Below are 57,671 nucleotides of genomic sequence, written 5' to 3'. Positions count from 1 at the left end.
TGCCGATCTTCGAGTGCGTCGAAGGCGTGGACGGGATCTCCGACGGTGACACGATCACAGTTGACGCGGTGAACGGTATGATCACGAACGAGACCACCGGAAAGAATTATAAAGCCACGCAGATGCCGCCGTTCATGCGCGAGCTCATCGCGATGGGCGGTCTCTTGCGCTACGTGGAAAAACGGCTCGTCGAGAAATCTTCCGTTAAATAGTAGGGTGAGCAACGCTCACCCAATGGGCAAGCGATGCTTGCCCTAATACGGTCGGCCCCTACAAAAGAACTGAGGGTACAGACGCGTGGCAAAAACCTACACCATTGCCGTCATCCCCGGCGACGGCGTCGGTCCTGAAGTAGTCGACGAAGGACTTAAAGTTCTCGCCAAAGCGGCGGAACTTTTCAATTTCTCGTACTCGACCAAGGTCTACCCGTTCGGCGCCGACCACTATTTGGCCACCAAAGAGTTCATGCCCGACGGCCAGCTCGACGAATTTCGAACGATGGACGCGATTCTGCTCGGCGCCATCGGCGATCCGCGTCTGCCGGCCGGCCTCGTCGAGCGCGGCGTGATCGCCGCCACGCGCTTTGGCCTCGATCTGTACATCAATCTGCGACCTATCAAGTTGTACGCCGAGCATCTCTGCCCGCTCAAGGACAAAAAACCGGAAGACATCGACATGGTCGTGGTCCGGGAGAACACCGAGGATCTCTACACCGGGATCGGCGGCCACTTCAAGAAGGGCACGCCAGACGAGGTCGTGATCGGCAATCAGATATTCACCCGAAAGGGCGTCGAGCGGGCGGTGCGCTACGCGTTCGATCTCTCGCGCGCGCGGGCCAAGAAGAAGAAGCTGACGCTCGTGGACAAGGCCAACGCCATCGAGATACAGCAGTTGTGGCGCCGCACTGTGGAGGAAGTCGGCCAAGAATATAAAGACATCGAGTACGATTTCGCCTACATCGACGCGGCGTGCATGTGGATGGTGAAGAATCCTGAGTCGTTCGACGTGATGGTGGCGCCGAATCTTTTCGGCGATATCATCACCGATCTGGGCGCCATGATCCAAGGCGGCATGGGCGTGGCCGCGTCGGGGAATATCCACCCCGGCAAGGTCTCACTGTTCGAGCCCATCCACGGCTCAGCGCCTAAATACAAGGGCAAGAACGTCGTGAGCCCCGTCGCCGCGATCGCCGCAGTGGGCATGATGCTCGACTACCTCGGTGAGAAGCAAGCGGCCGACGCCATCGAGGCGACTATCGCGTCGCTCCTGGCCACCAAGCGCATTCCCTCCCTCGACGCTTCGAGCGGTCTCAAGACGAACGAAATCGGCGACTTGGTAGCTTCGACACTCGCATCCTAGGCCCACGGTCCCGTAACAGCCCGGCGCGAATCGGGTCATACGCTACGGGGAAAGCGCGGCTGCAGCCGCCGCTGCTACCATGGAGAATATGACGCAATCGGACGCCGTCTTGGCGGTTGGAATCGAGTCGGTTCGCATCGCCGTGCCGGCTGCGCGGTCTTTGCACAGGCGCGGCATCGCCGTGGATTTCGCCACGATCGGCGCTGCCGAGAAACGCGTGCGGTCGCGCGCGGTCCGCGCCACATACGGTCTTCCCAATTGCGCGACGAGTCAGCCTGAGTTCGCCTCGGCTCTGCTGAAGCTCGTCGAGAAGCATCGCTACAGCGCGGTCCTTCCGCTCAGCGATCGAGCGTTGGTCGCCGTCGGGCCCATCGATGCGGCACTGCGGGAACGGACCACGCTCATGTGTCCGCCGCCGCACATCGTCGACCGCGTGCTGGACAAGTCGCAGACGGTCGCACTCGCGCGCGGATGTGGTGTTCGGGTTCCCGAGTCGTATGTCGTGAGGGACCTCGCTGAGCTCGACGCGATGCGGTCGAGCTTGAAGTTTCCGCTCATCGCGAAAGGCAAGAGCCGCCATCATCTCGTGGGATTCAAGGTCGCCTATTTCCGAACGTTTGACGACCTCCGCGGACGATCGGCTGCCGATCCCGCATTCTTGCCGAACGTCTTGCTGCAGGAATACGTCGGCGGCGACGGTCTCTTATTCGCGGTCCTGATGGATCGTGGTTCGGCGCTCTCCGTATTCCAGCACCGGCGTTTGACGGAACTGCCGGCGAGCGGCGGCGTCGGCGTGTCGTATATCTCCGAGCCGCCCGATCCCGCGATCACCGCGCAGGCGCTCGCGATCCTGCGCGCCGTCGAGTGGAACGGCATGTGCTGCGTCGAATTCCGCCACGATCGTGTGACGGGCGACCTCTGGCTCCTTGAGGTGAACGGCCGAAACTGGGGAGCGCTGACGTCAGCGCTCGCGTGTGGTCTGGACCTGCCCTTTTATCACTGGCAGTTGACGCGCGGCATCGAGCCTGCGATTCCTGCGACATACCCGAGCGGCGTTCGCGTCAGGTGGCTTGCCGGCGACGTGGCCCGCCTGCGCGGGATATTCAACGGATCGGGTACCAAGGGCTTGACCAAGTTCTCGAAGTGGCGCGAAACCCTCCGCTTCGTCGCCGACTTCGATGCGCGGATACACATCGCGCCGTGGTCGGCCTCGGACCCGTTGCCGGCCATCTACGAGCTTTGGTATGCGGTGCGCGGGCCGCGCTGGCGTACACTCGCATGACAAAGACGACGCTCGTCCTCGGCGCCGCGCCGCGCGTCGCGGTACCCATCGCGAGGTCGCTGCATGGGCTCGGCGTGCCGTGCATCGTGGGTACGTTCTCGCCGAAAAACAGCGCGCTTGGATCGAATGCAGTCCTGCGCACCGTGCGCTTGCCCCATCCGGCGGACGGCGCCGCTTTCATCACCGCGCTGACATCGCTCATCGAGTCGGAGAGCATCGACGCGATCTTCCCCGGATCCGATCTCGCCATGGGCGGCATCGGCGATCACTACGAACGTTTGGCCAAACTCGTCTATCCCGGTTGTCCGCCGCCCGACGTCATGCGCGGCGCGTTCGAAAAGCGCCGCACCTTCGAAGCTGCGAGCGCGTGCGGCATCGAACTGCCGCGTTCGTATATCGCTGGCACGGTCGCCGAGCTTGACGAACTTCGTGGCGAAATACTTTTTCCGGTCATCGCCAAACGGCGCAGCGCAGCGGTCGCCGGCGATTTCAAGATCCGCCACTACTTCTCGTTTGAAGCCCTCCGAGCGGACTATCTGGCTTATCCGTCGATGGGCGCGGAGACCATTCTTCAAGACTACGACGGGGGCGAAGGCGTCGGGCTTGTGGTCATCGTCCGGGGTGGCCAAGTGCTTGCCCCATTCCAGTATCGAAGTCGTCGAGAGCTTCCGACCACCGGCGGCGTCAGCTGCGTCGTGGAGTCCGAAAAGCTCGATGATGAGCTCTTCGCAAGAACCGTCTCGATGTTGCGGGCGCTGCGCTGGGAAGGCATCGCGATGGTCGAGTTCATGCGCGATCGATCGACGCGGCGCTGCACGTTCCTCGAATTGAACGGCCGGTATTGGGGCTGTCTTGCGCTCGCGATGCAATCCGGATTTGACTACCCTGCATACGAGTGGCGCCTCGCGCACGGACAAGATCCAAATATCCCCGGCAGCTATCGCGTCGGCGTTCGCTCGCGCTGGACTGGCGGTGTGATTCGTCGTCTCGGCGCTGTGGGCGGCGAGGCGCACCGGCGACTCGTCGGCACGAGCCGGCTGCAAGAAGTATTCGTCACCGCTTTGGAGTTCATGCCGCCGGCGCGCTCCGCGCTGTGGTCGTGGCGCGATCCGGTGCCGGCGATCTGGGATGGTGCGGCCGCGTCGGCAGGCGTGATCCGCGATCTCTGGGAATCGATGGCGCGACGCTTTGGACGCCGCAAGGTCGCGACCGTGACGGCGCGGATGCGAGGCGCCAGCGTTCGTCTCTAGAGGGGTCCTACGTTATTGAGGAAGATCGTCTCAACGGGCACGTCGTGGGAGCGCGCCTTTGGCTATTCGCGTGCCGTCCGCGCCGGCGACAACGTCTACGTGGCCGGCACGACCGCCGTCGATGAGACCGGCGCCGTGATCGGCCCAGACGATCCGTACGCGCAAGCCAAAGCGGTGCTCGACAAAATCGAAGCTGCCCTGACGGAAGCGGGCGCTTCGATGCGCGATGTCGTGCGCACGCGCATATTCGTCACGGACATGGCCCACGCGGACGCGATCGGCCGGGCCCACGGCGAGTTCTTTCGCGACATCCGTCCGGCGGCCACGATGGTGCAGGTGGTGAAGCTCATCGATCCTCGATTGCTGGTCGAGATCGAAGCGGATGCGGTGACACGCGCCGGCGACTGACGGAACGCAGGGGCGCCGCGCCGAACGTGACGCCTGTCAATCGAAAAGGAGCATCACGGACTTCATGGCACGCAACGGCAGACCCGAAATCGTCATCGTCAACGGCGCCCGCACGGCGTTCGGCAACTTTGGCGGCGTCTTGCGAGACGTCAGCGCCATCGATCTCGGCGTGGCCGCCGCGAAGGGCGCACTCGAACGCTCGAAGGTGGCGGCCGAAAAGATCGACCAGTTCATCTTCGGCAACGTGATCCAAAGCAGCGCCGACGCCATCTACGGCGCGCGTCATGTCGGTCTTAAAGCTGGCGGGCGCCGCGATGCTTCGGCACTGACGGTCAACCGGTTGTGCGGCTCGGGCCTGCAAGCCATCGTGACCGGCGCCCAACAGCTCATTCTCGGCGAAGCCACCTACGTGCTCGCCGGCGGCATGGAGAACATGAGCCAGTCGCCGCACGTGGTTCGCGGCGCGCGATGGGGACTCGCGCTCGGCCAGCAGACGAAGTTCGAGGATGCGCTGTGGGAAGGTTTGACCGACTCCTACAACGGCATGCCGATGTCGATCACCGCGGAGAATCTGGCCCGTCAGTATAAGATCACCCGTCAAGAGAGCGATGAGTTCAGCCTCAAATCGCAGCGCGGCGCGGCGGCGTCTATCGAGAGCGGATTTTTCGCCGAGGAGATCGTGCCCGTCGAAGCGCCGGGCCGAAAGGGACCGACGATTGTCGCCGCGGATGAAGGGCCGCGCCCAACGGTCACGATGGAGCAACTCGCGAAGCTGCCGGCGCGGTTCGTCAAAGACGGGGTGGTGACGCCGGGCAACGCGAGCGGGATCACCGACGGCGCGGCTGCCGTCGTGCTGACCACTGCGGAGCAAGCGGAGCGCGATGGCCTCGAGCCGCTTGGACGGCTCGTGTCGTGGGGCATCGTCGGCGTCGACCCCGACATCATGGGGATCGGGCCCGCGTTCGCTATCCCGCAAGCGGTCGACCGCGCAGGCATGAAACTCGCTCAGATGGACGTGGTAGAGATCAACGAAGCATTTGCGCCGCAAGTGCTGGCGTGCGTCCGGGAGCTCGACCTCGACATGAACCTTCTCAACCCGAACGGCGGAGCCATCGCGCTTGGCCATCCGCTCGGCGCCAGCGGAGCGCGCATCACGTATTCGCTGCTTCACGAGCTGCGCCGGCGGAAGAAGAAATACGGCGTCGCGAGCGCATGCATCGGTGGCGGCCAGGGTATCGCCGGCGTCGTCGAAGCGTTCTGATGGCGTCTTGCCCCCGTTGCGGCGCGCAGCAGGCCGAACGCACGGCGTTCTGCGGCGTGTGCGGGGCGCTTATCGACCGGCCGAACACCGAAGCTCCGGCGAACCCAGGTCCGCCGCAGCCACCGCCGGCGGCCGCGCGGCCCGCGGATCGAGTCGAAACGCCGCCGCCGCAGCCGGCAGTCCTCAAAAGCCGGTCGGCGCAACCGGTCAGTCACGACTTTGGCGATGTTGGGATCTACATCGTCCGCCGCTTTCTCGCGCTCGTCGTCGATCTCGCCGGCATCGGGATGCTTATCGGGCTCGGCCTCATCGCGATCGTGGATGCCACGCATCCTGCCCCGGACCAATTTCTCGCCGTTCACGCGCGCGATTTCGCGATCGCGTTCGGCGCGTCCATCTTCGCCTATCTGACGATCGCTGAGGCGCTGTTCGGATCGACGTTGGGTAAGGGATTGTTCGGTTTGGGGGTCGGACGCGTGGACGGCAGCCGCTTGGGTTTTGCGAGGGCGCTCGTCCGAAACATTTTTCTGCCTCTCGATCTTGCCGCCGTCGGCTTTCTCGTCGCCACGGTGACGCCGTCTCGCAGGCGCATCGGCGATCTCGTGGCAGGCTCGGTCGTCACCAACGCGCGCATCGGCAGGTTGGCGACGTTCACCGCGGGGGTCATCGCGGTGGGCGCGGCGTGGCTCTTGTTTGCAAACGCCGACGGCGCGCGATTGTCAGACCAACTGCTCGCGGTCGCCGGTTTGCAGTTGCCGGCAGTCCAATCGCCTCCGCTTGTCGAGCAGACGCGGCCATCGCCGAGCCCCACGATAGCGCACCTTCGGCCTTCGCCGTCCGATGAGCCCGCACAAACGCCAACGCCGACGCCATCGGCAGACCCGGGCCGGCCGCATACAGTCTAAGCGACCACGTTAGGTGCCGGTGAAATTCGGCGGCCGCTTTTCGAGAAATGCAGCCGTGCCTTCTTTTGCATCGTTTGAGATGGCGACGGCTCCGAAGGCGTCGGCCTCGAGTTCGAGCGCGGCGTGCAGGTCCATCTGCATGCCTTTGTGGATCGCCCGCTTGGTGGCGGCGATCGCGAGCGGCGCTTTTGAGGCGATGACGCCGGCTAACCGTTTCGCTTCGGCCGACAGTTGGTCCGCAGGCACGACTTTATCGACGAGATTTGCCTGTTTTGCTTCGTCGGCCGTGATCATCTCGCCCGAGAGCAAGAGGTACGATGCCATACCCGGCCCGACGAGCCGCGGCAGCCGCTGCGAACCTCCGAACCCGGCGATTATGCCAAGGTTCACCTCGGGTTGGCCGAGCTTTGCCGTGGCCGCCGCGATTCTGATATCTCCGGCCATGGCGAGTTCCAGGCCGCCTCCGAGCGCGAAGCCGTTGATCGCCATGATGACGGGCAAGCGCGAGTGCTCGATCCTGGCGGTGATCTTGTGACCGTCATTGGCTTTCGCCGTTGCGGCCGCACGATCGCCGAGCTTGTTGAGTTCGCCTATATCGGCGCCCGCGGCAAACGCTTTATCTCCCGATCCGGTGATGACAACGGCGCGGACGGTTCGGTCCGCTTCCAACTCGTCGAACGCTTTGACCAATTCGGCGAGAACGACGGCATTGAGCGCGTTGAGCGCTTTCGGCCTGTTGAGCACGATGGTCGCGACCGCTCCGTCGCGCTCGATGAGAATGGTCTCGTAAGCCACAGGCTCTCCTCTTCAAAATGCCGATTGTGCGAAAGTCACCGCCGACGAAGTGCGGCTCAAACCCCTTCGGGGTAATCGGTGTCCAGGGCCGCAGCCGTGACCACAAGCGCTTTTGCCGCGCCGATGTATCCCAAGAGACTTGCCACGCTGCCTTTATCCAGACTGAGCCGGCGCAGCATGATGGCTGAGACGACTTCAAGCCTGCCGTCAAGAACCTGCCGCCACACCGCGATAGACCCGCTTATTATGAAGCGGGCGCTTTCTTCGTCGGCCCGCTCGGCCGGCCGCGCCGCGCGGCATTGACCGTGCCACAGATCCAGATACGCCGAGCGCTCCGATCCCGCTGCGCCGCCCTGCTGGCCTTCACTTGTTATCGAGAGGATGAGCGGCCATTCCCACTGCGCCGCAGCATCGCGATACGCGGCGTTGTCGTTGAGCTCGCGTTGCCATGCATGAAGCCACGGCGCGCTGAACAGCTCCATCGGCGCAGCGTTTTGGCCGGCGTCGTTCGGAGTTGTCACTGGCGTGCCTTCTCGGCGGACCGGTTCCGGTTGAATGGCTCCCGCATGCGGCTCTATTTCGGCGTCTCACTCGAATAGTCATAGAACCCGCGACCCGATTTACGTCCGAGATGGCCGGCGAGCACCATGCGTTTGAGCAGCGGCGGCGGAGCCATCATCGGGTCTTTGAACTCATCGAACATGATCTGCGCGATGAAATAGGTCGTGTCGAGGCCGACGAAGTCGAGCAGCGTCAACGGACCCATGGGATGACCGCATCCGAGCTTCATGCCTTCGTCGATATCTTCGCGCGACGCGAGCCCGGACTCGAACATGCGGATCGCATAGACGAGATACGGCACGAGCAGCCGGTTGACGATGAACCCCGGCGTGTCTTGCGCCAACACCGCCGTTTTGCCCACTTTCGCTGCGAACGCGTATAATGTATCGATCGTCTCCTGACTGGTCACGATCGTCTTCACGATTTCGACGAGTTTCATGAGCGGCACCGGATTGAAGAAATGAAGACCGGCGACGAGGGCCGGGCGCTTGGTGGCCGCCGCCATCTCGATGACGCACAGGCTCGACGTGTTCGAGCAGATGATGGCGTGAGGGGCGAGCAGCGCGTCGAGCTTTGCGAAGAGTTCGGTCTTGACGGCCATGTTCTCGATCACCGCTTCGATGACGAGATCGCAATCTTTGAGGTCGTCGATGGCGACGGTGGTCCTGAGGCGTGCGAGCGTGGCGTCGCGGTCCGCGGCAAGAAACGCGCGCCCGTCGCCCGCCTTGCCGCGTTCGACGAACTTGTCGAGCGATTTCTTGATCCCGGACATGCCGCGGTTCAGGGCGGCTTCGACAGTTTCGAAGATGACGACGTCGTAGCCCGCCGTGGCCGCGACTTGTGCGATGCCGGATCCCATGAGGCCGCAACCGCAGACGCCCACTCGCTTGATCTCTGCCATGAACCGTTGACCCTTTCAGATGTTGAGGTGACATCGAGAACTTGCGTCTATTCTCGCCCCGGCCCTGCTGCGCAAGAAATGTCGCCGGGCGTGGGGAACGAGATTGTCCATGTCACCGATGCCGCGCGCGCTCGCGCTCGCTGCCTTCATGATTCTCGCGACCGGCTGCGCGAAAGTTTCGACGCAAACCGGCACACCGTCCGATACTGCCGCCGGCGTGCTGCGCATTTCGGATATCTCCGATCCGTCGACCTTGAATCCCATGCTCTCGGGCGCGGACTTCGTCTACCAGCTTGCCGGGTACACGCTGGAATTTCTCGTGCAGCTCGACGATAAGGGCAACGTCATTCCGGTGTTGTGCGAACGCGTGCCCTCGCTGACCAACGGCGACATCAGCGCCGACGGCCTGATCGTGAAGTACCACTTACGCAAAGGCGTGACATGGTCCGACGGCGCCCCCTTCACGTCCAAAGATATCGAAGCGTCCTGGCGGCAAGTGACCAACCTGGCGAACAACGTGCAGGAACGTGAAGGCTACACCGTGGTCGCGAGCATCGATACGTCCGATCCGCACACCGCGGTCGTTCACCTCCTCCATCCGTATGCGCCGTTCGTCACGCGTTTCTTCGCCGCGATCCAAGAGGGGCCGATCGCAGTCATGCCCGCGCACGTCATCGCTAATCTGCGCGAGCTGAACGACGCTCCGTTCAGTTCGCGACCCATCGGCACCGGGCCGTTCATCGTACAGTCCTGGGTTCGTGGCGGAGCGGTCACGTTCGTGGCCAACCCACACTACTGGCGTGGACCCGTCGGCCTGCGCACGATCGTCTTCCAATCACGGCCGTCGTCGGAAAACGAGCTGGTCGGTTTTCTGGCCCGCGAGATAGACGCCGATTTTGACGCGGGACCGCAGCGGCTGCTCCAATTCCGCACCGTCGCCGGCTTGCACCCGATCCGCTCGCAAAGCCTTCGTCTGAGCGTATTGGATATGAACACCTCGCGCGCGCCGCTCAACGACGTGCGCGTCCGCCGGGCCGTCGCCTTCGCGGTCGACCGCGGCCGGCTGCTTCGCGACGTCTTTCACGGCGCAGGCGTACTTGCCGACGAGTGGATCCCCAACTGGAGTTGGGCGTACACGCCGGACGTGCCGCGCTACCCGCACGACCCAGCGCGCTCGAACGCGTTGTTGGACCAAGCCGGCTGGCGGCGCAGCGCGGATGGTTTTCGGTATAAAGGGGCGCAGCGTCTCACCGTGGTGTACGTCGGCACCGCGGGCGACGGCGCGACCCAGCAGGTCGCGGCGCTCGTGCAGTCCGACCTGCGCGTGGTCGGCGCCGACCTCGTGATGAAATACTATCCGTACGATCAGATCTTCAATCTCACGGGGCCGATCCGGAACGCAAATTTCGATCTCGCAGGCTACAGCTTCAGCGTCAACTACGACCCCGGCGCCCTCAACGACGATGGCTGCGATTATTTCTCGCCGCGAGGCGCGAACGACGCGCGTTATTGCGACCAGCACCTCGACCGATTGGAAGAAGAAGGCCTGTTCACGAACGATCGCGCCGAGCGGAAGAAGATCTATGCGGAGGTGCAACGCATACGGATGGAAGCGGTCGCGGGGCTTCCGTTGTTCTTTCGAGATAGAGTCGGAATGGTCACGAACGACCTGCGAGGCTACACGCCGTCGCGCGGCATCATTCCTGAGTGGAACGCTTGGCAGTGGACGGTGAAGTAGCCGGCGCTAGCGCGCGACGAAATCTTCTGCGAGATACAGCCCGTTCGTGCCGATCGCCACGCCGATGCCGATCTTGCGGTATTCGGGGCTGAGTATCGCCTCGCGGTGGCCGTCGTCCGGCGCCTGTTCGGCCATCATCATCGCGTCGAGCTTGCCGACGGCTTGCCACTCGTTTTCAAGATCGTTTATGTCGAGCCCGAAGTAGGCGACGTTCTCGCCATATCGCGAAGCGAGGCCGCCGATGCTCTGGAAGCGCTGAATCGGGCTGCGTCCGGATGAATCCGTATGGCGCATGATCCCCGCGCTCTCCATATCTTTTGCCTGATACTGCGCCGCGCTCTGTGCGACCGTGTCGATCGCAAGCGACGGCAAACCGGTGGCTGTGCGGTGCGCGTTCAAAAGGGCGAGGAGACGGATGCGAAGTGCGTCGAGCGCTCCAGTGCCGGGAACTTCGGCGACGACGCCGGCTCGCGGGGCGGGCGGCGCAAAAGTCATCACACCGTTGGGATAACTTATCTGAAGATTGAGAAATGCGGCGATCGCCTGGGGGTCGGCGAAATAAAGTCCATTGTCGATCACCATCGGCCCGATGTATGCTTGATCGCCGATCGAGAGCCGGCCGGCTGCCAAATGATATCGGATCTGCATGGTCTCGAGAAGCGGCTCGACGGCGACGAGGACCTGTGCGCCTTCCGAAATCGTTGGGATTGAGGAGGCGCGAGCGGCCTGGGGAAATAGAAGCAAGCCCGCCGCGAGGACTGCGGCGCAAAAAGCGACTACGGTGCGTCTTAACATCAAAGGTTCTGCGATCTCCCCTGTTCAACGCATCGAACCGAATTCGCCCGAAGAACCACGATGACTGGGTGACGGAGATCACAGTTCGATGCTAAACGCCGCGATGGTGACCGCGACCTCGCCCCCGCTTGCCCGATCCCTGTTTCCGGTATGCAAAAACTGGGTGTATTGCAATCATGCTGCTGTGGGCCCGCTCACGACGCCCGCGCGCGATGCCATGGTCGCCGCGATGGATGCGCAGATGACGATGGGCTGCAACGGAATACTTAATATCGAAGCGCGCAAAAACGAAGTGCGGGCGGAAACAGCAGCCGCGATCGGAGCCGATGCGGACGAGATCGCGTTCATGCGCGCCACAACGGACGGTGCGCTGCTCGGCGCGAACGGCATAGACTGGCGCGCCGGCGACGAGATCATTCTGACGGACAACGAGTTCGGCGCCAATGCCTATCCGTGGCTCAACCTGCGCGACCGCGGTGTTCGCGTCAAGCTGCTGCGTGCGCCCGGCGAGCGTCTCACCGTCGACACGCTTGACCGCGTTGCGACGTCGCACACGCGGCTCGTTACCGTATCCTATGTGGGTTTCTCGGACGGATATCGCCACGACGTCGCCGCCATCGGCGCGTGGTGCCGGGAACGCGGCATCCTCTTCGCGCTTGACGCGATTCAAGGATTCGGCCATCTACCGCTTGACGTCCACGCGTGGAAGGTGGACCTGTGCTACTTCGGCGTCGCGAAGTGGCTGCTCTCGCCGCAGGCGCTCAGCATCGTCTACGTCAGCCGTGCACTCATCGAGAAGCTGCGGCCGTCATTTTGTTCGTGGCGGTCGGTCCGCGACCCGATGCGTTTTTTGGACTACGGTCAAGAGCTGAGCGATGACGCGGCGCGGTTCGAGGGCGGCACGATAAATTATCCCGCGCTGCTCGCGTTTCGCGAAAGCCTGCGCATCCTGACCACGGCGGGCCTCGATGCGGTGGAGGCACACGTCTTGCGCTTGACCGGCCGGCTCATCGACGGAGCGATGGAAGCCGGCATCGAGGTCGCGAGTTCGACCGCAGCGGGCACGCGTTCCGGGATCGTGCTGCTCAAACCGCCTGGGCGGACCGTGGAGGAGCAGCAAGCGCGCGTGGACAGCGCAAAGGTCCAGGTCACGGTTCGCGATACCGGAGTGCGCGTCTCACCGCACGGTTACAACACGCTCGATGAGATGGACCGCGTGCTCGAGGTGTTGATCTAGTTCAATAACCTTCTTCAGCGACCCGTGCGGTGGTCATCACCGCATCGCTCATGCCGTGGATCAGACGCTTGTCTGCCGGCGCGATGGTTGCGAGCACGCCCGACAGGTGCGCGTCATCGCCGGCGACGAGATAGTACGGGCACAGCCGGACCCGGCCGTCCATTGGCCGCACTTCGCCGGAATCGGTGTCGAGGTAACTGACTTGCACGCGGCGTCCTTTATGGAACCGCTGCAGGATGTGCGGTGTTTTCTCGAACATGGACAGGCCGCCGTCGATGACCGCCATCCATTCGTCGCGGGTGAGATTGTTCGCGACGTGCACGCCGCGGCTTCCCCACGCCAGTTCGGAGAAACCCGAAGGCTTCACCACGAATTGGCGTTCGGACTTCGACAAACCGTACAACTGGTTCCACGCTTGCAGCGGGCGCCCGTCGACATTGAGACCGGCGATCGCAGCCTGCGGCGGCAACGGCCTCGGATCCAGGATCCACGTCTGCGGAAAGATCTTGCTCAAGCGAGCGAATGTTTCAGCGCCGAGCTCTTGCAGCCACGTCGGGCCGAGCGCGGGATTGTGGAACAGCGCGAAGATCAGTTTTTCTTCGAGGAACGACTTCGGCGGTGCGGTGATCGTGACGCGCTTGTGGCGTGCCGCGTAGAGCATCAATTCTTGCTTGGGGACATTGAGCAAATCAAAAAGTTCGAAGAAGCGGTAGAGCACGTCGACGGTCCGGCGTCCGATGGGCGCATCGACGACGAGCGCCTCTTCGGTAAAGACGATATCTTCAGGCGCGACTGTGATGACCTCAGCCTGACCCGTGGCCGTGACCGCCGTCGCGAGCCAGTCCATCTCACCGCGATAGTCGTTCGATTCGCGAGACACGACGATCGCCACGACCGGTTTTTCTTTGCCGTTGCATAGGGAGATCGCCATGCGGGCAAAGCCGCGCTGGATGCCGTCGAATTCTCCGACCTGATCGTAGCCGAGCTCGCAGTACGTCTCGCCCATCGCTCCGACGAAGCCCAGGCCGCCGGGAACCGAATCGAGTTCGCTCGAGATGAAACCGTCGTCGGTGAGGATGACGTCAGGCCGTATGACGCTCGGGGTGTCGTTCTTGAATCGATTCTGCCGCTGCAGCCTGACGATGTGTTCGGGTTTTCCGATCTCCAGGTACTCGGATATGAAGCGGGGAGCGGTGCCGCGGACGCTTTGGAAATAGAGCTTGTTGACGGCGCGGTAAAATTTGAGCAGGTCGGCGCCAAGCGTCTCGAACGCGGCGATGGTCTGCGGTTTGAGCGGGAACGGCTCCGGCGAAATGCGCCATGCCGTTTTGACGGGATCCGGAACTTCCGGACTTGCGACGCTTCGGAAGAGGTTTGGCGAGAGATTGTTGGCGACGAAACGCGCTCGGTCGGCGGGCGATAGAGGCGTCTGGACTTTCGCGCTACATGGCATAGAGGTGTGCGCCCTCCGCGCGCAATTGCAACGGGCGACATGGACAAGGCGGCGGAAGTTTCGGTTGCTTGTTGAAGCGGAAGAGGTGGCGGATCATCGCGGCTTTCTTGTCGTCACATTCGTTCGACGTTCGCCGCATTGTCCGGCGCTCGCGGCCTCTCCTCCCGGTCATGGACCGCTCAAGGCACGAAATGCGCCCGCGACGAATGCAGGCCGGCCATGTCTCTTGCGTTCGCCGTCACCGCATCGGAGTTGACAAAACGATACGGGTCCATTGAGGCGGTGCGCGGCATCGATTTCTCAATCAGGCGTCAAGAATGCTTTGGTTTCCTCGGCGTGAACGGCGCCGGCAAGACCACCACGATGAAGATGGTCTATTGCCGGATCGGCAAGACATCGGGCCGGCTGCACGTACTCGGACTCGACGCGTCCGCGCACGCGGGCGAGATCAAGCGCCGCATCGGCGTTGTCGCGCAGCAGAACGCGCTCGACCCCGAACTCACCGTGATGGAAAATCTTCTCACCTACGCGGCGTTTTTCGACATCGCACGCGTTGCAGCGCGCACACGATCCGATTCGCTGCTGCGGCGCTTGAGTCTCGAGGGCAAACAAGATGCGCGCATCAAAGACCTGTCCGGTGGGATGCAGCGCAGATTGGTGATCGCCAAGGCGTTGTTGAACGATCCCGAAATGCTCGTCCTCGACGAACCGACCACCGGCTTGGACCCGCAGGCGCGTTTGATGGTGTGGGAGATGTTGTCGGCGCTGCGCGCGCAAGGACTCACGCTCGTGCTGACCACGCACGACATGGACGAAGCCGCCCGCCTGTGCGACCGCCTCGCGATCATGGACGAGGGACGCATATTCGCGGAAGGATCGCCGCGCGAACTCATCTCGATCTATGCAGCGCGCGACGTGCTCGAGCTGGCCGGCGGCGACGAAGTGCCCGGCGACGGCGATATCGGGGCGCTCATCGTGCGCCGCGAACGGCACGGTTCGACCGCGTACCTGTACAACGACGACAACCGCACGCTGCTCCGGGCGCTCGCTGCGCGAGGGATCGATCCGGCCCGCCATGTCGCGCGGCCGGCGACGCTCGAAGACGTCTTTCTCAACATCACCGGACGGGATCTCGCGGAATGAATCCGGCCGAAGCGTTCTTCCGCAAGAACTCTTGGCGCGTCTGCCGCCGCAACTTGCTGGCGTGGCAGAAGTACGCGTGGTCCAGCGTCACCATCAACATCATTGAACCGCTGGTCTATTTCCTGGCGTTTGGCTACGGACTCGGCGCGTACTTCACGTACGGCGTCCACGGTTCGCTGCTGCAGTATATCGGGCCCGGCATGCTGGGTCTGACGGCGGTCAATTCCGCGACGTTCGACGCCGCGTGGGGCGGCTACGAACGTCTCACCAACAACGGCGTCTATGAATCGATGGTCACGGCACCGGTCGCACCGGAAGAGATCGCGGCCGGCGAATACATCTGGCAGGCATTTCGCGCCACGCTGTACGGCGCGATCTTCCTCGGCGTGATCGCGTCGCTCGGCCTCGTGCATTCGTGGCTCGCGCTCTTGTGTCTGCCGGTGCTCGCCTTGACGGGCGTGCTCTTCGCGATACCGGCGCTCTACATGGCGTTCATCGTCAAGACGCCGGAACATCTCTTCTATTATTTCGCGCTGATCGCCACGCCGATGGTGATGTTCGGCGGCGTGTTCTTCCCGCTCGACAAATTGCCGCGCTGGGCGTTTGACATCGCGTGGTGTACGCCGCTCTACCACGCCGTCAACGCCTGCAGAGCGCTTGTGACCGGCAGCGCCACGTGGACGACGCTTGCCGAGGTAGGCTGGCTCGTCGCGGCGATCGCGGTGCTCGTCTGGCTGCCGCACGCCGCGTTGCGGCGCCGATTAGGAAACTAGCCGCCGGTAGACGGCTTGAGATACTGCTCCCGAAGCTCGCGCTTGAGTAGCTTGCCGGTGCCGCCCTTTGGCAAGGGTCCATCCGCAATGGCGACGCGATGGGGCACCTTGAATCCCGCGAGCAACGACCTGCAGTGCGCGATCAGCGCCGCTTCGTCGAGTTCCATGCCCGGCTTGAGCACGACGATGGCCATAGGGACCTCGCCCCATTGATCGTCGGGAGCCGCGATGACCGCACATTCGGCGACGGCGGGATGTTCGAAGACCGCTTTTTCGATCTCGATCGACGACACATTCTCGCCACCCGTGATGATGATGTCTTTCTTCCGGTCGACGATACGCAGATAGCCCTCTGCGTCGATCGTACCGATGTCGCCGGTGTGAAACCAGCCGTCGATCATCACTTCGCGAGTCGCTTCGGCTTGACCCCAATAGCCGGCCATCACGGAATTGCCGCGAGCAACTATTTCGCCCCTGGATGCTCCGTTATGCGGCAGGAGCGTCGCGCTCTCGCCCATTATCTCCACGCGCACGCCCGGAATCGGCAGCCCTGCAGTCATGCGTTTGTCGCGGCGGCCGTCGTCGGACGCGTCGACGCCGCGCCGCAGCGTGGCGATGGTCAGCACCGGTGAGGTCTCCGATAGACCGTAGCCGCAGGTCACCTCGCAACCGGGCAGCCGCTCGTCGAGCGCGCGCACGAGGCTCGACGGGCTGGCCGCGCCGCCCACCATCACGCGGCGCAGTGAACTGAGATCGCGCGTCGCGCAACTTGGATCCGCGAGCAACGCGAGCGCCATCGTCGGCACCACGAACATATCGGTGACACGCTCGCGCTCGATGGTCTCGAGGACTTGGCATGAGTCGAACCGCGGCAACATGACGTGGCGGCCGCCCACCATCGTCACGGAATGAGGCGTGCCCCAGCCGTTGACGTGGAAGAGAGGGATGCTGTGCAGTTGGACGATGCGGTCATCGCAGCCGAGCCCTACGACGGCGCCCATTGCGTGCAAATACAGCGACCGGTTCGTCAGCATCACGCCCTTCGGCCTCGCGGTGGTGCCACTCGTGTAGAAAAGCTCGGCGACGTCGTCCTCGTCCAACTCCGGCCGCTCAAACGTCGCAGGCGCGCTTGCGAGCATCGATTCGTAGTCTTCGCCGCCGAGCGCCGTCGGAATTCGGGGATCGCCGCCCATCAAGACGATCGTCCGAAGCTTTGGCAGGCGCTCCGCGACCGGCGCGATCAATCCCAAGAGCGCGCGGTCCACCACTGCAGTCGTCGCGCCGGCATCCGCCAGGATGTAGGCGATGTCGCCGGGCGTAAGGCGGATATTGATGGGCAGAAGGATGGCGCCCATCTGAGGAACTGCGAAGTAGCCTTCGAGCAGCCGGTGACAATTGAACGAGACGAACGCGACGACGTCGCCGCGGACGACGCCCAACTTCGTGAAGGCCGCCGATGCGCGGTCGATGCGCTCGGCGAGCCGGCCGTAGGTCAACCGTTCGCCACCGCACGATACCGCGTCCGCATCGCCGTAGAGGTTCCGCGCCCGGTCGATGAAGTCGGTGACGACCAGGGGCACCTTCACTTAGGTGCCGTGATGAGATCCATATTCTTCTTGAACATCGCGGGGGTGATGAAGCCACGCCAAATCGCCTGCACGACGCCGTCTCGATCGATGAAGACGCTCTTGGGCAGCGTGTCTATCTGATATTCCGAGCCGACGGCACCGGGGTCGATGAGGATCGGATACGTGATGCGCATCTGTTTTGCGAACGGCGCGACTTGCGTCGGCGATTCGAGTTCGTCGATGCCCAAGAAAACCGCCTTAGCCTTGAGCGCCGGATATTGCTTGACGATGAACGGCAATTCAAGTTTGCACGGTTGGCACCAGCTCGCGAAAAAGTTGACGTAGACGGGTTTGCCCTTGAATTGTGCGAGCGAGAACTTCTTTCCGGCGAGCGTTTCGAGATCGATGGCCGGGGCAGCTTTGCCGACGGCGAGCGGTACGTCCGCCGCCGCAGCCATCGGGGCGAGCGCGGCCAGCGAGAACAGGAGCGCGGCGATCAAGCGGTTGAGTTTCATGCGATCCAATCAGTCCCTCAAGAACGGTTCAGCGGCGGGGATTTGGTGACCCGATTCACAAGAACGCGCGCCGCGCGCTCATCTTCGAGAATCCACCCATCAAATACGGGACGGTCTTAGCCGCATGTGATGGGTCCTCCCTTTACTAACGTTCACGCGCAGCCGATGGTATCACGAACATGAAGATATCCGCGCGCCAGGTCCGAGCCGTCCTGGATGCCTACGTTCGCTACGATGCGCACCTCGATAGCCGCATGTCCATAGCTACAAAAGGCATGACCTTCGCGGCTCCAGACGTCTTCCGGCGACAGTTCGAACTATTGCCCGAACAGCGCGATATCGTCGTCCACGACCTCCGGCACAAGATCCGCTCGGGCAGTTATTATATCTCCAGCACCGAAATCGTCGACGCATTGTTGGGCCGGCTCGCCGCAAATCTCATAGCCGACTGACAATTTCCGGCAATCGGAAACTTTTCAAAGGATGCCGCCGCTCAGCGGTGGAACGCCTGAATCCCATTCGGCGCTCACGCTTCTCGGTGAACGACATGCTTGTATTGACTCGCAAGCTCAACCAAGAGATCGTCATCGGCGACGATATCAGGATCACCATCGTCGCGGTCGGCGGCGATCAGGTGAAAGTCGGCATCACCGCGCCGCGCTCGATTCCCGTTCACCGGTCAGAAGTTCTTCGCGAGCGCACTGCGAACATAGTCAAGCTGGACTCGTTGCGCGAACCGGCCGGAATCGGCTGACCGCCGCTCGATCACGCCTCTCCCAATAGCGCGCGCAGCGTCGACAATAGTCTGACGGCTGCCGAGTCGCGATCGCGCGCGACTTCTGCGAGCCCGGTCGCGCCGATGATCTCACGCCAAGCCGCCACGAGCGATGCGCCGCGATAGCTCGCGAGCGCTTGCGACGCTGCGTACGAGGCACCCGGGGGAGCGCCGATAAGCGCTTCGGGTAGGAGCGCAGCGCTCGCGAGCCGGCCGCCGATGTCGGCGGTCGCGCTTTCCAACGCTAGCTCGAGCGCTTCGACGTCATCATCTCCGAGTCTCACGAAAAGCGACGGTTCGCGGAGCGGCGCGCTTCGCAACGTCGGCGCAGCGGCACGCCGGATGAGATGCTCGGCGCGACCCTCCGCGGCAAACGGGGCGCAGGCTATCGCCTCTTGCAGCACGGCATGATCGATGACGCCCGACCAGGCCAAACGCGCGAGGGTGACCGTCGCAAGCGGACGGTAGCAATGCAATCCGCCAAGTTGCGACTGCGGGTGTCCGACATCGGTCGAACGCGAAAAGGCATGCGACACCGGTTCGTCTTCGACGAACGCGTCTTCTTCGCCGACGATGACCTTCGACGGATCGGAGCGCGGAGCGGCGACGGCCGCTTCGTTCGCCGGTCGAACACCGGCGCCCGAATTCGCGCGGCCGGCGAGAAGCCTGCGCCTGCGCGCTTCGACGAGCAGCATGTCCGCGCTGGGACCCTTGTCGGAGCCGCTCACGATGCGCGCCGCCAGAACATCCACCATGGCATCGGCGGAGGCGGTCCTTGGCGATCGGAGATCGTCGACGGTGGTTCTTCGCGTGCCGCGGGTTCGCCGATGAAGTTCGCGGCGGCCGCATCGACGTCGCCCTCGCCCACCGACGTCCGACCGTTTTGCGCCGCTTCTTCCATGCTCTCGCGCGCGAGCACCGTGAGCCGGCGGGGCAGACCGGCCGCGCGGCGCCAAAGCAACGTGGCGGCGCCGGGACCGAAGGGAGAATCGGGCCTCGCATAACCGGCGCGCCGCAGGCGATGGTCGAGCATCGCCGCCGCTTCGCTTTCCGTCAGCGGTCGCAATTGCAGAAGAAGAGCGATGCGATCGCTGAAGTTGGGCTGCGCTCGAAGCGCGTCGGCCAGCTCCGGCTGGCCGGCGAGCACGATCGACAAGAGTTTACGGTCGTCCAGTTGGTAGTTGAGCAGAGAGCGAAGGCTTTCGAGCAGCGCGGGACTCAAGGTTTGCGCCTCATCGATGAAGAGCACCGCTTGGCGTCCTTCGTCGATCGCCGACGAGAAGAGCGCGCGTTTGAGCGCATCTTTGCGCGCGCGCACGCCCGATGCGGCCGGCGCGTCGAAGCCGAACGCACCGAGAATGCCGTCCAACAATTCGGCCTCATCGCCGAACGAGGGATCGAGCACGGCGGCGACGAGGAAGCGTTCGTCTTCGAGCAGCGGTTCTTGTGCTGCGTTGAGCAAGGTCGTCTTGCCGGCGCCGATCGGGCCGACCACCACGGCCAGGCCACGTCCCTGCGCCAAGCATTCGGTCAGCCGCCGCTTGGCGTGCGCGCAGGAGATGGTCTCGTAATAGAACGAGGGGTCGGCCGTATCCAAGAACGGATCGCGACGCAGACCGAACGTCTCGACGAACATCGCGTGGAGGTTCAAGCGCGAACGGCGGTGCGCCCCCCGCCGCGCGCCGATTTGCGCGGTCAGCATCGATATGCTATACTACCGTGGGCTATCGGACGGGACAAATGTGCCGCTGGTCGCCTGATTTTAGGACCGTAATCCGGCCCTAGTTAACGTAAAGACGTGGCCTGCCCGCTTGGGCCGGCTGGAAAGAAGGCTCATCCTTGTCCACAGCTGCATCCGTCATTTCCATGAAGCAACTGCTCGAAGCCGGTGTGCATTTCGGGCACCAGACCCGCCGTTGGAACCCGAAGATGGCGAAGTTCATCTTCCAAGAGCGCAACGGCATCTATATCATCGACCTGCAGAAAACCGTCGTCAAGCTGCGTCAAGTCTACTCGGCGGTCAAAGAGATGTCGCGGCGCGGCAAGATCTTTCTGTTCGTCGGCACGAAAAAGCAAGCGCAAGACGCCATCAAAGAAGAAGCCGACCGCTGCGGCATGTATTTCGTCACGCAGCGCTGGCTCGGCGGCACGCTCACCAATTTCCAGACCATGCAGAAACGCATCACGAGGCTTCGCGAGCTCGAACGCATGCGCGACACCGGCGCGTTCGAAGTGCTGCCGAAAAAAGAAGTCAGCCTGCTCGACGACGAGCTGCAGCGGCTCGAACGCTTTCTTGGCGGCATCAAGGATATGCCGCGGCTGCCCGACGCGGTCTTCATCATCGACCCGCGCAAAGAACGCATCGCCGTCTTGGAAGCGCGAAAGTTGAAGATCCCGATCATCGCCGTGGTCGACACGAACTGCGACCCCGATGAGATCGATTTTCCGATTCCGGGAAATGACGACGCCATCCGTGCGGTGAAGCTCATGGCTGGGAAAATAGCCGACGCCGTCATCGAAGGCCGCACCGAGGCAGAATCGGGCGGCGAACCCGGCGAGCCGGTTGCTCCGGCGAGTCAGACGGCTCCCGCGGCGCCGGCAGCGGCTTCCCCGGAAGCGGCAACGCCGGCGGCGACCGAGATGGAACCTGAAATTTCACCCGCTACGGCCGGCTGAAGCCGGCCATTTTCTTAAAGACACGAAGAGGATATGGGAAGCACAGGAATGACCGCAGAGTACGCGCCGACCGCACAAGAGATCAAGCGACTTCGAGAGGCCACGAACGCGCCGGTGATGGATTGCCGGCGTGCGCTTGCCGAGAGCGAGGGCGACATCGCCAAAGCCACGGAATTCTTGCTCAAGCGCGGACAGGAGATCGCTGAGAAGAAGGCCGGTCGCGAAGTCCGCGAGGGCTTCATCGGCCACTACATCCATCAGGGTGGGAAGATGGGGGTCCTCGTCGAGCTGGCTTGCGAGACCGATTTCGTCGCGAGAAACGACCAGTTCAAGAAACTGGCCCACGATGTCGCCGTGCACATCTGCGCTTCGCGGCCGATCTTCGTCCGTAAGGAAGACGTGCCCGCGAGCGTCGTCAAAGAGAAGGAAGCCGAGCTCGGCGCGAAAATCGAGAAATTCTATGAAGAATCGGTGCTGTTGGAGCAGCCGTACGTGCGCGACGAGAGCAAGACCATCGCCGATCTGATCGGCGCGACGGTCGGCATCCTTGGGGAGAATATCCAGGTGCGCCGCTTCGCGCGCTTTGACATCGGCGACAACTAGCCGTGACGAGCAGCGGTGGAAACGGCAAACCGGTCTATCGCCGCGTGCTGCTGAAGCTCAGCGGCGAAGCGTTCGGCGCGAGCACCGCCGAGTCGATCCACGCTGATACGCTCTATCTCATCGCGAGCCAGATCAAGGAAGTCGCCGAAGCGGGCGTGCAGATCGCCTGCGTCATCGGCGGCGGCAACATCTGGCGCGGCCGCGCGGCCGGCTCGGCCATGGACCGCTCCACCGCCGACTATATGGGCATGTTGGCCACGGTCATCAATGGTCTTGCCTTGCAAGACGCGCTCGAAAATATCGGCGTCACCACGCGCGTGCAGACCGCGATCTCGATGCACCAGGTGGCCGAGCCCTACATCCGCCGGCGCGCGATCCGGCACTTGGAGAAGGGCCGCGTCGTGATCTTCGCGGGCGGCACCGGGAACCCATATTTCACCACCGACACCACCGCGGCGCTGCGGGCGCTCGAAATCGGGGCCGAGGCTATTCTCAAAGCCACCCAGGTGGACGGCGTGTACAGCGCCGATCCGAAGAAGGATCCGACTGCCGTCCGCTTCCGTACGCTGGACTATTTGGAAGTGCTCAAACTCGGCCTTTCGGTCTTGGACAACACGGCGCTCACGCTGTGCATGGACAACGGACTGCCCATCGTCGTGTTCGAACTCATGCGCAGCGGCAACATCAAACGCGTCATATGGGGCGAGCCGATCGGCACGTTTGTCGGGAAGGCGGAGAGCAGTGTTACCCCAATTATATAAAGATCTCGAGGACCGCATGAAGAAGGCGGTCGAAAACGTGCGCGGAGAGTTCACCTCGATCCGTACCGGTCGGGCGAACATCGCGCTGCTTGACCACATCACGGTCGAAGCGTACGGCAGCGAAATGCCGCTCAAACACGTCGCCAACATCAGCGTGCCGGATGCACGCAGTCTGCTCGTACAGCCGCACGACAAGTCGTTGCTGGGCGACGTCCGCAAGGCCATCGAAAAATCGGATTTGGGCATCACGCCGAACGTCGACGGCAACGTCGTCCGCTTGGGTCTTCCGCCGCTCACCGAAGAGCGCCGCAAAGAACTTGTGAAAGTCGTTCACAAGCGCGCGGAAGAGGGGCGCGTTGCCGTACGCAACATCCGTCGCGACGGCCACGATCATCTCAAGTCCGGCCAAAAAGACGCGAAGATCAGCGAAGACGAAGCGCGGCGCGCCAACGACCAGATCCAAAAGCTCACCGACAAATACATCGCGGACGTCGATGCGCTCGTGGAAGGCAAAGAGAAAGAGATCATGGAGGTGTGAGCGCCGCCGCCGCCGCACCTGAAAGTACGTTGCCCTCAAACGGTCGTGATCTATGACGCTCGACGCCTCGGCCGCCGCCACGGCCGGCCTCGACCCCGCCAATATGCCGCGTCACCTCGCCGTCATCATGGACGGCAACCGGCGTTGGGCACGCGAACGGCGGCTGCCTGCGGTCGAGGGACACCGCCGCGGCGTCACCGCGCTGCGCGAACTTGTGCGCGCCTGCAGCGAGCTCGGCGTGCCGACCCTCACGGTGTACGCATTTTCCACGGACAACTGGAAGCGCGATGCGTTTGAGATCTCGCTGCTGCTCGATCTGCTCGTCCATTTCGCCGCTGCGGAAGAAGCGGAGTTGAACGAGCAGGGTGTTGCGGTCCGGCCGATCGGGCGCATTGACGAGCTTCCCGCCAATCAGCGCGACGCGCTGCGCGTGCTCGCCGAGCGCACTTCGTCGAACCACCGCGTGCTGTTGAATCTTGCGATCAACTACAGCGCCCGCGCAGAGCTTGCCGACGCTGCGCGCGAGCTCGCGGCCGATGTGGCTGCAGGCAGGCTCGCGCCCGCCGACATCGGCGATGAGACTCTGCGCGACTACCTGTACACTCGGGGCCTGCCGGATCCCGACATCCTCATCCGCACCGGCGGTGAGATGCGCTTGTCGAACTTCATGCTCTGGCAGGTGGCCTACACCGAGCTGCACGTGACCGACGTGTATTGGCCCGACTTCCGGCGCGCCCACTTGCTGCAGGCGATATCCGATTACCAGAAGCGCGCCCGGCGCTTCGGCGGCTCGTGATTCGCGACGCGACGGTCGTGCGGCGCGAAGACGCGTTGCGCGCAGGATTGAGTTTCCGCCGTGTGCTCAACGGGTCGCTCGTCGCTGCCGCCGGGTTGGGATCGGTGTTCTATCCGCCCGCGCTCGCCGTGATCCTCGCGATGATCGCCGTCTTCGGCGTCGTCGAGCTGCGCAATCTTTCTCGGCGGACGGGCGGCGATTTTTCATTGCCGGTCGCGTTGTGCGGCAGCCTCGCGTACGTCGTTCTGCCGCTGCTCGGCTTGCTGCAGCGCTTCGAATCCGCGCTGGTCGCGTTCATCGTCCTCGCAGCCATGGTCTCGGCATTCCGGCATGGCACGGCGACGTTCTTCGAACGCTCCAGCCGCACGGCGTTCGCAGCGCTCTATCTCGGCAAGCCGCTTTCGTACTTCCTCTTGCTGCGGATGAGCGGCTCGGCGGAACACGGCATCGCGATCACGATATGGACGATCGTCGTCGTCGCGCTCACGGACATCGTCGGCATGGTTGTCGGGATCAGACTCGGCAAGACGTCGCTTGCACCGCTGCTCTCGCCACGCAAGACCTGGGAAGGAGCGATCGCCGCTTTCGTCGTGGCGACGGGCGCCGGGGTCGCTATGGGATTGTCGCCGCAGATCGGCGCACCGTGGTGGCTCGGCGTCGCATTCGGCGCGGCGGTCTCGTGCGCCGCGGTGGTCGGCGATCTCGTGGAATCGGCGATCAAGCGAAATGCGCAGGTGAAGGATTCGGGCGAGATCATCGCCGGCCATGGTGGCGTGCTCGATCGTTTCGATTCCTACTTGGTCGCCGGCTTCATCGCGTACACGGTGCTCGGCGCGGCAGGCGGGCTCTAGCCGGTCCATGCGTGCGCTCGCAATTCTCGGGTCCACCGGCTCGGTTGGCCGGCAAGCACTCGATGTCGTCCGCGTGCATCCGGAACTGTTCGCGGTCAGCGCGCTTGCGGGCAACCTCAACATCGATCTTCTGGCACAGCAAGCAAACGAGTTTCGTCCGCCGCTGCTGTCGGTCGGCGCAGCGGAGAGCATCGAGCTATTGCAGGCGAGGCTTGCGTATCAGCCCCGGATCGTATGCGGCGCCGGCGGATTGCTCGCCGCAGCGATGGAGAGCGGCGCGCAGCGCGTGCTCGCCGCGACGGACGGCATGACGGCGTGGCCCGCGGTCTACGCGGCGGCGAAATCCGGATTGGACATCGCGCTTGCGAACAAAGAGATCGCCGTGGCGGCGGGCGAGCCGCTGTTCGCCGCCGCCGCTGCATCGGGAGCGCGAATTCTGCCGGTCGATTCCGAACACAGCGCGGTCTTTCAATGCCTCGAAGGCGAGCGGCGCGCGGACGTTCGCACCATCGTGCTCACCGCGAGCGGCGGGCCATTTTGGGATCTCGGGCTAGACGAGATGCGGCGAGCGACTCCCGCGGAGGCCTTGCGCCATCCGACGTGGTCGATGGGTGCGAAGAACACGATTGATTCGGCGACGCTGATGAACAAGGGTCTTGAAGTCATCGAAGCAAGCCGGTTCTTCGGCTTGCGCGCAGACCAAATCGAAGTCGTCGTCCACCGGTCGAGCATCGCGCACGCGTTCGTCGTGTTCGGCGACGGCTGCATCAAAGCACAACTCGCGGCGCCGGACATGAAATTGCCCATCGGCTATGCGCTCGCATATCCGGACCGATTGTCCACCGCACCAGATGACATGGCCCCGCGGCGCGCTATCGGTCTTGCTGGTGAAAAGGTGACGTTGACGTTCGAACCCGTGGACGAAGGCCGCTTCCCTTGCCTTCGGCTCGCCTTTCGCGCGCTGGAAGCAGGCGGGACGTATCCCGCGGTGCTCTCCGGCGCGAACGAAGAGGCAGGACGGGCTTTCCTGCAAGAGAAAATCTGCTTCACCGACATCGCGACGCTGGTGGCAAACTCGCTCGACGCCCACGAGGGACGCGCGGCGACCCCTGACGCTGTGGCTGAATCGGATGTCTGGGCTCGCGGCCACGTTCGCGCTGCCATCCTCGCCACCGCGCACTAGCGCACGGATGCACACTTGATCGCATTAACCGTCCCCGCGCCCGCCTTGCTTCTCGCGTTCGATCCGGCCGTCATCGGGCAAGTCGCGATCTTTCTCGTCATCCTTGCGGCGCTCGTCATCTTCCACGAATTCGGCCACTTCATCTTCGCCAAACGTTTCGGCGTGACTGTGGAGGAGTTCGCGGTCGGATTCGGACCGCGCCTCGCGTCGGTGACGCGCGGCGGCACGGCATACACGATCAACGCCCTTCCGCTCGGCGGCTACTGCAAGATGCTCGGCGAAGACACGGCCGACGACGGCACCGCCAATCCCGGCAACTTCCAGCATAAGCCGCTGTGGCAGCGCATCGTCATCATCCTCGCGGGCCCGCTTTTCAATTTCATCCTCGCGGCGATCGTGTTCGCATTCATTGGCGCCGTCATCGGCGTTCCTAAGGGAAGCACGAACATCATCGGGCAGATCTTGCCCGGCTATCCGGCAGCCAAAGCCGGACTCCAGGCTGGTGACGCAATCGTCGCCTTCAACGGCACACCGGTCAAGAGCGGCGATGAATTGATCGACGCGATCCATCGACAGATTCGCAAGCCTGTGACGGTCGACGTCCGGCGCAACGGCGTCATCAAACATTTCGCGATGGTCACCGCGAGCAAGGAACAGAACGGCACGACCGTCGGCGTCCTCGGTTTCAATCCGGCGCCGGAGATCAGCCGCACGAGCGTGATCGACGGCGTCGCGTGGGGATTCACCGCGGTTGCCGCGGCGGTCGTCGCGCAAGTCGTCGGCATCGTCGGCGCCGTGTCCAGTCATGACGCTTCGGCGATCAGCGGCACGGTCGGCGTCGCGCGGGTGGTGATCCAGGCCGAGAAGATGGGCCTGTTCTACGTGCTCTACCTAGCCGGCGAGCTTTCGGTCGTGCTCGGACTTTTCAATCTGTTGCCAATTCCGGCCCTCGACGGTGGACGTCTCGCGTTCCTCGCGGTCGAAGGCGTGCGCGGCAGACCGGTCGATCCGGAAAAAGAGGGACTCGTTCACCTGACCGGATTCGCGCTCATCATGGTGCTGTTCGTATTCGTCACGTATCACGACATCGTACAATGGATCAACGGAAAGGGCGGCATTTGAGCCTGGACGAGGTGCCGCAGTGGAGCGGCGTACAATCTCGCAGCCCCGATCCGCCGCCATTGCCTCCGCGCAGGATCACGCGCAAAGTCAAAGTCGGCTACCTCGCCATCGGCGGCGACGCTCCGGTCTCCGTCCAATCCATGACCACGACGAAAACCGACGATTGGGCGGCGACGCTCGAACAAGTCGATCAGCTTGCCGCGGTTGGATGCGAGATCGTCCGCATCTCCGTTCCGGACGCAAAGGCGGCCGCAGCGTGCCGCAAGATCAAAGCCGGTGCGAAGGTTCCGCTTGTCGCAGATATTCATTTCGATCACCGTTTCGCGCTCGCGGCGATCGAGGCGGGTTGGGATAAGCTCCGCCTGAATCCGGGCAACATCCGCGACGCCGTGAAGGTGCGCGAAGTGGTGCGCGCCGCGCAGGGGCAGTCCATGCCCATCCGCATCGGCGTGAACATGGGCTCGCTGGCGCCGGACATCGTCCAAACCCTGGGCCGCACGCCCGCGGGCATGGTCGAATCGGCGCGCCGCCACATACGAATCCTCGAAGAGCTGGAGTTCGGCGATATCGTGGTATCGCTGAAGGCGCACGACGTGCGCTCGACGGTCGCCGCGTATCGCATGCTCGCACGCGAATGCGATTATCCATTCCATCTGGGCATCACCGAAGCGGGCACCCTGCGCACGGGAACCGTGAAGAGCAGCGTCGGCCTCGGCATGCTGTTGGCCGATGGCATCGGCGACACGATCCGCGTCTCGCTTGCCGCCGATCCCGTCGAAGAGGTGCCGGTCTGTTGGGAGATCCTCAAATCGCTCGGCATCCGCGAACGCGGCGCCGAGATCACCGCATGTCCGTCGTGCGGCCGCGTGCAGGTCGATATCCTCAAACTTGCCGAGGCCGTCGAACGCGTGACCGCGGAATATCGCGCACCGGTCAAAGTGGCGGTGATGGGGTGCGCGGTCAACGGTCCGGGCGAAGCCTCGATGGCCGACGTCGGGATCGCCGGCGGCAAGGGCATGGGGCTCATCTATCGCGACGGCGTCAAAGTCCGCTCGTTGCCCGAAGCGCAGTTGCTGGACGGTCTTCGCGAGGAAATCGAAAAGGTCATCGCCGACCGCTATCCAGAGTATCGATAACGTGCGCGGCGCGCGCGCGCTGCCTTGGCTGATACTGATCGTGTCAGCGGCGCTCCGGCTCTTCGAAGCGATCGCCCGGCCGCTGTACGTCGACGAAGGCCTTTCGTTGCATCTCGCTGGCTTGCCATACGCACAAGCACTCGACTACCTTTATTCGCTCGACGTGCACCCGCCGGGATTCACGGTCTTCTTGGCGGCGTTGATGGCGCTTCATTTCTCTGACCTGGCGATACGCGTGACAATGGCGGCCTTCGGCACGCTATCGGTCGCGCTGTTGATGCAGGTCATGCGCGCGTGGCGGCGCGACTCCACGGAAGTGCTCGCGGCGGGCTTTTGCGCAGCGCTCATGCCGTCGTTGATCTACTACGATGGGATGGTGCGGATGTACGCGCCGTTCGATGCCCTTGTGCTGTGCTCGTTCCTGCTCTTGAGCGTGCTATCGGCGAACGACCGCATCGCGCCGATACGCCGCCGCATGCTGTGGGTTGCGTGGACCGTCTGCCTGGCGGCGAGCATTTGGCTGCTATATCTCGGATTTTTCATGATCGCCGCGCAAATCGCGTATCTCGCGATCACGCGCCGCGACGGTCTCGTGCGCGGGCTCGTCGGGGTGGCAGCCGCCGTCGCATTGTGGATGCCGCAGTGGCCATCGTTCCTCCACCAGATGCCGAACGGCGGTCTTGCCTTCGCGCAACTGCTCGCCGACGTGCCGGCAGCCATCGGACGATTGAGCGCTCAGTTCACGATCGCGCCGTTCGCGCAGGGCCTGCAGCTCAACTGGCTCGCCGCGCTGATGTGGATCGTCATCGTGATCTTCTTCCTCGCGGCGGTGCGCTTCGCACCGACGACGCTGTTGCCTTGGCTTGCATCACCCGCCGTTTTGACGCTCGCCTACAGCATCGCCGCGCACAAGGCGCTGTATCTCGATCGCTATTATCTTATCGCGGCGTACGCGGTGTGCGCGTGGGCGGGTGTCGCGCTGGCAAGCGCTCTGCGGCTGTGGCCCCGCGGCGCGAAAGCGGCAGGCGCTCTTGTCGGCGCAGCGTTGTTCGCGCAGGCCGTCGTCTACGCGGTCGAACCGGCGAATTACACCGCCGACTGGCCGGCCGTCGAACGCCGCATATTTCAAGGGCAACCCGCGGCGTATGTCTTCGACCGCGGCACGCCCGTGCGCGTGATCGAGCGCAGTGGGCTCTTGACCGGACGATCCTACGCGGGCATCCTTTCGCCGGATGACGCCGACGCGACCGTCAGCTCGCTTCGCCGGTACTCGCGCGTCTGGTACGTGGAGTATCAGCGCTACGAAGTCGATCCCGATGCACGCGTCATCCATTACCTGGTCGCGAACTTCCACGCGGGCGGCCAGTGGGTGTATCCGCGCGACGTCCCCGGCGAAACGGTCACGGTCGGCTACTTCTACCGCTGAAGCGGCGGATGGCGCGGTCAAGGGATTTAGCCGGACCGCCGGAATTGACGCCGCATGTCCAAAGACGTCGAGAAAAAAGAAGTCAAAAGCATTCCCGCAAAAGATGCGGACCTTTCGGAGTGGTACACCCAAGTATGTCTGCGCGCGCAGCTCGTCGATTACGCGCCGGTGCGCGGCTGCATCGTGCTGCGTCCATACGGCCATGCCATCTGGGAACTCATCCGCGACGAATTCGACAAGCGTTTCAAAGCGACCGGGCATCAGAACGCCTACTTCCCGCTGCTCATCCCGGAAAGCTTGCTCGTGCGCGAGGCGGAGCACGTCGAGGGTTTCGCCCCCGAAGTGGCGTGGGTGACCGAAGGCGGCGGCGAAAAGCTCACGGAGCGGCTGGCCATCCGGCCTACGTCTGAAGCGATCATCGGCGTGATGTACGCGCGTTGGGTGCAATCGCATCGCGACCTGCCCATCCTCATCAATCAGTGGGTGAATGTGATGCGGTGGGAAAAATCGACGCGTCCGTTCTTGCGAACGCTTGAATTCCTATGGCAGGAAGGGCACACCGCGCATTCCACCGAGATCGAGGCTGCCGAAGAAGTGCAGCGCATGCTCGAGGTGTATCGCGAAGTCGCCGAGGACGTGCTCCGGCTGCCGGTCATCAAAGGCCGCAAGAGCGAGCACGAAAAATTCGCCGGCGCGAGCGCGACGTACGCTATTGAAGCGCTCATGCCCGACGGCAAGGCACTGCAAGCCGGCACATCGCACGAACTGGGGCAGCACTTCGCCAAAGCGTACGACATCAAGTTCACGGATGTCGACGAGCAGATCAAGTTCGCTTGGACCACCTCATGGGGTGTGTCGTGGCGAATCCTCGGCGGCTTGATCATGGCCCATGGCGACGATCGCGGACTTGTCTTGCCGCCGGCGGTCGCACCCTATCAAGTGGTCATCGTGCCGATCCTTCGCAAAGGTGACGAGACCGTGATGGCTGCGGCCCGCGATCTGCACAAGTCGCTGTCCGGCGTCGTGCGCGTCCATCTGGACGACCGCGTCGAACAGACCGCGCCTTGGAAATTCAACGAATGGGAGATGCGAGGAGTGCCGCTGCGCCTTGAGATCGGCCCGCGCGATGTCGCCGCCGGCCAGGTGACGATCGCGCGGCGCGACACGCAGGAGAAGATAGCAGTGCCGCTCGCGGAGCTGACCTCGCGCATTCCGGAACTGCTCGATGCGGTGCAGCGTACGATCTACGAGCGTGCGGTCGAGTACCGCGATACTCATACGGTCAACGCGGATACGCGCGAAGCATTCGTCGAGGCGTTGAAGAGTCAGCGCGGATTCGTCCAAGCGGCGTGGTGCGAACGCACGGACTGCGAACTGGACATCAAAGCCGAGACCAGCGCGGTTTCGCGCGTGATATCCGGCAGCGCCGCCGACGGCGCGACGTGCGCGTTCTGCGGGCGCCCGGCCAAGGTGACCGCGTATTTCGCGCGCTCGTACTGATCGCCGCACGGCATGCCGATGATCGTCGCCCTCGTCGCCGCGGTGTTCATGTATCACCATGTCTCGCCCACCGTACAGCCCGGAAAATACGCGCGCGCGCTGACGGTCACCCCGCACGAATTCGGCGAGCAGCTCGCATGGCTTCGCGCGCGCGGCTGCGCGATCGTGCATGCGTCGACGATCGTCGACGACGCGCGTGCCGGTACGCTCGCTCCCTGTGAAGTCGCGCTCACGTTTGACGACGGTTACGACGATGCCGCCGCGTACGCCGCACCGTTGCTCACGCAGGCCGGCGCGACGGGCACATTTTTCATCAGCACGGGTGAGATCGGCACGCGCGGCCACCTGACGGTCGCCGATCTCAAGGCGTTCGACTCACTTGGCATGGAGCTCGGCGCGCACACCGTGCATCACGTCGACCTCGTGCGGGTGAGCAAGAGCATGCGCGATGCGGAGGTCGACGATTCGGCGGCGATGCTGCAGACGTGGACCGGCAAGCGCGTGACCGACTTCGCCTACCCATCGGGCCGCTACGATGCCGAAGTCGAGAGATCTGTCGCGGCCGCGGGGCTCAAGCGGGCCTTCACGACCGATCAAGGCGGCATCAACGGCTCGACGATTCGGGACATGTTCGCGTTGCCGCGCTACCGCATCATTCGCGGATCGGGCATCGGGTTATTTCGAAACGTCCTCGGCGCGGGCGTCTCCACGATTGCCGCAGCAGCGGAGCAAATCCAGTCGGAGTTCATACCGCCGCGGACGGCCGCGGCGCTTGCATCGGTCGCCCGAAAGCGAATCGAGGGGAACGACCTGCCGGTCGCCGAACGCATCGGCATCAGTCTCTTGCGCGAAGAATTCCGGGAGCCCATCGAAAAGATTCATGTGTTGACCGTGCCGGCGGCGAGCGTTGCCGGCATCATGCTGTCAGGTTCGGGATTGCGCGAACCCGTCACCGCGGCGCAGTTCGCGGCAGACGCGCGCGCGATGGCCGAATTGGCGCTCTCGACCGCGCCGTCGCTATCGGAAGTCGACGTGTGGGCGACGATCCCGGAGCCGGTCGCCCTCGGTACGGTGGTGGCCGGCGACTTGGCCGCGCCGACCGATCGAACGGTTCTCTCGTTGTCGTTGCGCCGGGGAGCCGCCCCCACCCGCACGTTCATCGACGAGCACTGGGCGGCGCAGCTTTCGGCACCGGCGACACCCGCGGTCCACTTTAGAGACGTTGAAGAAGAGCATGACCGACCAAGACGATAGCTATAAGAAATCCACGCTCCCCAACGGCATTCGCGTGGTCACCGAGCGGATCGCGCACGTCCGCAGTGCGAGCCTCGGGCTGTGGGTGGGCATCGGGTCTGCGCACGAAGACAGCGCGCAGCGGGGTATCTCTCACGTCATCGAGCACATGCTGTTCAAAGGCACTCCCACGCGAAGCGCGCGCGCCATCGCAGAGCTCATGGATTCCATCGGCGGCAATCTCAACGCGTTCACCGACAAGGAAGCGACGTGTTATCACGCGCGCGTCGTCGACATCCATGCGCCGCTCGCGCTCGAAGTTCTTTCGGACATGTTCTTGCACTCGCTGTTCGACCCGGCGGAACTCGCCAAAGAGCAACAGGTCATCCTCGAAGAGATCCGGATGTACGACGACTCGCCCGACGACATCAATCAGGATCTTTTCTTGAGATCGGTGTGGTCGGGCAGCCCGCTTGGCGAGCCGATCATCGGCTACGCCGAGACCGTCTCCGGCATCACGCCCGATCTTATCCGGTCGTACATCAAGGACCGTTACACACCCGCGAGCGTCATCGTGACCGCGGCGGGCAACGTGGATCACGCGTCATTCGTGGCCGACGTCGAGCGGCTGCTCGGCGGGATGAAGGGCGGCGCGGCCGCCGCCGACGTGGATATGCCGCATTTCCATCAGGTCCGCGTCGTCCGCCGCAAGGACAGCGAACAGGCCTACCTGATGCTCGGCGTGGAGGGCATGTCGTCTTCGGATGACCGGCGCTATCCGATTTCCGTCCTCGATGCCATCCTCGGCGGCGGGATGGCGTCTCGTCTCTTCCAGGAGATCCGCGAAAAGCGAGGTCTCGTCTACAGCGTCTACTCGATGCACAACACGTACCGGCCGGGCGGCACATTCGCGGTATCGGCGGCGACGCGACCGCAAAACGCGGCGGAAGTGATCTCGCTCGTGCGCGCGGAGCTCGCCGCACTCGCGGCGACCGGCGTCACCACCGAAGAGATCGCGCGCGCGAAGGAACATCTCAAGGGCGGTCTCTTGCTCGCGCTCGAGAGCACGAACACGCGCATGATGCGCCTTGGTCGAAGCGAGCTCAACGTCCGCCGTCATGTCCCCGCGTCGGAAGTGGCCGCCCGCATCGAGGCCGTCACCAAGCCGGAGATCGACGCGATCGCATCGGCGATGTTCGGCGCAGCGCGGACGGCGCTCACCGTCGTCGGCCCTGTGGATGAAGATTTCGACGCAGGCGCGCTCGCGGAGTCGGCATAGAGCCGACGCGTGGAAATTTTCCGCCATTTCCCCGACGTCTATCTCATCATCGCGGCGGTCCTGTACATGTTCGCGCAAGCCCTTCAGATGGGCACCGGCGCCGCGCGGCTCGCCGGTGTGCGCACCAAACGCGTCGCGACCGGTCTCACGCTCTTCAACCTATTCGCGACGACCGGGCGCCTTCTCAATCTGTTCTATGCGCCGCTGCTTTCTTCGCTGACCGACCATGCGCGCAACACGCACGACATCGCCGGTTTCGACGGCAAGATGCGGCTGGTCATGATCGCCGCGACGATCGGCGCGGCCCTCGGCGGCGCGCTCATCCCGTGGTCGGTGAGAATCCTCGAACGAGGAATCGGAACATTCGAACGCACGGGCTCGCTCGTCACGGCGCTCGGACGTCTCGCCACGCCGAGCGTTTTCACGTGGGTCTTTTCGGAATTCCGGCTGCCCACCGCGGACACGCTCCGCTACAGCGCGAAGTCGCTTCCGAAATCGTTTCTCGTGTGGAACATCGTGGTGACCGCGTTCTGGGTCGCCGGACCGCTCGCCGCATTGTACGCAAGCGTGCTCGCGCCCGATGTCACCGCCACCTGCATCGCGTTATCCGGACTCATCACCGGCGTCGCGACGATAACCTTGACGCTCATCGTGGACCCGGCGGCGGCGCTCATCACCGACCAAGCGGCGATCGGGCAACGGCCCGAAGCGGACGTGAAGGCGATGTTGTTGTATCTCGTCGTGACGGCCGTCGTGGGGACGCTGCTCTCGCAGTTGCTTCTCAGCCCGGCTGCGGGAGTGATCGCGTATGTCGCGAGGTTCCTCTTCCAACATGGCATGCATCACTAGAGTTTCGGCCTGCGTGGCCGCGGCCATCGCGGCTGCCTGCGTCGCCGGTTGCAGCGGCGGCAGCGTCGCGCGCTGGATGGTCGATTTGCGCTCGTCGCAGGGCGACACCGCGCTCAAGTCCGGCAACGTCGCCGAAGCGCTCGGCGAATACGATCTAGCGCTTCGGCTCGATCCGAAGAACTCGCATGCTCGAGCCGGCCTCGCGAAGGCGCTCACCTTGCGGGCGCAGGCGGAGTTCCAAGACAGCAAACTCGAAGAAGCCGGCACGGACATCGCCAAGGCCCACTTCTACGCGCCCTCGGACGCGGTCACCCAGGCTTTGGCAGGCCAGATCGAACAAGCGACGATCCGTCGTGAGGTCGTGGTTGCGAACTATCCCCTCTATGGATCGATGGCCACGTCGATCGGCGATTCGCTGAAGACGGTCGTGTCCACAAACGCGCAGATCGAAAAAGAGCTCAAAGCCTTTCGCGCCGACTACGACACGAACCACCTGACGAAGGCGATCGTGGAGTCGTACGACTTGGAGGACGAAGCGCATCGCGTCACGTTGCGGCTCACCACGTACCGCGCGCTCGTCCAGTCGGGCGCTGTGAACCGCCAAGCGGCCGCCGCCGCGGATGCCCCGAACCTGCTGCCGATCCCGTAGGCGCCCGTTGGTTCGCGCAGTTCGAGCACCGGATTGCCGATAACCAGACGGTGAAGGCTTCGCCGAACATCCTGCACGTCGATTATCTCGACGGATTGCGAGCGCTGGCCGTCTCGCTCGTCGTCATAAGACACGTCGTCCTTTTCGGCCCGACACTGGCGACAGGGATCTGGCTTCACGTTTTGGATGAAGGTGCACACGGCGTCGACCTGTTCTTCATCCTATCCGGCTTCTGTCTCTCGTACCCCACGTTGATCGCGCTCAAAGCGAACGGCGCCACGCGCTTCAACGTCGCTGAATTCTTCGCCAAACGCATCGTGCGGATCATCCCGCCATATTGGATCGCGCTCGGCATCATCGTCCTGCTCGGGCAACTCGTGATCAATTCGGGAGGCGCGATCGGACAGACGTCGATCTCGATGCCGTCCGTTTGGCAAGCACTCCGCCAATTGGTTTTCTTCGACCACACCGACTTGACGAATTCGTCGTTTTGGAGCCTCGCGGTGGAATTCCGCTGGTACTTGGTTTTTCCGATCGTGCTTTGGTTATGGATCTCTCAACGACGCGCGTTTTGGACGGTCATCGCGGCTTGCGTCATCGCCTATCAGTTCACGCTCGCCGGAGGAGTGGACATGGGAACGCTTCCATGTTTCATGCTCGGGATCGCCGCCGCGGCCGTTCGGGTGAACGGACACCCGATAACGAGATGGGCACCGTTCCTCCTGCCCGTGGCCATTGCGGTGGCCGTTCTGCTCGAACCCACTCGGGGGATCTACTGGCTTGGGCAGGATCAGTTCGGTTGGCACATCGCTTCATTCTTGTTCGTGCTGAGCGTCGGCGCGTTGGCTCCGCTCCGGGCGATCATGGCCTGGCTCCCGCTGCGCGTGATCGGGATCGCGTCATACAGCATTTATTTGATGCATCAGCCGCTTCTCGGAATCTTTATGGGGCGCATGGCATGGTGGTACGCGGTGGCATTGATGTTGGTCGTCTGCTTCGCATTCTGGGGCCTCTTCGAGAGGACGGTGCTCTTAAGCAAGGTCCGCAGGCCGCTCATCGGCGTCTTGGCGAAGCCGATCTCCAATCTCCTAGCATTCTTTGGTGCGCCGTTAGAAATGCATCTCCACCGGACGGTTCAGGTCGAAGGCGGCGACGCGATCGGCATGAAGGACCCGTTCGTTGCGGCTGTTCCTCTCACCGCCGCGGACGCGCCCAACCTGCTGCCGATCCTGTAACAACGACGTGTTAAGTGGTCTGTAGGAGGGCCATTGTACTAGGGCAAGCATCGCTTGCCCCGTTTGTTCCTATGCACGTACTAGGGCAAGCATCGCTTGCCCAATTGGGTGAGCGTTGCTCACCCTAGTACGGGTTACTCACCCTACAAACAACAATTGGTCGCCCTACAGCGGCTTACGCAAGTCGTACACCTGCCAGCCCGACGAGACCGGCACGCGCGCGAAGTGTTGCAGATACGCATAGAGCGGCCGGTTGGCTTTGAGGCGCGGGATCTCGACGCCGATGAAGTACGCGGCGCCTTTTCGCATCGCGCTGCGCATATCGTGAACGTTCCAGATGAGCGGGTCCTCTTCCCAACCTTTTCTGCCGATCGTGTAGAGCACCGACGGATCGTAGTGGCCCATGACGACGAGTACGTTTTGGTCCAGCGTCCGGTCGAGTTCCCCGGCCGCGGCGTAGACGGGTCTGCTCCACGTATAGTACGCGTGCACCTCCAGCATGTTGGCATAGGCGATGACGAACAAAGCCACGATGCCGCCGCCGATCGACCATCTCGACGCAGGCGCGAGACCGATGCGCGTGGCCAAGTTGTCGAGCGCGCCGCCGGCCAAGAGCGCGGCGAGCGGCAGCGCCGGCAAGAGATAGTAATCCACGCGCTCGACGTTGACGACCGCGAACGCATAAGCCGCAAGCGCGAGAAGCCAGGCGCCGAAAAACCACCCTCGGATATGCGATTCGGCGTCACGCGGCAGCGCGAACCACGCGCCAAGCGTTGCCGCGAACAACGCCGGCCCGAGGATCGTGGTCGAAAGCATCCGCATCAGCGCGAGCGCGCCGAATACCGCGTCGCCGAACCGTGCGGGGCTCGAGAATGCGGCCCGCAGCGCGGGCATGACGTGTAGCGTAGTGATGCCGCTCGCCCAATGCCATTCTGCGATGGCGTTGAGGCGCTCGAAGTAGAAGAGCGCCGGTAAGCCGGCAAGCACGACAAACGCGTATGGCGCCCAGTCCTCGAGCGCGCCCTTGACGCCGCGTCGCGCCACCACGAGCGCGATGACCGGCACGATCGCGAGCACCGCGACGGGTTTTGCGAGCACCGCGATGGCGCCGAACACCGCTGCCGCCGCGAAGTCGGCCGGCCGGCGCTGCCCGCAAAATCGCCACCAGAAATACATAGCGCCGGTCATGAAGAACACCATGTCGGTGTCCGGCGTTATCGTGCGCCCGTAGTAGACCGCTCCCGGCGCGATCGCATACGCAAGGGCGGCGATCAGGCCGGCGCGGCGAGAGAACACCTCGCGTCCGAAAAGATAGAGCAGCCACACTTCGGCGAGACTGAACGCGACCACGATCAGACGCGCGATCGTCTCGTGTATTCCAAAGACGCGGTAGAACTGCGCTGCCACGAACGGCACGATCTGCAGCTCAAGCTCGGCGTAGTTGGGCGCCGGCCCGTCATAGTCGACCTGAGGATACAAGATGTTGTCATGCAATTGCGCGAAGTTGCGCGCGATCGCCGCTTCGTCGCCTTGACGCCAACCCGGATGGTCGAGGATCGGATTGTGGATGCCGTAAAGCCGGAGCAGCAGCGCGAGAACGAGGATGGCGAGGAATAGCGCATGCCGGCGCAGGTCGGCGCTCACTGTCCGGCTTCATCCCCGATCTGATGCGTATGTCGAAACGTCCAATATTTGTTCACGAAGAAATTGATCGCCATCCCGGCGACGGTCGCGGCGACCCACGCGATGGAGTTGCGGAAATGCAGGGCAGCCGGCAGTTGGCGGTCCATCAGCCACAGCACTGGCTCGCTGACGCAGAGCGCGAGGGCCGAGACGGTGACGAATTGGGCCATCTCTTTGCCCGCGTGGCCTCGCGAGCGGAAAGTCCAACGCCTGTTCCACCAATAGTTGTTCACGCCGCCGAGCAGAAAGCCGATGGCGTACGCCCACCACAGCTGAGCGTTGAAATGCAACAGCCCGTGGTAGGCCGCGAAGTTGATGAGCGTGCCGGAAGCGCCGACGATGCCGAACTTGACGAATTGGCGAACGCCGCGCCGCGAGCTGAATGCTGCGGTAGCGCTCACGCGAGCCAATACCAGTCGGCGAAGAACACCGTGAAGACGCCGAGCAACGTCAACGACAGCGAGACGATCGCCGAGTTCACCACCGGGCGCCTGCCGTAGACTGCGAGGAGCATGAATGCCGGGAAGACGACGAGGTCGAAGCGCGGCATGCTCATCAGGCTGGCCGTGGACATCGGCACCAAGAGCGACGCGGCGAAGTACCACGCGTACGACGGCCGCAACTGCCGGAACGACGCGACGAGCAGTGCGAGAAAAGAAAGCGTGAACGCAAGTTCGAGCACGTGGTTGATCGAGTTGCTCGAGGCGATCGGTGCGATCGCGAGCTCGTGAATCGTGTTGGAGATGCTCACCCAAGGCGGCGCGAGGTGCCGGTTCCAGTTGGCCTGCACTTTTTGGAAGTACAGCGGATCGCCGACAAGCGCGTAGAGATAGCCCATGAACAGTGCGATGCCGGCGGGAACGAGCGCCAGCCCGACGATGCCGCGCGCGAGGGTCGTTCCGCGGCGCTCGCGCCAGGCGCGCCAGACTTCGTAGGCGATAGGCAAGACGAGCAAGACGCCTTCAACGCGGGTGAGCGAGGCGAGCGCGCCGATGATCCCCGCGGTAATGAAATTGCCGCGCCGCGCATAGTAGACCGAGGCGACCGTCAGCGCCAAGAAGAGCGATTCGCTGTAGACCGCCGAGAAGAAGATGGCGGTCGGGAATATGGCGATGTAGAATATGGCGTGATATGCGGTCTCGTGCTCGCCGAACTCCAGTTTCGTCAGCGCGTAAAGATAGGCGAGCGCCACAAAAAAGGCGAGATTAGAGATCACGACGCCGGCGATGAAGTGGTCGCCGATCATTCCGCCGAGCTGGCTGATGAGAAATGGATAGAGCGGGAAAAACGCGATGTCCTTGCCGTGGTAGCCAACCGTCGCGATCGCGAGATAATGCTGGGCGTCCCATCGGCCGAGCACGTCAAGCAGTCCGTGCTCGGGACTCCAATGCGTTCCGGCGCGTTGACCGATCACGATCGCTCCCATGACCGCGACGATGATGAGCGGAACACGCGTCGCGATGAAGACCGCGGCCACCGCACGCACGGTGATCGAATACTTCGCAAGGGCGCCTATCTTGATCGCGATCCATATCAGCAATACGCCGCCCAACAGCGCGGTCGCCGACGCAAGCGACGTCTCGCCGCCGGCGAGATAGAACCACAAGAACAAGAGCGGTAGGTAGCTGTACGAATCGGCCTGCAGCATGGCGCCGTATCCGGCGCCCACCATCCCCGAAGCCACCCGGGCATAGGCGACCCAAAGACCTATCGCCAGCAAAACGCCGAAAACGACGAAGCCTGTGAGGAGGAAGTCGGAACCGAGATGACCGTGCGTGGCGAAGACGTACCACGCGAACGTGCCTATCGATGCGCCGGCCGCCGCGACCACCGCCGCGCCGACCCGGGCCTCCGAGGGAAGAAATGAAGAACGGCTGCCTTTCGGCGCGTCGAGCGCCGTCGGCGCCGCTCCAGGGTGCGCGACATCCACGGCTGGGCGGCTTCGCCGTTCCATAATACGGCCCTTCAGAAGCAGTCGCGGCAGCCGCCGCGCGTGCGACCGAGGGTTTTCCGGCGGGTTAGGCAATAGGCGGGACATGTTTCGCCGTCTTGCGACGATCGCCATCGCAGTGGCCGCGTGCGGCGCAGGGTTGTTCTCGACGGCGGCGTCGAGCGAAGCCGGCCAAGGCGTCGATGCGAACACTCCGGCGTCGGCCGTCGTCGGCGTTTTCGTCTCTTTGGGCACCGACACGGCAGGCACGCTCATCACCATAGACCGCGCAGGTTCGCTGACCTCGCTTCGGGTCGCGGCGACCGCGACGGTGAGCGAAGACGAAACGGGTGCAGCGCCGCGTCCGGGAAGCCTTGCCTCGCTCAAACCTGGGGAACCGGTCGAATTGCAGCTTGCCGCGGACGGCGGCGTCGCTTCAGTGGTCGCTCGGTACGCGTTGGTCGCGACGCGGGTGATCGCGACGCAGAACGGTTACGTCGTCACGGCCGACGGCAACGCGTACAAACTCATCGGCGCCGCACTCGCCGCCGCACCATCGCTTGAGACCGGCACGTACGTGCTCATGCGGACGGATCCGGTCACCGGCGGCGCCTTCGACGTCACGGCTTCGAGTGTGCCATTCCACTCCGCGACAGCCCCAGGGACGGTCGTCGCGGTGACGTTCATCGTGCTCGTGCCGCCCAACACGCCGCCCGGTGATGCCATCTACTTGGCGACGAATTCGGGAAGTTGGACGCCGAACGGCACCCGCCTCGCGCCGCTCTCGGGCGGCCGTTGGTCCGCGACGCTGCAACTCGCCGCGGGCACGCAGATAGAATACCGCTACACGCGCGGCTCATGGACGACCGACGAACGAACCGCAGCCGGCACGCCGACGCCCAATCGAACGGTGACCGTGTCGAAGACCCCTGGTGCGCAAGCCATCGACGACGTCGTGGCGCGCTGGGCAGACCTCGCTTCATGATCCTCCGCTCTCTTCAAGGAGTCGAATAGATGGATACGCTCGATTTCGTCAAGGTGACGGAAGCCGCCGCGCTCGCAGCCTCGCGTTGGATGGGCAAAGGCGAACGAAATCTCGCGGACGGCGCGGCGGTCGAGAAGATGCGCGCCGTTCTCAACGACATGGATATCACGGGCAGAATCGTGATCGGCGAAGGCGAACGCGACGAAGCTCCCATGCTGTACATCGGCGAGCAGCTCGGACGCGGTGGAATCGAAGTCGATATCGCGGTCGATCCGGTGGAGGGCACGAATCTCGTCGCCAACGGCTTGCCGAATTCGATCGCCGTGCTTGCCGTCACCACGAAGGGCGGGCTCCTCAACGCGCCGGACACGTATATGGACAAACTGGCGGTCGGGCCGAAAGCCGCGCCGTACGTGCACATCGATGCGTCGGTGAAAGAGAATCTTCAATTGGTCGCAAACGCGCTCGAACGTCCCATCGAAGACGTCACCGTTGTGATCCTCGACCGGCCGCGCCACAAGGAGCTCATCGAAGAAGTGCGCAGGGCGGGCGCGCGCATCAAGCTGATTTCGGACGGCGACGTCGACGCAGCGATCGCCACCGCCATCGACAGCACCGGCATCCACGTCTCGATGGGCACGGGCGGCGCGCCCGAAGGCGTGCTCGCCGCAGCGGCCCTCAAATGTCTGGGCGGCGGCTTCATGGGCCGGCTCAAGTTCCGCAACGATGACGAGATCAAACGCGCGAAGGAGATGGGGTTCGGTGAGACCGACAAGATTCTCACGATGGACGATCTCGTGAAGAGCAGCGAGGTGACCTTCGTGGCGACGGGCATCACCGACGGCGACTTGTGCCGCGGCGTGCGCTTCTCGGGCAACGGCGCGCGCACGCACTCCATCATCATGAACAGCCATTCCGGCACCACGCGATTCGTCGAGACCATTCATCATCTGCGAGCCGAGCCGCTGCGGGGCCGTCCGCGCTGAACCTACTCCGCTTCGTGACGCCGGACGCAGCCGTCGAGAAGATCGAGGATTTTGATGCGCGGCGTTTCGAGCAATGGGGCGTGCGCGGCATCGCGCTGGATCTGGACAACACGATCGTCCCCTGGCACACCGCGTTCGTCACGCCCGGCGCGACGGCGTGGATACGCGATGTGCTCGCCCGCGGCATCGGCATCTGTCTGATCACGAACAACTATTCCGGCGGGTCGGCCGCGACGTCGGCGCTGTTCAACGTGCCCATCATCAAAGGCGCGCTCAAACCGTCGCCTTGGTCGTTCCATGCCGCGTTGCGCAAGCTTGGCGTAGCCGGCGCGAACGCCGCCGTCGTCGGCGATCAGATCTTCACCGACGTGCTGGGCGGAAAGCTCGCCGGGATGCGGGCCGTGCTCGTCGCGCCGCTCAGCCGCGCCGAGTTCCCAACCACAAAGTTCGTCCGCATGCTCGAGCGCCCGATGCTCGCCATGCTGCGCAAGCGAGGCCTGTTGGAACAGTGAACGCGATGCCAATTCACGATCGCTATTGCGTCATCGGGGATCCAGTCACCCATTCGCTGTCGCCCGCGATGCAATCCGCGGCGTTTGCCGCTGCCGGCCTGGACGCGCGATACGTCGCCATGCGGGTGCCGGCCGGCGGCGCCGGCGACGCGATCGCGGGCCTGCGAGCGCAAGGATTCGTCGGCTTCAACGTGACGACGCCGCTCAAAGAAGAAGTCGGCTCGCATCTCGATGCGCTGACCGAAACCGCCGTCGCTGCAGGCGCGGTGAATACGGTGAAGCGTTCCGGCGGCGAGTTCACCGGTCACAACACCGATGGCGAAGGATGTGTTCTTGCGCTGCACGATCTGTGGCGCACGGAATTCGCCCGCCTCGAAGTTCTCTTGCTCGGCGCGGGCCCGGCAGCGCGCGCGATAGCGGTCGCGCTTGCGTCCAGGGGCGCGCGGATCGCATGCTGGTCGCGCCGGGCGGAGCGAGCCTCACGCGTCGGTCCGCCCCCGGATCGGCGCGCGACGCTCGTGATCTCCGCATTGCCGGCCGGTGCGACGGTTCCGCCGTCCGTGCTCGCCGTCGTCGATCAGAATGCCGATGTGTTTGATGTGAACTACGCATCGAACCTATCGCCGATTCCCGCCGGCGTCGGTGCGCGACGCAGTGATGGCATTCCGATGCTGCTCCACCAAGGCGCGCTCGCGTTCGAATGGTGGACCGGTTTGCCGGCGCCGCTCGGCGCGATGCGTGCCGCGCTCGATATCGCGCAGGGCAGGGCGGAACGCTCGCGCACGGAAAACAGACCGCGATGAAAGCCGTCATTCTCGCCGGCGGTCTCGGCACGCGGATCAGTGAAGAGACGCAGCTTCGTCCTAAGCCGATGATCGAGATCGGCGGCAAGCCGGTGTTGTGGCATATCATGAAGACGTATGCGGCGCACGGCGTGAACGACTTCGTCATCTGCTGCGGATATAAAGGCTACGTGATCAAGGAGTATTTCGCGAACTACGCGCTGCACAGCTCCGACGTCACCTTCGATCTGCGAAGCGGCACGATGACGACAAACGAGACCACGACTGAGCCGTGGTCGGTCACGCTCGTCGACACGGGCGACGAGACGGCCACCGGCGGCCGTCTGAAGCGCATCGCCCGCTATATCAAAGACGAAGAAGATTTCTGCTTCACGTACGGCGACGGCGTCAGCGACATCGATATCGGCGCGTTGATCGCCTTTCACCGGCGGTCGGGCGCGCTCGCCACCGTCACCGCTGCTCAGCCGCCCGGACGATTCGGCGTGCTCACGATGTCGCGCGATCGCATCACGGAGTTCCGCGAGAAACCCGCGACCGAAGGCGGCCGCATCAACGGCGGCTACTTCGTGCTGTCGCCCAAGGTGCTCGAATACATCGCGGACGACACGACCGTTTGGGAGCGCGAGCCGATGGAGCGGCTCGCGGCGCAGTCGCAGCTCGCGGCGTTCGTCCACGACGGATTCTGGCAGCCGTTGGACACGCTTCGCGACAAGACCGCGCTGAATGAGATGTGGGCGGCCGGAAAAGCGCCGTGGAAGGTATGGGCTTGACCGCCGAACACGAGGCGTTCTGGCCCGGCGTGCGCGTCCTCGTCACCGGGCATACCGGTTTCAAGGGCGCTTGGCTCACGTTGTGGCTGCATCGGCTGGGCGCCGATGTGGCCGGCTACTCGTTTGCTCCGCCTCCTGGGCCAAGCGCGTTCGAACTCGCGCGACTCGACGAGATCGGCGGTGCGGAGTTCGGCGATATTTTGGACATGAACCGGCTCAATGCCGCGTTCGAGCGGCATCGTCCGCAGATCGTGTTTCATCTCGCGGCGCAGGCGCTCGTCCGAGCCGGCTACGCCGATCCGGCGGCGACGTACGAGATCAACGCGCTCGGAACGGCGAACGTGCTCTTGGCTGCGCGCGCGCAGGAGAGCGTCCGCGCTGTCGTCGCGGTGACGAGCGACAAATGTTACGACGGGCATGCGGGCGAGCGCCGCCATCGTGAAGACGATCCTCTTGGCGGCGACGATCCGTATTCCGCGAGCAAGGCGTGTGCCGAACACGTCGCGGCGGCGTTGCGTGCGACGTGGTGCAGCGGCGACGCTCCGGCGCGCATGCGGATCGCGACGGCCCGAGCGGGCAACGTCATCGGCGGCGGCGATTGGTCGACCGACCGGCTCGTGCCCGACGCGCTCGCGGCATTCGCATCCGGAACGGTGCTTTCGATCCGCAACCCCGCGGCGATCCGGCCGTGGCAATACGTGCTCGACCCCATCTCCGCGTATCTGGATCTCGCGCGCAGGCTCGCGGGCGACGACGGGCTCGATTTCGCCCGCGCTTGGAACTTCGGCCCATCCGAAGATTCGGAACGAACCGTATCGTGGGTCGCCGATCGGCTCGCTGCGTCGTGGGGAAGCGGCGCAGCCTGGCAGACGGAGCCCGGTCTGCATCCGCCTGAACGGCACTCGCTTCGGCTCGATAGCGCCGCCGCCGCCGCATCGCTCGGTTGGCGTGCTGGCGTGGAATTGGAGCATGCGCTCGGGTTGACTGTCCGCTGGTACCGGCACTATCGCGACGGGCGGCCCGTGCGAGCGTTGATGCTTGACGAGATCGAGCGCTACGAAAAAGCTTTAGCGGCGTGAGCGCATCTACGTGCCGCTTCTGCGCCGCCGAACTGCGGACGGTAGTGGCAGATCTCGGCATGTCGCCCCCGTCGAACGCGCTGATCGATCCGATGCGAGGCGCGCAGCCGGAGATGTTCTACCCACTCCGCCTTTACGTATGCGAGCGCTGTTGGCTCGTCCAGCTCGAGCAGTTTCAATCGCCGGCGGAGATCTTCAGCGCTGACTACGCGTACTTTTCGTCGTATTCGACCACCTGGCTCGCGCACGTCGACGCATTCGCGGCCGACGCGATCGCGCGCTTCGGACTCGGAGGGGATAGCCTCGTCGTCGAAGTCGCGAGCAACGACGGCTACCTCCTGAAAGGCTTTCAAGCTCGCGGCGTTCCGGTGCTCGGCATCGAGCCCGCTCGCAATGTGGCCGATGCGGCGATCGCCGCCGGGATTCCGACCGTCGTGGAATTCTTGACCCGCACCACCGGCGCCGCATTGGCGGAGGGCGGGCAATCCGGCGATCTCGTGGTGGGCAATAACGTGTTGGCTCACGTGCCCGACCTGAACGACTTCGTGGCCGGGCTCGCGGGTTTGGTCAAGCCGGCGGGCGTGCTCACGCTGGAGTTTCCGCACGTGCTGCGCATGGTGGAACGATCTGAATTCGATACGATTTACCACGAGCACTTTTCGTATTTCTCGCTTGCGTCGGCCACGGCGGTGCTCGAAGCATGCGGTCTCTACGTCGTCGATGTCGACGAACTTCCCACGCACGGCGGTTCGCTTCGCGTCTTCGCGCGCCGCACGCAATCGGCGCCTTCGGCTGCCGTCGATCGGGTGCTCAACGCCGAGAGGGCCGCAGCCTTGACCTCTGTGCAAGGCTACGCCGGTCTGCAAAAGAGCGCGGAAGCAGTCAAAATGGCGTTATTGGAATTCCTCATCCGCTGCAAGCGAGACGGGTTGACGGTCGTCGGATACGGCGCGCCGGCCAAAGCGACGACCATGCTCAACTATTGCGGCATTCGGACCGACTTCTTACCGTATACGGTCGACCGCAGCCTACACAAGCAGGGCAAGCTGATTCCAGGCGTTCGCATACCGATCGATTCTCCCGAACGCATCGCGCGCACGCGGCCCGACTACGTGTTGATCCTTCCTTGGAATATCAAGGATGAGGTGACCCAGCAGATGGCAGCGATCAAGGACTGGGGCGGCCGCTTCGTCGTCGCCGTGCCAAAGCTGACGGTGCTGCCATGAGCCGCGCGGCGACGCCGATGGTGGTCTGGGGAGCGGCAGGACAGGCTCTGGTCCTCTGTGAGTTCCTCGCCGATGCAGGCTTCGAGCCAATCGCTTTCTTTGACAACGACATCGCCACGCGCAGTCCGCTGCCGGACGTGCCGATCCATCACGGACCGGACGGCTTCCGCGGGTGGCTTCACGAGCAGAACCGCGATGGCGTGGCGTTCGCGGTCGCTATCGGCGGAGACCGGGCAACCGAGCGTCTGAAGCTGCACGCCATGCTTGAGGCGGCTGGATTGCGCGCCACCGTGCTCGTCCACCCCGCTGCATACGTCGCGCGCGATGCATCGCTCGCTGCCGGCACGCAGATCCTCGCCGGCGCCGTGATCGGTGCGCGCGCGAACTTGGGCGTGGCGTGCATCGTGAACACCGCCGCGAGCGTCGACCACGAATGCATGCTCGGCGACGGTACGCATATCGGCCCAGGCGCGGTGCTTGCTGGTTGCGTGCGCACCGGCGCGGATGTGTTTGTGGGCGCCGGCGCCGTAGTGGTCCCGAGAGTCGAGATCGGCGCGGGAGCGGTCATCGGAGCCGGTGCTGTCGTGCTCTCGGACGTTCCACCGAACAGTATCGTGTCCGGGGTGCCCGCACGCCTTCATCGGGAGCCTGCGTCGTGACGCAAAAAAGCGATAGCTCCGACCCGAAGGACCCGAAGGTGATCGCGCGCATGGCCGCAGATCCGGATCTGCGTGCCGCGGCGCATGACTTCTTCCAGCGTTCGTGCGACTACCGGTACACGTACAACTGGACGTGGCTAGGCAGGCCGGTCATACAGTATCCGCAGGATCTCATCGCGCTTCAGGAGATCGTCTGGCGTCAGCGCCCCGACGCGATCGTCGAGACGGGCATAGCTCACGGCGGCAGCGCGGTGTTCTTCGCGAGCTTGATGGAGTTGCTCGGCGGCGATCGTCGAGTCATCGCCGTGGACATCGATATCCGGTCGCAAAACCGCGCAGCATTGGAAACGCACCCGCTCGCCCATCGCATCGACTTGATCGAAGGCTCTTCCGTGGACGAAGAGGTCGTCGCCAAGGTGCGCGCCGCCATCGGCGAGCGCACGAACGTGTTCGTTATGCTCGACTCCAATCACACGCATGCGCATGTCCGCGAAGAGCTTCGGCTGTATGCACCGCTCGTCCGCAAAGGCGGCTACCTCGTCGTCATGGACACGGTCGTCGAGTTCATGCGCCCCGACGCATTCCCGGACCGGCCATGGGGAAAAGGCGACAACCCGATGACGGCGGTCCGAGAGTTCCTCGCGTCAGACGATCGGTTTGTGGTCGATGAGGAATACGATCGCAAACTTCTCGTGACTGTCGCGCCGGGCGGGTACTTGCGATGCGTGAAGGAGTGACGATGGAAGTGCCGCGGATTCCGGTGTTCGCGCCGCACATCGGCGTCGACACGCTCAAGCATCTTACCGACGCGCTCGATGTCGGCTGGCTCGGGATGGGCGCGTCCACGCAGGAATTCGAGGAGCGCATCGCCGGCTATATCGGCGGCGCGGGAAGGCACGTTGTCGCGGTCAACACCGGCACGTCGGCGCTGCATGTGGCGTTGCGCGCCGCGGGCATCGGCGTGGGAGACGAGGTCATCACACCATCGTTCAACTACGTGGCCGACCATCAGGCCGTCGCGAGCTCGGGCGCCGAGGTCGTGATGTGCGATGTCCGCGACGACGATCTCGGTATGGATTGCGAGCAAGCCGGCGCGCTCGTCACGCCGCGCACCAAAGCCCTGATTCCACTGCATTTCGCCGGCATTCCGTGCGATCGCGCGGGGGTCTATGCGCTCGCTCGCGCGCGCGGCCTGCGCGTCATCGAAGACGCGTGTCACGCGTTCGGCACCGAGATGGGTGGGGCGAAGATCGGCAGTGATGGCGACGTCGCGGTGTTCAGTTTCGATCCGGTGAAGATCATCACGTCGATCGACGGCGGATGCGTGGTCGGCGGCGATCCCCTCGAACTCGCGAAGCTGCACCGGCTGCGTCTACTGGGAGTGGACAAAGACACAACCGAGCGCTACAAGAACCGGCGCGCGTGGGACTACGACGTGGTCAGCGAAGGCTACCGGTATCACCTCACCAACATCATGGCGAGCGTCGGCATCTCGCAGATCAAACGGGTCGACGAGTTCATCCGTTCGCGGCAAGCCGTGTGCCGCGCGTACAGCGCAGCGTTTGACGGCCTGCCTTGGGCACGTACGCCGCGGACGGATTTCAGCGGCGTGTCGCCGTTCATCTACAGCCTGCGAGTGACGGACGGACGGCGGCCCGCGTTTATAGAGCACTTGCGCGCGCGCGGAATAGACGCGGGCATTCATTTCGTGCCGGTTCACCGGCACACGTATTTTAAAAACGCGAGGCGCGGAGATATGACCGTGACCGAACGCGTCGTCGACGAGGTGGTCACCCTTCCTCTGCATTCGAATATGCGTCAGGAGTTCGTCGAGCGCGTGATCGACGCGGTCACTACGTTCGCTTGAACGTGCCGAACATAACCGCGATCATCCCGACGTTCTCACGCCCGCGCCTATTGCGGCGCGCTATCACAAGCGTACTGTCGCAAACGTACGCCGACCTCGTGCTGTGGGTCTATGACAACGCATCCGACGACGAGACCGCCGCAGTCGTAAGGACGTTCGCGGCGCGCGATGCGCGGGTCCGGTACCACCGTCACGAGACCAATATCGGCGGTTTTGAGAATTTCTTGTACGCGATGGAGCGCGTCGAAACGCCGTACTTCGCGTTTCTCTCCGACGACGACGCGCTTTTCCCGAACTGCTACGAAGTCTGCATGAACGGGTTTGCCTCATATCCCGACGCGTATCTGTCGGCCGGCTCGACCGTGGAGGTGGATGACGCGGGCTTGGTCCGGTACGCCCCGATCGCGCGGTGGCCGCGCGAAGGGCGATACGCGCCGCCCGACGGCTTGTTCATGATGCTCGACAACCGCCATCCAACGTGGACGGCGGTCGTATTCCGGCGCGAAGCGCTGCGCGACGTCGGGCTCCTCGATCCGGCGGTTGGTCCGCCGAGCGATCTCGACTACGAACTGCGCATCGCTGCCCGATTTCCCGTGTCCGTCTCGTTCGAACCGTGCGCGGTATACACGCACCACGCAGGCTCCGGGTCGGCGCGCGAGGACGCCCGTGTGGCTGCCGGCATGACCGTGATGATGGAGAACCTGTGCGCCGACCCACGCATTCCGTCCGGCGTGCGCGCCGCGCTTCGAGAACGACTCGGCGGTCAGATACGGTTGAAGCTCCTCGAAGTCTGCGTCAAGGCCCTTGTGCGCGGCGAGGACGATACGGCCGCCGAGGCGGCGCAGCGGCTGCGCGAACGGGGTGATGCGCCGGTTCTCGCATTCTGGCTTGGGTGTCTCATCCGGTTATGCCGTGCGTCGACCTTCATCCGGTCGGGCTTGCGTGCCGCCGAGCGGCTGCGCCTCCGGATCCGGGCGGATCGTGCGAAGCGGACCCTGCGTGGCGATTCGTTCGAGCGCGCGCTGCAGGCTTTATCGGCTTTGGAAACGGCGCAAGTCTAAGAGTGAATGCCGGCGTGCGCGTGGTTTGGATCGGCGTCATGGACGAGCCGTTTCGTGGACGCCACCGGAGTCCAGCTGCCCGACGTTCCTGAGTTCCAGCGCGAATATTCAATGGTCGCGCGCACGCGACAATACATTTCGAGCAGCGCCGCACCGACGAGCCAGTCCCAACGAGGCCGCTCTCTGCGGACGTATGCGACCATCGCCTCGAGCAGCGGTGTCGCGGTCAGAGTGGAAACGGGCAGGCGATGTACGCGCTGTATCCGCATATTGAATGCGATCCAGCGCGTGCGCTGCGCTATGAAATCGCTCAGCGTTTCCGGACCGCGATTGTGGACGATCGCGTCCGGCGCATAGCGGATCTCGTAGCCGACGGACCTCACGCCGTGCTCGATCTGCACTTCGTCGGCGGCCGTATCGGGGTTGAGTCCCCGGAAGACGTTGCGGAAGGCGATCAATTCGCCCATCTTCGGATTGCGGAGCGAGACTTCGTGATGCAGCTGCCACATCAATTGGACGGTGAAGCCGATGAAATCGTCTGCGGAATTGAGCGGTACCGGATGGCTGCCCACCATACCGACAGCGGGGTCTGCCAGGGGAGCGGTCAACGCGGCGACCGTCTGAGGTTCGAAGATGAGGTCCGCGGACGACACGAGCAAGATTGGTTCGGGTGCGAGTGCGAAGAACGTGTTGATCGCCCGCACTTTACCCCCGCGCTCCGGTTCGGTGACGAGGTGGATCTTCGGATGCTCCGCCGCATACCGTTCGACGATGGGACACGTGCGGTCGGTGCACCCGCTTGCGATCACGACCACGCGATTGATATCATCGTATGCTGTCTGGCATAGGATGCTGTCGAGCAGGCGCGCGATGTTGCCTTCTTCGTTGAAGGCCATGACGCCGATGGCGATCTGGCGGTCCATTTTTGCGAACGGCGTCCCTTGCCCGAAGGCGGCGATTGCTGTCTCTAGAGTGGTTATCGGCACGAGCAAAGCCTTGGCCGCACGGGCTCCGCGCCGAGCCGGGCCGACCGGGCCGGAGCGCTACGGGACGGCTCTCGCGACCGGCCGATTGCGCGGAAATACATCCGGGCGTCCGAAGATATCCTTGTGAGCGTATTCGGGGCGATCCTCGATTCCGGTTCGTTCGCCGCCCGGTTGGCGGCAGGAATCGTGACCAGCGCACTGCTCTGGACGGCTGCCGGCGCGGTGGGCGGCTGGGTTGCCGGCGCGATGTTGAATCGCCTACCGCCGCAAGAGCGCCGGGTATTTGCCGCGCCCGCCGGGTACGTTTTGATCGGTTCAACCGCGGCGCTGCTCGCGCTCTTCCACGCGCTTTCCGCAGTAAGCTTGACGATCGTGCTCGCCATCGCGCTCGCGTTCGCGATTCCCCACGCGCGTGGGTGGCGCAGCAGCCTTCGCGATGTCGCGCAATCATTTTCGAACGCGGGCGCGCTCGATAAGACGGCGTGGATCATCGCGTGCGCGGCTTGGCTGACCGCCGCGGTCGCCGCCGCGCTGCCGGTCGTCGACTGGGACCCGCTTGCCTATCACCTGCCGATCGCGGCGGCAGCGCTCGCGCGCAGCACGCTCGCCTTCGATCCAAACCTCGCGCAGTCCGCATTTCCGCTTCTCGCTGAAGCGGCAGCGCTGCCCGTCTTCGCTCTCGCCGGGTCCGCCGGCGCGACATTTGCCTCGCTCGGTGCAGGCATCGCGCTTTCGCTGATGGCGGGTACGCTCGCCGAACGCGCGCGCGCCGGCAGCGGGCCGCTGACCTGTGCGCTTGTCGCCTCTTCGAGCCTTTGGCTTTGGATTTCACCCGCGTTCTACGTGGACGTGCCGTTCGCGCTTGTCGCGCTCGGCGCGCTCGGCGTTGCGTTGACAGAGCGCGATCTCGACGCGCGCACCGCAGTGGCGATCGGTTTTTTTGCGGGCGCCGCAGCAGCGATCAAGTTTCCCGGCCTCGGCATAGCGGCCATTGCCATCGCGATCGTGGCATGGCGGAGCGCGCCGCCCGTTCGCGTCCGCGCGACCGCGGCGGCCATCGCATCGTGTGCGGTCGTCGCCGGCGGATGGTACGTCCGGACGTTCGCGCTTACCGGCGATCCGGTCTATCCATTCGCGAGCGGCATCTTAGGGCACACGGCCGAGGCACGCGAATTCGCTGCGCGCTACGTTTCGATGACGCGCGACTGGTGCGGTGGACACGCGACGCCCGGCGATTTCGCATTGTTGCCGTGGCGATTGCTCACGCAGCCGCAGGTCTTCTGCGGCGATCAAGGATACGCGCTGCGGCTTGCAGCGGTGTTGTTCGCGGCCGCGTTTTTCGTGCCGCGCGCGCGCCCGTTCGCCGTGCTGACGCTCGTCTTGGTCACGGTCTGGTTTTGGACGAGCCGCCAATGGCGCTTTCTGATGACGGGTCTTGCGACATACGCCATAGCGGCGGCCGCCGGACTCGACGCACTCTCGGAGCGTCACAGACCTGCGGTCAGTTGGGCGCTGCTCGTTCTGGCGGCAGCAAGTGTCACGCTCAACTGGCTGCCGAAGCCGGGCCGCGATGCGAGCAACAGTCTCGCGCCGGGTTTCGCGTACATCACGGGCGCGCAGACCGGTGCACAGTATCTGTCGGGCCGCCTCGAAAGCTACGATGCCGGTGCGTGGGCGCTCGATCGGCTCGCGCCCGGCGCGCGCATCGCATCGCTCGATGACGTGCGTTCGTATTATCTGGGAGCGGCGGCCGTCGATCTCAACCCGTACTATCAAACGCAATGGCGGCTCGATTGGTCGACTTCGCCCGCGACCCGCTACGGCGCCTTGAGGATGGACCGGGTCGAATTCATTATCGTCGACGCAAACCCGGCCTACCTCGCGCGCACGCCGGTGGAGATCGATTGGGCCGTACTCGCGGCCGATGAGCGCGCCGGCGCGATCAAGCGCGTCTTCGCCGCGCACGATGTGATCGTGTACGCGTTCGCGCAGTCAGGGGCGATGCGATGAAGTCACGCATGGGCATCGCCGTCGCGTTTGCGGCGATAGCAGCGGCCGGCGCCGTCGCAGCAGGGTTCGCTGCGTCAAAGACCATCTATTTCTACGACGCATTCCAACACGGGAATTACCTCGGGGGCTACCGCTTGCCGATCCACGTCGTGCAGCAAGCGGCGCCGGGCTGGAACGTGGTTCTCACGGTGTGGGCGATGTTGGCCGCGCTCGCCTGCGCGAGCGTGTACTTCTTGCGTTCCCTGGCAGGTGCGGGCCGCAGAGCGCTTCGCTGGCTCATCGGCGTTCAGGTGGGTGTTGCGGCAGTGCTCTCGCTCTTCCCGATCGTCCAATCGGGCGATATGTACGCATACGTCATCTACAGCCGGCTCTACGGACATTTCGGCGTCAATCCATATGCCATCACGCATCCGCTCACGTCCGCCGATCCGGTCATCGGGCCGATCTTGCCGTTTTTGAGCACAATGCCGTTCAGCGATCCGTACGGACCGCTTTGGACGATCCTCGCCGGGCTGCTCGGCCGAGTTGAAAGCGGCGCAAGCCTCTTGGTTGCGGCATGGTCGTTCCGTGCGGTCGCGGTCGCTTCGCTCGTCGCGGCCACAGCGGCCATCGCCTATTCGCTGCGCTCGCTCGGGCCCGAAAACGCGAGCCGGCGCGCGGGCGCGTTTGGTCTGCATCCGCTGGCGCTTTATGAATCCGCCGTCGGCGCGCACAACGACGTGATGATGCTCGCGGCCGGACTTTGGGCGTTCGCCGTGGCGGACGAATTGCCGTTGATCGCCGGCTTGCTCGCCGGCGCCGCAATCGCGATCAAGGTTCCCGCACTCATCGCGTTGCCGTTCCTGTTGAAACGAATCGCGCGAAAGCACGGCGTCGCGTGGATCGCTGCCGGCGCGGTCTCGCTCGCCGTGCCGTGGTTGTGCGGCCGGGCGTTCGCGACGCCGGGCGGGGCGGGTGGTAACGCCGCGCTGTTGGGCAACGCCTTTTCCATGTCGCCGGATTGGCTGGTGAATATTCCGCTCTTCGCTGCCGGCGTCGCGTCGGGCCCGGCGTTTGCGTGGCTGCCGCAGTTGCCGATGTTCGGCACCGCGTCGTGGCCGCGTCTCGTCCAGGTCGCGGTCCTTGCGGTATTCCTTGTCGTGGCCGCCATCTCGATCGTGCGTTACGTATTGCGGCCGCGCATCGGCGAGATCTGGCGCACGTACACGGCGTTCTTGTGGTCGATCTCATCGATGCATCCCTGGTACGGGTTGTGGGTTTTGCCCGCCACGGCGTCGGGCGGCGCGTGGGGCGTCTATGCTTGGTGGTACGGCGCGCTGCTGCTCGGCGTGTACGTGCTCGACGGCATCGCGGCGCCGGCGTCGCTGTTCTGGGTGCCGATCGCGGCGTGCGTGGTGTTCTTGGCCGTGCCGGTGATCGTCGTCGCCGATCGACGCCGGCGGAGAATCGCATGAATCTGCGCGCGTCGGGTCTCATCGCCATCATGGCGGTCGTCGCTCTCGCAGGCTCCGCGCTCGTGTGGGTGATCGCGCAACATTCCGTACCGGCGGCAGGCAGCGGCCACGACGCCTACTATCTGCTGGGTTTGGCGCAGCCCATGCCCGTCGTGCAGCTCGCGGCCGGATGGCAGGTGCTCGGCGCGATCTGGGCGGTCATCCTGCTCATATGCGTTCTCGGCGCGCGGCTGACCAACATCGCAGCCTGCGAAAATGGCGGCGGACCGATGTGGATCATCGCCGGACTCGCGATCGCCGGACTTGCGCTCACATTTTTTTCCGTGCAGCTTTCGATCGATCCGTACTACTACGTCGCATACGGGCGCCTCTACGGTGTCTTCGGCATCAATCCGTACGACCTCGCCGCGCCGATTCAGGTGGCAGACGAGACGATGTCGCGGCTCTACGCGCTGCTGCACAATCCGCCGTTTGGCGATCCGTACGGGCCAGGATTCACGATATTCGCGGGCGCCATCGCCAAATTGGAGTCGGCCCTCGACGTGCGCACACAGTTGTGGACGTGGCGGGCCATCGGACTTGCCGCCGCGATAGTCACCGCGTTCGGCCTCGCGCGCATGCTGCGCAAACTTGACGCGCCGCAACGCACGCGCCGGCTCGCCGCGTATGCGTTCCATCCCGTCATTCTGTTCGAGGCGGGCATCGGCGGGCACAACGATCTGTTGATGGTCGCTCCCGCGGTGTGGGCGTTCGCACTGGTCGACGAATATCCGTTGGTCGCCGGATTGTTGATCGGCGCATCGATCGCGGTGAAGTACGTAGCGTTGGTCGCACTGCCGTTTCTCGTGATCCGCGCCGCGAAATCCAACCGGATGGCCGGAATCTTGCTGACCTGTCTAGCCGTCGCGCTGCCGTGGCTATGCTCGCGCCCCTTCACATTCGGGTCTGCTGCCGCGCACAGTGCGGCGGCGATCGGCAGTTCGCTCATGATGTCGCTCAACTGGCTCGCAGCATTGCCGTTCATACGCGGCGGTGAATCCGGCGCGCCGATCGCGTCATGGCTGCCGGTTCTGCCATACCTCGGGCTCATCACGTGGCCGCGCGCGATACAGTTCGCATTGCTCGCCGCGTTCGCTGCTGTCTTCGCGGTGTCGGTCGCGCGATACGCCCGCAGACAATCCGCGTCTGACCTGAGTAGACCGGTCGCTGCGCTGATCTGGATCATGCCCGCTTTGCATCCTTGGTATCTCGTATGGATCGCGCCGTTTGCCGCCCGACGCGGCGCGTGGGGAGTATACGCCGGATGGTTCGCGGCGCTTGGACTGCTTGGATACGCGCACGAGGGCGTAGTCCCATCGCCTGCTAATGATGTGCTGTTCGTCATCGCGGCGATCGCCATACTTGTGCTCCCGATCGTTGCGGCTCGAGTGCTGCCACGATGGTCGCCCGAGGGGTTACATCCGGGACCTGATGTGCCGATAGAATAGCAAGTGGCGAATGCTACTGCTCCATTCCTTGCGGGACACGGTGAGCGAAACGATTTCATGGCAACAAATGTAACCGACCTGCTCGGCGTCCGCATGGACGAATTGATGCGCGTCACTATCGAACGAGGCGCATCAGATCTGCACATGTGCGTGGGGTTGCCACCGATGCTGCGCATCGACGGTCGTCTCACACCCACGGAGTTCCCGAAACTCAATCCCGACGAGATGAAGAAGCTCGTCTATAGCATTTTGACCGATTCGCAGAAAGAGCGCTTCGAGAAGAATCTCGAGCTCGACTTCTCGCACGGGTTGAAAGGCTTCGGACGTTTCCGTATCAATGCGTTCAAGCAGCGGGGCGTCATCGGCTCCGTGTTGCGCGCGATCCCGTCCACCGTCCCTCCTCTTTCCAGTTTGAATCTGCCGCCCGTCATGGCCGACCTCGTGGCCAGACCGCACGGGCTCATACTCGTGACCGGGCCCACCGGTTCGGGTAAGTCCACCGCCCTCGCGTCCATGGTCGACGTCATCAATCAAACGATGGCGCGTCACATCCTGACCATGGAAGATCCGATCGAGTATCTGCACTACCACAAGATGTCCATGGTGAACCAGCGCGAGATCGGACACGACTCCTACAGCTTCGCCAATGCCCTGCGCGCCGCGCTCCGTGAGGATCCCGACGTCGTGATGGTCGGCGAAATGCGCGACATGGACACCATCGCCACCACGTTGACCATCGCCGAGACCGGCCACTTGGTCTTCGCCACCCTGCACACGTCCGACGCCGCTCAGACCATCGACCGCATCGTCGACGTGTTCCCCTCACACCAACAACAACAGATCCGCGTACAGATGGCCTCGGTCATCGAGGCCGTCGTCTGTCTGCGGCTCCTCCCGCATGCATCCGGCGTCGGCCGGGTGCCCGCAGCCGAGGTCATGATCGCCACCCCGGCCATCCGCAACCTCATTCGCGAGAACAAGACCCACCAGATCCACAACGCGATCGTCACGAGCCGCATCATGCACATGCAGACATTTGACATGTCGCTGCGCGATCTCGTGCGCAAACATATGATCACCGCTGAAGAGGCATTGAACGCCTCGATGCATCCCGAAGAGCTGCGGAAGCTCATCGAGGGAGTGTAAGGAGACACCACATGCAGATGTCATTGCTCTGGATACTCGTCCTGCTCGTGATCTTGCTTGTAGGCGAGCACACGCAACTCTAACCCTGGAGAAAAATATCAATGCCTAGTTTCGCATATCAAGCGAAAGACGCATCGGGAAAAACCGTCAACGGCGTCATCGAAGCGGAGAACGAACGCGTTCTGCGGTCCAAGCTCCGCGAGATGAACTACTACGTCACCGGCATCACCCAAAAGGGCGGCGGTGTTCTTAACGCCGACCTGAATTCCGTCATCGGGAAGTTCCGGGGCGTCGGCGAGCAGTCGCTCGTCGTCTTCTCGCGCCAATTCGCGACGATGATCAATGCCGGCCTCGCCATGGTCCGCTGCCTCGACGTCCTGAGCGTACAGACTGAAGATGCGCAACTCAAGCCCATCCTCATCGCGATCCGTCGCGATGTGGAAGGCGGCTCGACGCTCGCCAACGCCCTCG

Annotated in this window: 58 protein-coding genes (1 of these 58 running past the window's edge); 45 read left to right on the top strand and 13 right to left on the bottom strand. The window is 63.9% G+C overall.

Annotated elements, in window-relative coordinates:
• The 7 genes from VII69_07640 to VII69_07610 form a co-directional block, all read left to right on the top strand.
• Window positions 1–212, top strand: partial view of a 3-isopropylmalate dehydratase small subunit gene (locus tag VII69_07640; protein ID HEY5094968.1) — the final stretch only. The gene continues 298 nt to the left of window position 1, outside the view; only the last 212 of its 510 coding nucleotides appear in the window; the start codon falls outside the window, past its left edge; its stop codon occupies window positions 210–212.
• An 85-nt stretch (window positions 213–297) separates the two neighbouring features.
• Window positions 298–1,359 carry a 3-isopropylmalate dehydrogenase gene (locus VII69_07635; GenBank protein HEY5094967.1) on the top strand — a complete coding sequence of 354 codons (1,062 nt, stop codon included), beginning with the start codon at window positions 298–300 and terminating at the stop codon, window positions 1,357–1,359.
• A gap of 79 nt (window positions 1,360–1,438) precedes the next feature.
• Window positions 1,439–2,641, top strand: a complete 1,203-nt coding sequence (locus VII69_07630) for a hypothetical protein (GenBank protein HEY5094966.1) — start codon at window positions 1,439–1,441, stop codon at window positions 2,639–2,641.
• Window positions 2,638–3,891 carry a hypothetical protein gene (locus tag VII69_07625; GenBank protein ID HEY5094965.1) on the top strand — a complete coding sequence of 418 codons (1,254 nt, stop codon included), beginning with the start codon at window positions 2,638–2,640 and terminating at the stop codon, window positions 3,889–3,891. The genes VII69_07630 and VII69_07625 overlap by 4 nt, the downstream gene beginning before the upstream one ends.
• 15 nt (window positions 3,892–3,906) lie before the next feature.
• The gene (locus VII69_07620) at window positions 3,907–4,299 is read left to right on the top strand and encodes a RidA family protein (protein HEY5094964.1); all 393 of its coding nucleotides are present in this window, start codon (window positions 3,907–3,909) and stop codon (window positions 4,297–4,299) included.
• 64 nt (window positions 4,300–4,363) lie between these two features.
• On the top strand, window positions 4,364–5,560 hold the full coding sequence (locus VII69_07615; protein ID HEY5094963.1) for an acetyl-CoA C-acetyltransferase: 1,197 nt from the start codon (window positions 4,364–4,366) through the stop codon (window positions 5,558–5,560).
• On the top strand, window positions 5,560–6,465 hold the full coding sequence (locus tag VII69_07610; GenBank protein HEY5094962.1) for an RDD family protein: 906 nt from the start codon (window positions 5,560–5,562) through the stop codon (window positions 6,463–6,465). Before VII69_07615 ends, VII69_07610 begins: the two co-directional genes overlap by 1 nt.
• A 9-nt stretch (window positions 6,466–6,474) precedes the next feature.
• Here the strand turns inward: VII69_07610 and VII69_07605 are convergent, their stop codons facing one another.
• The 3 genes from VII69_07605 to VII69_07595 are packed head-to-tail and all read right to left on the bottom strand — an operon-like array spanning window position 6,475 to window position 8,722.
• Window positions 6,475–7,260, bottom strand: coding sequence for an enoyl-CoA hydratase-related protein (locus VII69_07605; GenBank protein HEY5094961.1), 786 nt, complete (start codon window positions 7,258–7,260; stop codon window positions 6,475–6,477).
• A 56-nt stretch (window positions 7,261–7,316) separates the two neighbouring features.
• Complete coding sequence (locus tag VII69_07600; GenBank protein ID HEY5094960.1) at window positions 7,317–7,781, bottom strand: SCP2 sterol-binding domain-containing protein; 465 nt, start codon at window positions 7,779–7,781, stop codon at window positions 7,317–7,319.
• Window positions 7,782–7,834: 53 nt separating this feature from the next.
• Window positions 7,835–8,722, bottom strand: coding sequence for a 3-hydroxybutyryl-CoA dehydrogenase (locus tag VII69_07595; GenBank protein ID HEY5094959.1), 888 nt, complete (start codon window positions 8,720–8,722; stop codon window positions 7,835–7,837).
• A gap of 109 nt (window positions 8,723–8,831) precedes the next feature.
• On the opposite strand from VII69_07595, the gene VII69_07590 reads away from it, so the two are divergent.
• The gene (locus VII69_07590) at window positions 8,832–10,460 is read left to right on the top strand and encodes a peptide ABC transporter substrate-binding protein (protein HEY5094958.1); all 1,629 of its coding nucleotides are present in this window, start codon (window positions 8,832–8,834) and stop codon (window positions 10,458–10,460) included.
• 6 nt (window positions 10,461–10,466) lie between these two features.
• Here the strand turns inward: VII69_07590 and VII69_07585 are convergent, their stop codons facing one another.
• Window positions 10,467–11,255 carry a CAP domain-containing protein gene (locus VII69_07585; protein ID HEY5094957.1) on the bottom strand — a complete coding sequence of 263 codons (789 nt, stop codon included), beginning with the start codon at window positions 11,253–11,255 and terminating at the stop codon, window positions 10,467–10,469.
• 88 nt (window positions 11,256–11,343) lie between these two features.
• On the opposite strand from VII69_07585, the gene VII69_07580 reads away from it, so the two are divergent.
• Window positions 11,344–12,492 carry an aminotransferase class V-fold PLP-dependent enzyme gene (locus VII69_07580; GenBank protein HEY5094956.1) on the top strand — a complete coding sequence of 383 codons (1,149 nt, stop codon included), beginning with the start codon at window positions 11,344–11,346 and terminating at the stop codon, window positions 12,490–12,492.
• A 1-nt stretch (window position 12,493) separates the two neighbouring features.
• On the opposite strand, the gene VII69_07575 is transcribed toward VII69_07580, so the two are convergent.
• Complete coding sequence (locus VII69_07575) at window positions 12,494–13,945, bottom strand: hypothetical protein (GenBank protein HEY5094955.1); 1,452 nt, start codon at window positions 13,943–13,945, stop codon at window positions 12,494–12,496.
• A 219-nt stretch (window positions 13,946–14,164) separates the two neighbouring features.
• On the opposite strand from VII69_07575, the gene VII69_07570 reads away from it, so the two are divergent.
• A complete protein-coding gene (locus VII69_07570) occupies window positions 14,165–15,088 on the top strand; it encodes an ABC transporter ATP-binding protein (protein HEY5094954.1) in 924 nt (307 codons plus the stop codon).
• Window positions 15,085–15,861, top strand: coding sequence for an ABC transporter permease (locus VII69_07565; GenBank protein ID HEY5094953.1), 777 nt, complete (start codon window positions 15,085–15,087; stop codon window positions 15,859–15,861). Before VII69_07570 ends, VII69_07565 begins: the two co-directional genes overlap by 4 nt.
• On the opposite strand, the gene VII69_07560 is transcribed toward VII69_07565, so the two are convergent.
• Window positions 15,858–17,447 (bottom strand): long-chain-fatty-acid--CoA ligase, encoded by a 1,590-nt coding sequence (locus tag VII69_07560; protein HEY5094952.1) that lies wholly within the window; start codon window positions 17,445–17,447, stop codon window positions 15,858–15,860. The genes VII69_07565 and VII69_07560 overlap by 4 nt on opposite strands.
• Complete coding sequence (locus tag VII69_07555) at window positions 17,444–17,944, bottom strand: TlpA disulfide reductase family protein (protein ID HEY5094951.1); 501 nt, start codon at window positions 17,942–17,944, stop codon at window positions 17,444–17,446. Before VII69_07555 ends, VII69_07560 begins: the two co-directional genes overlap by 4 nt.
• 179 nt (window positions 17,945–18,123) lie before the next feature.
• Between VII69_07555 and VII69_07550 the strand changes: the two genes are divergently transcribed.
• Entirely contained in the window at window positions 18,124–18,396 is a 273-nt protein-coding gene (locus tag VII69_07550; protein ID HEY5094950.1) for a hypothetical protein, read from the top strand.
• Window positions 18,397–18,491: 95 nt separating this feature from the next.
• A complete protein-coding gene (gene csrA, locus VII69_07545) occupies window positions 18,492–18,698 on the top strand; it encodes a carbon storage regulator CsrA (GenBank protein ID HEY5094949.1) in 207 nt (68 codons plus the stop codon).
• 11 nt (window positions 18,699–18,709) lie between these two features.
• Here the strand turns inward: csrA and VII69_07540 are convergent, their stop codons facing one another.
• Together VII69_07540 and VII69_07535 are read right to left on the bottom strand one after the other, a co-directional pair.
• Window positions 18,710–19,447: a hypothetical protein gene (locus VII69_07540; protein HEY5094948.1), complete on the bottom strand. Its 738-nt coding sequence runs from the start codon at window positions 19,445–19,447 to the stop codon at window positions 18,710–18,712.
• Entirely contained in the window at window positions 19,444–20,421 is a 978-nt protein-coding gene (locus VII69_07535; protein ID HEY5094947.1) for an AAA family ATPase, read from the bottom strand. Before VII69_07535 ends, VII69_07540 begins: the two co-directional genes overlap by 4 nt.
• Window positions 20,422–20,558: 137 nt before the next feature.
• Here VII69_07535 and rpsB point away from each other — a divergent pair, with 137 nt between their 5' ends.
• From rpsB to VII69_07455, 16 genes are read left to right on the top strand one after another with little or no spacing between them, the layout of a single operon-like run.
• Entirely contained in the window at window positions 20,559–21,395 is an 837-nt protein-coding gene (gene rpsB / locus VII69_07530; GenBank protein HEY5094946.1) for a 30S ribosomal protein S2, read from the top strand.
• A gap of 48 nt (window positions 21,396–21,443) precedes the next feature.
• The gene (locus VII69_07525; protein HEY5094945.1) at window positions 21,444–21,998 is read left to right on the top strand and encodes an elongation factor Ts; all 555 of its coding nucleotides are present in this window, start codon (window positions 21,444–21,446) and stop codon (window positions 21,996–21,998) included.
• Between the two features lie 2 nt (window positions 21,999–22,000).
• Window positions 22,001–22,759: a UMP kinase gene (gene pyrH / locus VII69_07520; GenBank protein HEY5094944.1), complete on the top strand. Its 759-nt coding sequence runs from the start codon at window positions 22,001–22,003 to the stop codon at window positions 22,757–22,759.
• Window positions 22,760–22,775: 16 nt separating this feature from the next.
• Window positions 22,776–23,297, top strand: coding sequence for a ribosome recycling factor (frr, locus tag VII69_07515; GenBank protein ID HEY5094943.1), 522 nt, complete (start codon window positions 22,776–22,778; stop codon window positions 23,295–23,297).
• Between the two features lie 52 nt (window positions 23,298–23,349).
• On the top strand, window positions 23,350–24,093 hold the full coding sequence (gene uppS, locus VII69_07510) for a polyprenyl diphosphate synthase (protein ID HEY5094942.1): 744 nt from the start codon (window positions 23,350–23,352) through the stop codon (window positions 24,091–24,093).
• Window positions 24,090–24,944 (top strand): phosphatidate cytidylyltransferase, encoded by an 855-nt coding sequence (locus VII69_07505; protein ID HEY5094941.1) that lies wholly within the window; start codon window positions 24,090–24,092, stop codon window positions 24,942–24,944. Before uppS ends, VII69_07505 begins: the two co-directional genes overlap by 4 nt.
• 7 nt (window positions 24,945–24,951) lie before the next feature.
• Window positions 24,952–26,127: a 1-deoxy-D-xylulose-5-phosphate reductoisomerase gene (gene dxr / locus VII69_07500; protein HEY5094940.1), complete on the top strand. Its 1,176-nt coding sequence runs from the start codon at window positions 24,952–24,954 to the stop codon at window positions 26,125–26,127.
• A gap of 15 nt (window positions 26,128–26,142) precedes the next feature.
• Complete coding sequence (locus tag VII69_07495) at window positions 26,143–27,249, top strand: M50 family metallopeptidase (GenBank protein ID HEY5094939.1); 1,107 nt, start codon at window positions 26,143–26,145, stop codon at window positions 27,247–27,249.
• The gene (gene ispG, locus VII69_07490) at window positions 27,246–28,385 is read left to right on the top strand and encodes a flavodoxin-dependent (E)-4-hydroxy-3-methylbut-2-enyl-diphosphate synthase (GenBank protein HEY5094938.1); all 1,140 of its coding nucleotides are present in this window, start codon (window positions 27,246–27,248) and stop codon (window positions 28,383–28,385) included. The genes VII69_07495 and ispG overlap by 4 nt, the downstream gene beginning before the upstream one ends.
• Window position 28,386: 1 nt before the next feature.
• Entirely contained in the window at window positions 28,387–29,811 is a 1,425-nt protein-coding gene (locus VII69_07485; GenBank protein HEY5094937.1) for a hypothetical protein, read from the top strand.
• 54 nt (window positions 29,812–29,865) lie between these two features.
• Window positions 29,866–31,311: a proline--tRNA ligase gene (gene proS / locus VII69_07480; protein ID HEY5094936.1), complete on the top strand. Its 1,446-nt coding sequence runs from the start codon at window positions 29,866–29,868 to the stop codon at window positions 31,309–31,311.
• Between the two features lie 12 nt (window positions 31,312–31,323).
• Window positions 31,324–32,565, top strand: a complete 1,242-nt coding sequence (locus tag VII69_07475) for a polysaccharide deacetylase family protein (GenBank protein HEY5094935.1) — start codon at window positions 31,324–31,326, stop codon at window positions 32,563–32,565.
• On the top strand, window positions 32,546–33,823 hold the full coding sequence (locus VII69_07470; protein ID HEY5094934.1) for a pitrilysin family protein: 1,278 nt from the start codon (window positions 32,546–32,548) through the stop codon (window positions 33,821–33,823). Before VII69_07475 ends, VII69_07470 begins: the two co-directional genes overlap by 20 nt.
• A 9-nt stretch (window positions 33,824–33,832) precedes the next feature.
• On the top strand, window positions 33,833–34,672 hold the full coding sequence (locus VII69_07465; protein HEY5094933.1) for a DUF2837 family protein: 840 nt from the start codon (window positions 33,833–33,835) through the stop codon (window positions 34,670–34,672).
• A complete protein-coding gene (locus VII69_07460; protein HEY5094932.1) occupies window positions 34,656–35,321 on the top strand; it encodes a hypothetical protein in 666 nt (221 codons plus the stop codon). Before VII69_07465 ends, VII69_07460 begins: the two co-directional genes overlap by 17 nt.
• 50 nt (window positions 35,322–35,371) lie before the next feature.
• Window positions 35,372–36,556 (top strand): acyltransferase, encoded by a 1,185-nt coding sequence (locus VII69_07455; protein HEY5094931.1) that lies wholly within the window; start codon window positions 35,372–35,374, stop codon window positions 36,554–36,556.
• A 165-nt stretch (window positions 36,557–36,721) separates the two neighbouring features.
• On the opposite strand, the gene VII69_07450 is transcribed toward VII69_07455, so the two are convergent.
• From VII69_07450 to VII69_07440, 3 genes are read right to left on the bottom strand one after another with little or no spacing between them, the layout of a single operon-like run.
• Window positions 36,722–38,200, bottom strand: a complete 1,479-nt coding sequence (locus VII69_07450) for a glycosyltransferase family 39 protein (GenBank protein ID HEY5094930.1) — start codon at window positions 38,198–38,200, stop codon at window positions 36,722–36,724.
• Window positions 38,197–38,640: a GtrA family protein gene (locus tag VII69_07445; protein HEY5094929.1), complete on the bottom strand. Its 444-nt coding sequence runs from the start codon at window positions 38,638–38,640 to the stop codon at window positions 38,197–38,199. The genes VII69_07450 and VII69_07445 overlap by 4 nt, the downstream gene beginning before the upstream one ends.
• On the bottom strand, window positions 38,637–40,169 hold the full coding sequence (locus tag VII69_07440) for a mannosyltransferase family protein (protein HEY5094928.1): 1,533 nt from the start codon (window positions 40,167–40,169) through the stop codon (window positions 38,637–38,639). Before VII69_07440 ends, VII69_07445 begins: the two co-directional genes overlap by 4 nt.
• Before the next feature lie 106 nt (window positions 40,170–40,275).
• Here VII69_07440 and VII69_07435 point away from each other — a divergent pair, with 106 nt between their 5' ends.
• Genes VII69_07435 through VII69_07385 form a run of 11 tightly spaced genes read left to right on the top strand, consistent with a single transcriptional unit; the run spans window position 40,276 to window position 50,117 of the window.
• Window positions 40,276–41,154: a CBM20 domain-containing protein gene (locus tag VII69_07435; protein ID HEY5094927.1), complete on the top strand. Its 879-nt coding sequence runs from the start codon at window positions 40,276–40,278 to the stop codon at window positions 41,152–41,154.
• Between the two features lie 29 nt (window positions 41,155–41,183).
• The gene (gene glpX, locus VII69_07430) at window positions 41,184–42,140 is read left to right on the top strand and encodes a class II fructose-bisphosphatase (GenBank protein ID HEY5094926.1); all 957 of its coding nucleotides are present in this window, start codon (window positions 41,184–41,186) and stop codon (window positions 42,138–42,140) included.
• Window positions 42,141–42,154: 14 nt separating this feature from the next.
• On the top strand, window positions 42,155–42,652 hold the full coding sequence (locus tag VII69_07425) for a YqeG family HAD IIIA-type phosphatase (GenBank protein ID HEY5094925.1): 498 nt from the start codon (window positions 42,155–42,157) through the stop codon (window positions 42,650–42,652).
• 5 nt (window positions 42,653–42,657) lie between these two features.
• On the top strand, window positions 42,658–43,455 hold the full coding sequence (locus VII69_07420) for a hypothetical protein (GenBank protein ID HEY5094924.1): 798 nt from the start codon (window positions 42,658–42,660) through the stop codon (window positions 43,453–43,455).
• Window positions 43,452–44,225 (top strand): glucose-1-phosphate cytidylyltransferase, encoded by a 774-nt coding sequence (gene rfbF / locus VII69_07415; GenBank protein ID HEY5094923.1) that lies wholly within the window; start codon window positions 43,452–43,454, stop codon window positions 44,223–44,225. The genes VII69_07420 and rfbF overlap by 4 nt, the downstream gene beginning before the upstream one ends.
• Window positions 44,222–45,304 carry a CDP-glucose 4,6-dehydratase gene (rfbG, locus tag VII69_07410; GenBank protein HEY5094922.1) on the top strand — a complete coding sequence of 361 codons (1,083 nt, stop codon included), beginning with the start codon at window positions 44,222–44,224 and terminating at the stop codon, window positions 45,302–45,304. Before rfbF ends, rfbG begins: the two co-directional genes overlap by 4 nt.
• Window positions 45,301–46,530, top strand: a complete 1,230-nt coding sequence (locus VII69_07405) for a class I SAM-dependent methyltransferase (protein ID HEY5094921.1) — start codon at window positions 45,301–45,303, stop codon at window positions 46,528–46,530. The genes rfbG and VII69_07405 overlap by 4 nt, the downstream gene beginning before the upstream one ends.
• Window positions 46,527–47,189: a NeuD/PglB/VioB family sugar acetyltransferase gene (locus VII69_07400; GenBank protein ID HEY5094920.1), complete on the top strand. Its 663-nt coding sequence runs from the start codon at window positions 46,527–46,529 to the stop codon at window positions 47,187–47,189. The genes VII69_07405 and VII69_07400 overlap by 4 nt, the downstream gene beginning before the upstream one ends.
• A complete protein-coding gene (locus VII69_07395; GenBank protein ID HEY5094919.1) occupies window positions 47,186–47,926 on the top strand; it encodes a cephalosporin hydroxylase family protein in 741 nt (246 codons plus the stop codon). Before VII69_07400 ends, VII69_07395 begins: the two co-directional genes overlap by 4 nt.
• A 2-nt stretch (window positions 47,927–47,928) precedes the next feature.
• Window positions 47,929–49,056: a DegT/DnrJ/EryC1/StrS family aminotransferase gene (locus VII69_07390; GenBank protein ID HEY5094918.1), complete on the top strand. Its 1,128-nt coding sequence runs from the start codon at window positions 47,929–47,931 to the stop codon at window positions 49,054–49,056.
• Window positions 49,057–49,058: 2 nt separating this feature from the next.
• Window positions 49,059–50,117, top strand: a complete 1,059-nt coding sequence (locus VII69_07385; protein ID HEY5094917.1) for a glycosyltransferase family 2 protein — start codon at window positions 49,059–49,061, stop codon at window positions 50,115–50,117.
• Here the strand turns inward: VII69_07385 and VII69_07380 are convergent.
• Window positions 50,114–51,103, bottom strand: coding sequence for a glycosyltransferase (locus VII69_07380; protein HEY5094916.1), 990 nt, complete (start codon window positions 51,101–51,103; stop codon window positions 50,114–50,116). The two genes, VII69_07385 and VII69_07380, sit on opposite strands and share 4 nt — an antisense overlap.
• Window positions 51,104–51,226: 123 nt before the next feature.
• Between VII69_07380 and VII69_07375 the strand changes: the two genes are divergently transcribed.
• The 5 genes from VII69_07375 to VII69_07355 form a co-directional block, all read left to right on the top strand.
• Window positions 51,227–53,113, top strand: coding sequence for a hypothetical protein (locus VII69_07375; protein ID HEY5094915.1), 1,887 nt, complete (start codon window positions 51,227–51,229; stop codon window positions 53,111–53,113).
• Window positions 53,110–54,567, top strand: a complete 1,458-nt coding sequence (locus tag VII69_07370; protein ID HEY5094914.1) for a glycosyltransferase 87 family protein — start codon at window positions 53,110–53,112, stop codon at window positions 54,565–54,567. The genes VII69_07375 and VII69_07370 overlap by 4 nt, the downstream gene beginning before the upstream one ends.
• A complete protein-coding gene (locus tag VII69_07365; GenBank protein HEY5094913.1) occupies window positions 54,564–56,054 on the top strand; it encodes a glycosyltransferase 87 family protein in 1,491 nt (496 codons plus the stop codon). Before VII69_07370 ends, VII69_07365 begins: the two co-directional genes overlap by 4 nt.
• 57 nt (window positions 56,055–56,111) lie before the next feature.
• Window positions 56,112–57,200: a type IV pilus twitching motility protein PilT gene (locus VII69_07360; protein ID HEY5094912.1), complete on the top strand. Its 1,089-nt coding sequence runs from the start codon at window positions 56,112–56,114 to the stop codon at window positions 57,198–57,200.
• Window positions 57,201–57,301: 101 nt separating this feature from the next.
• The coding region (locus tag VII69_07355; protein ID HEY5094911.1) for a type II secretion system F family protein at window positions 57,302–57,671 on the top strand (370 nt) is incomplete at its 3' end.

Source organism: Candidatus Eremiobacteraceae bacterium (genome assembly GCA_036511855.1).
In the GTDB taxonomy this organism is placed as follows: domain Bacteria; phylum Vulcanimicrobiota; class Vulcanimicrobiia; order Eremiobacterales; family Eremiobacteraceae; genus JABCYQ01.
This window is presented reverse-complemented; position numbering and strand designations above follow the sequence as displayed.

Excerpts from the sequence above, each read along its gene's own strand:
- VII69_07630 (HEY5094966.1), top strand. The coding sequence starts at position 1,439 with ATGGAGAATATGACGCAATCGGACGCCGTCTTGGCGGTTGGAATCGAG.
- VII69_07625 (HEY5094965.1), top strand. The coding sequence starts at position 2,638 with ATGACAAAGACGACGCTCGTCCTCGGCGCCGCGCCGCGCGTCGCGGTA.
- VII69_07615 (HEY5094963.1), top strand. The coding sequence starts at position 4,364 with ATGGCACGCAACGGCAGACCCGAAATCGTCATCGTCAACGGCGCCCGC.
- VII69_07610 (HEY5094962.1), top strand. The coding sequence starts at position 5,560 with ATGGCGTCTTGCCCCCGTTGCGGCGCGCAGCAGGCCGAACGCACGGCG.
- VII69_07595 (HEY5094959.1), bottom strand. The coding sequence starts at position 8,722 with ATGGCAGAGATCAAGCGAGTGGGCGTCTGCGGTTGCGGCCTCATGGGA.
- VII69_07590 (HEY5094958.1), top strand. The coding sequence starts at position 8,832 with ATGTCACCGATGCCGCGCGCGCTCGCGCTCGCTGCCTTCATGATTCTC.
- VII69_07585 (HEY5094957.1), bottom strand. The coding sequence starts at position 11,255 with ATGTTAAGACGCACCGTAGTCGCTTTTTGCGCCGCAGTCCTCGCGGCG.
- VII69_07580 (HEY5094956.1), top strand. The coding sequence starts at position 11,344 with ATGCTAAACGCCGCGATGGTGACCGCGACCTCGCCCCCGCTTGCCCGA.
- VII69_07575 (HEY5094955.1), bottom strand. The coding sequence starts at position 13,945 with ATGCCATGTAGCGCGAAAGTCCAGACGCCTCTATCGCCCGCCGACCGA.
- VII69_07570 (HEY5094954.1), top strand. The coding sequence starts at position 14,165 with ATGTCTCTTGCGTTCGCCGTCACCGCATCGGAGTTGACAAAACGATAC.
- VII69_07565 (HEY5094953.1), top strand. The coding sequence starts at position 15,085 with ATGAATCCGGCCGAAGCGTTCTTCCGCAAGAACTCTTGGCGCGTCTGC.
- VII69_07555 (HEY5094951.1), bottom strand. The coding sequence starts at position 17,944 with ATGAAACTCAACCGCTTGATCGCCGCGCTCCTGTTCTCGCTGGCCGCG.
- VII69_07550 (HEY5094950.1), top strand. The coding sequence starts at position 18,124 with ATGAAGATATCCGCGCGCCAGGTCCGAGCCGTCCTGGATGCCTACGTT.
- csrA (HEY5094949.1), top strand. The coding sequence starts at position 18,492 with ATGCTTGTATTGACTCGCAAGCTCAACCAAGAGATCGTCATCGGCGAC.
- VII69_07535 (HEY5094947.1), bottom strand. The coding sequence starts at position 20,421 with ATGCTGACCGCGCAAATCGGCGCGCGGCGGGGGGCGCACCGCCGTTCG.
- VII69_07525 (HEY5094945.1), top strand. The coding sequence starts at position 21,444 with ATGACCGCAGAGTACGCGCCGACCGCACAAGAGATCAAGCGACTTCGA.
- frr (HEY5094943.1), top strand. The coding sequence starts at position 22,776 with ATGAAGAAGGCGGTCGAAAACGTGCGCGGAGAGTTCACCTCGATCCGT.
- uppS (HEY5094942.1), top strand. The coding sequence starts at position 23,350 with ATGACGCTCGACGCCTCGGCCGCCGCCACGGCCGGCCTCGACCCCGCC.
- dxr (HEY5094940.1), top strand. The coding sequence starts at position 24,952 with ATGCGTGCGCTCGCAATTCTCGGGTCCACCGGCTCGGTTGGCCGGCAA.
- proS (HEY5094936.1), top strand. The coding sequence starts at position 29,866 with ATGTCCAAAGACGTCGAGAAAAAAGAAGTCAAAAGCATTCCCGCAAAA.
- VII69_07475 (HEY5094935.1), top strand. The coding sequence starts at position 31,324 with ATGCCGATGATCGTCGCCCTCGTCGCCGCGGTGTTCATGTATCACCAT.
- VII69_07470 (HEY5094934.1), top strand. The coding sequence starts at position 32,546 with ATGACCGACCAAGACGATAGCTATAAGAAATCCACGCTCCCCAACGGC.
- VII69_07460 (HEY5094932.1), top strand. The coding sequence starts at position 34,656 with ATGGCATGCATCACTAGAGTTTCGGCCTGCGTGGCCGCGGCCATCGCG.
- VII69_07435 (HEY5094927.1), top strand. The coding sequence starts at position 40,276 with ATGTTTCGCCGTCTTGCGACGATCGCCATCGCAGTGGCCGCGTGCGGC.
- glpX (HEY5094926.1), top strand. The coding sequence starts at position 41,184 with ATGGATACGCTCGATTTCGTCAAGGTGACGGAAGCCGCCGCGCTCGCA.
- VII69_07420 (HEY5094924.1), top strand. The coding sequence starts at position 42,658 with ATGCCAATTCACGATCGCTATTGCGTCATCGGGGATCCAGTCACCCAT.
- rfbF (HEY5094923.1), top strand. The coding sequence starts at position 43,452 with ATGAAAGCCGTCATTCTCGCCGGCGGTCTCGGCACGCGGATCAGTGAA.
- VII69_07400 (HEY5094920.1), top strand. The coding sequence starts at position 46,527 with ATGAGCCGCGCGGCGACGCCGATGGTGGTCTGGGGAGCGGCAGGACAG.
- VII69_07390 (HEY5094918.1), top strand. The coding sequence starts at position 47,929 with ATGGAAGTGCCGCGGATTCCGGTGTTCGCGCCGCACATCGGCGTCGAC.
- VII69_07370 (HEY5094914.1), top strand. The coding sequence starts at position 53,110 with ATGAAGTCACGCATGGGCATCGCCGTCGCGTTTGCGGCGATAGCAGCG.
- VII69_07365 (HEY5094913.1), top strand. The coding sequence starts at position 54,564 with ATGAATCTGCGCGCGTCGGGTCTCATCGCCATCATGGCGGTCGTCGCT.
- VII69_07360 (HEY5094912.1), top strand. The coding sequence starts at position 56,112 with ATGGCAACAAATGTAACCGACCTGCTCGGCGTCCGCATGGACGAATTG.